At 69.7% G+C, this 57,671-nt stretch carries 44 protein-coding genes (1 of these 44 running past the window's edge); 17 read left to right on the forward strand and 27 right to left on the reverse strand.

Features of this window, described 5'->3' with window-relative positions; translation table 11 throughout:
• The first annotated feature begins 196 nt into the window (after positions 1–196).
• From queC to dbpB (V5O40_RS00035), 7 genes are all read left to right on the forward strand, one after another.
• A complete protein-coding gene (gene queC / locus V5O40_RS00005) occupies positions 197–898 on the forward strand; it encodes a 7-cyano-7-deazaguanine synthase QueC (RefSeq protein WP_332903480.1) in 702 nt (233 codons plus the stop codon).
• The gene (gene queE / locus V5O40_RS00010) at positions 811–1,542 is read left to right on the forward strand and encodes a 7-carboxy-7-deazaguanine synthase (RefSeq protein WP_332903481.1); all 732 of its coding nucleotides are present in this window, start codon (positions 811–813) and stop codon (positions 1,540–1,542) included. Before queC ends, queE begins: the two co-directional genes overlap by 88 nt.
• Positions 1,542–1,901 (forward strand): 6-carboxytetrahydropterin synthase QueD, encoded by a 360-nt coding sequence (queD, locus tag V5O40_RS00015; RefSeq protein ID WP_332903482.1) that lies wholly within the window; start codon positions 1,542–1,544, stop codon positions 1,899–1,901. The genes queE and queD overlap by 1 nt, the downstream gene beginning before the upstream one ends.
• An 83-nt stretch (positions 1,902–1,984) precedes the next feature.
• Positions 1,985–2,899 carry a hypothetical protein gene (locus V5O40_RS00020; protein ID WP_332903483.1) on the forward strand — a complete coding sequence of 305 codons (915 nt, stop codon included), beginning with the start codon at positions 1,985–1,987 and terminating at the stop codon, positions 2,897–2,899.
• Complete coding sequence (gene dbpB, locus V5O40_RS00025) at positions 2,899–4,041, forward strand: DGQHR domain-containing protein DpdB (RefSeq protein ID WP_332903484.1); 1,143 nt, start codon at positions 2,899–2,901, stop codon at positions 4,039–4,041. The genes V5O40_RS00020 and dbpB (V5O40_RS00025) overlap by 1 nt, the downstream gene beginning before the upstream one ends.
• Entirely contained in the window at positions 4,038–5,279 is a 1,242-nt protein-coding gene (gene dpdA / locus V5O40_RS00030) for a tRNA-guanine transglycosylase DpdA (protein WP_332903485.1), read from the forward strand. The genes dbpB (V5O40_RS00025) and dpdA overlap by 4 nt, the downstream gene beginning before the upstream one ends.
• On the forward strand, positions 5,272–6,465 hold the full coding sequence (gene dbpB, locus V5O40_RS00035; protein ID WP_332903486.1) for a DGQHR domain-containing protein DpdB: 1,194 nt from the start codon (positions 5,272–5,274) through the stop codon (positions 6,463–6,465). Before dpdA ends, dbpB (V5O40_RS00035) begins: the two co-directional genes overlap by 8 nt.
• 238 nt (positions 6,466–6,703) lie before the next feature.
• Here the strand turns inward: dbpB (V5O40_RS00035) and V5O40_RS00040 are convergent, their stop codons facing one another.
• From V5O40_RS00040 to dpdE, 8 genes are read right to left on the reverse strand one after another with little or no spacing between them, the layout of a single operon-like run.
• Positions 6,704–8,734, reverse strand: coding sequence for a hypothetical protein (locus tag V5O40_RS00040; RefSeq protein WP_332903487.1), 2,031 nt, complete (start codon positions 8,732–8,734; stop codon positions 6,704–6,706).
• An 8-nt stretch (positions 8,735–8,742) separates the two neighbouring features.
• Complete coding sequence (gene dpdK, locus V5O40_RS00045) at positions 8,743–9,261, reverse strand: phospholipase D-like domain-containing protein DpdK (RefSeq protein ID WP_332903488.1); 519 nt, start codon at positions 9,259–9,261, stop codon at positions 8,743–8,745.
• Positions 9,258–13,679: a protein DpdJ gene (gene dpdJ, locus V5O40_RS00050; protein ID WP_332903489.1), complete on the reverse strand. Its 4,422-nt coding sequence runs from the start codon at positions 13,677–13,679 to the stop codon at positions 9,258–9,260. Before dpdJ ends, dpdK begins: the two co-directional genes overlap by 4 nt.
• Positions 13,676–14,347, reverse strand: a complete 672-nt coding sequence (locus V5O40_RS00055) for a hypothetical protein (protein ID WP_332903490.1) — start codon at positions 14,345–14,347, stop codon at positions 13,676–13,678. Before V5O40_RS00055 ends, dpdJ begins: the two co-directional genes overlap by 4 nt.
• Entirely contained in the window at positions 14,340–17,429 is a 3,090-nt protein-coding gene (gene dpdH, locus V5O40_RS00060) for a protein DpdH (protein WP_332903491.1), read from the reverse strand. Before dpdH ends, V5O40_RS00055 begins: the two co-directional genes overlap by 8 nt.
• Positions 17,422–18,324 carry a protein DpdG gene (gene dpdG / locus V5O40_RS00065; protein WP_332903492.1) on the reverse strand — a complete coding sequence of 301 codons (903 nt, stop codon included), beginning with the start codon at positions 18,322–18,324 and terminating at the stop codon, positions 17,422–17,424. The genes dpdH and dpdG overlap by 8 nt, the downstream gene beginning before the upstream one ends.
• Complete coding sequence (dpdF, locus tag V5O40_RS00070) at positions 18,318–20,867, reverse strand: protein DpdF (RefSeq protein WP_332903493.1); 2,550 nt, start codon at positions 20,865–20,867, stop codon at positions 18,318–18,320. Before dpdF ends, dpdG begins: the two co-directional genes overlap by 7 nt.
• Positions 20,854–24,312 carry a protein DpdE gene (gene dpdE / locus V5O40_RS00075; RefSeq protein ID WP_332903494.1) on the reverse strand — a complete coding sequence of 1,153 codons (3,459 nt, stop codon included), beginning with the start codon at positions 24,310–24,312 and terminating at the stop codon, positions 20,854–20,856. Before dpdE ends, dpdF begins: the two co-directional genes overlap by 14 nt.
• 488 nt (positions 24,313–24,800) lie before the next feature.
• Here dpdE and V5O40_RS00080 point away from each other — a divergent pair, with 488 nt between their 5' ends.
• On the forward strand, positions 24,801–27,869 hold the full coding sequence (locus V5O40_RS00080; RefSeq protein ID WP_332903495.1) for a DUF3427 domain-containing protein: 3,069 nt from the start codon (positions 24,801–24,803) through the stop codon (positions 27,867–27,869).
• An 85-nt stretch (positions 27,870–27,954) separates the two neighbouring features.
• Here V5O40_RS00080 and V5O40_RS00085 read toward each other — a convergent pair whose 3' ends face one another.
• Entirely contained in the window at positions 27,955–28,692 is a 738-nt protein-coding gene (locus V5O40_RS00085) for a restriction endonuclease (protein WP_332903496.1), read from the reverse strand.
• Positions 28,693–28,866: 174 nt separating this feature from the next.
• Positions 28,867–29,124, reverse strand: coding sequence for a TM2 domain-containing protein (locus V5O40_RS00090; protein ID WP_332903497.1), 258 nt, complete (start codon positions 29,122–29,124; stop codon positions 28,867–28,869).
• A 491-nt stretch (positions 29,125–29,615) separates the two neighbouring features.
• Between V5O40_RS00090 and V5O40_RS00095 the strand changes: the two genes are divergently transcribed.
• The 4 genes from V5O40_RS00095 to V5O40_RS00110 all read left to right on the forward strand — a co-directional run bounded on the left by V5O40_RS00095 (position 29,616) and on the right by V5O40_RS00110 (position 34,274).
• Complete coding sequence (locus V5O40_RS00095) at positions 29,616–31,832, forward strand: choice-of-anchor J domain-containing protein (RefSeq protein ID WP_332903498.1); 2,217 nt, start codon at positions 29,616–29,618, stop codon at positions 31,830–31,832.
• Between the two features lie 90 nt (positions 31,833–31,922).
• Positions 31,923–32,357, forward strand: a complete 435-nt coding sequence (locus tag V5O40_RS00100; protein ID WP_332903499.1) for a VOC family protein — start codon at positions 31,923–31,925, stop codon at positions 32,355–32,357.
• A gap of 155 nt (positions 32,358–32,512) precedes the next feature.
• Positions 32,513–33,361, forward strand: a complete 849-nt coding sequence (locus V5O40_RS00105) for a hypothetical protein (protein ID WP_332903500.1) — start codon at positions 32,513–32,515, stop codon at positions 33,359–33,361.
• A 130-nt stretch (positions 33,362–33,491) separates the two neighbouring features.
• Positions 33,492–34,274 carry a DivIVA domain-containing protein gene (locus tag V5O40_RS00110; protein ID WP_332903501.1) on the forward strand — a complete coding sequence of 261 codons (783 nt, stop codon included), beginning with the start codon at positions 33,492–33,494 and terminating at the stop codon, positions 34,272–34,274.
• A 133-nt stretch (positions 34,275–34,407) separates the two neighbouring features.
• On the opposite strand, the gene V5O40_RS00115 is transcribed toward V5O40_RS00110, so the two are convergent.
• A complete protein-coding gene (locus V5O40_RS00115; RefSeq protein WP_332903502.1) occupies positions 34,408–35,640 on the reverse strand; it encodes a multidrug effflux MFS transporter in 1,233 nt (410 codons plus the stop codon).
• A 106-nt stretch (positions 35,641–35,746) separates the two neighbouring features.
• On the opposite strand from V5O40_RS00115, the gene V5O40_RS00120 reads away from it, so the two are divergent.
• The gene (locus V5O40_RS00120) at positions 35,747–36,190 is read left to right on the forward strand and encodes a winged helix-turn-helix domain-containing protein (RefSeq protein WP_332903503.1); all 444 of its coding nucleotides are present in this window, start codon (positions 35,747–35,749) and stop codon (positions 36,188–36,190) included.
• 223 nt (positions 36,191–36,413) lie between these two features.
• On the opposite strand, the gene V5O40_RS00125 is transcribed toward V5O40_RS00120, so the two are convergent.
• A complete protein-coding gene (locus V5O40_RS00125; protein ID WP_332903504.1) occupies positions 36,414–37,538 on the reverse strand; it encodes a hypothetical protein in 1,125 nt (374 codons plus the stop codon).
• 329 nt (positions 37,539–37,867) lie between these two features.
• On the opposite strand from V5O40_RS00125, the gene V5O40_RS00130 reads away from it, so the two are divergent.
• Both V5O40_RS00130 and V5O40_RS00135 read left to right on the forward strand, forming a co-directional pair.
• A complete protein-coding gene (locus V5O40_RS00130; protein ID WP_332903505.1) occupies positions 37,868–38,518 on the forward strand; it encodes an RNA polymerase sigma factor in 651 nt (216 codons plus the stop codon).
• 59 nt (positions 38,519–38,577) lie between these two features.
• Complete coding sequence (locus tag V5O40_RS00135; protein ID WP_332903506.1) at positions 38,578–39,348, forward strand: hypothetical protein; 771 nt, start codon at positions 38,578–38,580, stop codon at positions 39,346–39,348.
• Positions 39,349–39,407: 59 nt separating this feature from the next.
• Here V5O40_RS00135 and V5O40_RS00140 read toward each other — a convergent pair whose 3' ends face one another.
• The 10 genes from V5O40_RS00140 to V5O40_RS00185 form a co-directional block, all read right to left on the reverse strand.
• A complete protein-coding gene (locus tag V5O40_RS00140; protein ID WP_281566207.1) occupies positions 39,408–39,692 on the reverse strand; it encodes a putative quinol monooxygenase in 285 nt (94 codons plus the stop codon).
• Between the two features lie 72 nt (positions 39,693–39,764).
• Positions 39,765–40,523 (reverse strand): MerR family transcriptional regulator, encoded by a 759-nt coding sequence (locus tag V5O40_RS00145; RefSeq protein WP_332903507.1) that lies wholly within the window; start codon positions 40,521–40,523, stop codon positions 39,765–39,767.
• Positions 40,524–40,559: 36 nt separating this feature from the next.
• Positions 40,560–42,884, reverse strand: coding sequence for a putative bifunctional diguanylate cyclase/phosphodiesterase (locus tag V5O40_RS00150; RefSeq protein ID WP_332903508.1), 2,325 nt, complete (start codon positions 42,882–42,884; stop codon positions 40,560–40,562).
• A 593-nt stretch (positions 42,885–43,477) separates the two neighbouring features.
• Positions 43,478–44,965: a hypothetical protein gene (locus V5O40_RS00155; protein ID WP_332903509.1), complete on the reverse strand. Its 1,488-nt coding sequence runs from the start codon at positions 44,963–44,965 to the stop codon at positions 43,478–43,480.
• A 52-nt stretch (positions 44,966–45,017) separates the two neighbouring features.
• Complete coding sequence (locus V5O40_RS00160) at positions 45,018–46,160, reverse strand: hypothetical protein (protein ID WP_332903510.1); 1,143 nt, start codon at positions 46,158–46,160, stop codon at positions 45,018–45,020.
• 52 nt (positions 46,161–46,212) lie between these two features.
• On the reverse strand, positions 46,213–46,449 hold the full coding sequence (locus V5O40_RS00165) for a zinc-ribbon domain-containing protein (RefSeq protein WP_332903511.1): 237 nt from the start codon (positions 46,447–46,449) through the stop codon (positions 46,213–46,215).
• A gap of 88 nt (positions 46,450–46,537) precedes the next feature.
• A complete protein-coding gene (locus tag V5O40_RS00170) occupies positions 46,538–47,395 on the reverse strand; it encodes an SRPBCC family protein (protein ID WP_332903512.1) in 858 nt (285 codons plus the stop codon).
• Positions 47,388–47,945 (reverse strand): winged helix-turn-helix domain-containing protein, encoded by a 558-nt coding sequence (locus V5O40_RS00175; protein ID WP_269739684.1) that lies wholly within the window; start codon positions 47,943–47,945, stop codon positions 47,388–47,390. Before V5O40_RS00175 ends, V5O40_RS00170 begins: the two co-directional genes overlap by 8 nt.
• Positions 47,946–48,048: 103 nt before the next feature.
• Positions 48,049–49,389 carry a class I SAM-dependent methyltransferase gene (locus V5O40_RS00180; RefSeq protein WP_332903513.1) on the reverse strand — a complete coding sequence of 447 codons (1,341 nt, stop codon included), beginning with the start codon at positions 49,387–49,389 and terminating at the stop codon, positions 48,049–48,051.
• A gap of 22 nt (positions 49,390–49,411) precedes the next feature.
• The gene (locus V5O40_RS00185; protein WP_332903514.1) at positions 49,412–50,791 is read right to left on the reverse strand and encodes an FAD-binding oxidoreductase; all 1,380 of its coding nucleotides are present in this window, start codon (positions 50,789–50,791) and stop codon (positions 49,412–49,414) included.
• Between the two features lie 125 nt (positions 50,792–50,916).
• Between V5O40_RS00185 and V5O40_RS00190 the strand changes: the two genes are divergently transcribed.
• Positions 50,917–51,615 carry an RICIN domain-containing protein gene (locus V5O40_RS00190; protein WP_332903515.1) on the forward strand — a complete coding sequence of 233 codons (699 nt, stop codon included), beginning with the start codon at positions 50,917–50,919 and terminating at the stop codon, positions 51,613–51,615.
• Here the strand turns inward: V5O40_RS00190 and V5O40_RS00195 are convergent.
• The 4 genes from V5O40_RS00195 to V5O40_RS00210 all read right to left on the reverse strand — a co-directional run bounded on the left by V5O40_RS00195 (position 51,609) and on the right by V5O40_RS00210 (position 56,156).
• Complete coding sequence (locus tag V5O40_RS00195) at positions 51,609–52,073, reverse strand: hypothetical protein (RefSeq protein WP_332903516.1); 465 nt, start codon at positions 52,071–52,073, stop codon at positions 51,609–51,611. The two genes, V5O40_RS00190 and V5O40_RS00195, sit on opposite strands and share 7 nt — an antisense overlap.
• Positions 52,074–52,083: 10 nt before the next feature.
• The gene (locus tag V5O40_RS00200; protein WP_332903517.1) at positions 52,084–54,036 is read right to left on the reverse strand and encodes a vWA domain-containing protein; all 1,953 of its coding nucleotides are present in this window, start codon (positions 54,034–54,036) and stop codon (positions 52,084–52,086) included.
• 1 nt (position 54,037) lies between these two features.
• Positions 54,038–55,483, reverse strand: a complete 1,446-nt coding sequence (locus tag V5O40_RS00205; protein ID WP_408631807.1) for a magnesium chelatase — start codon at positions 55,481–55,483, stop codon at positions 54,038–54,040.
• An 82-nt stretch (positions 55,484–55,565) separates the two neighbouring features.
• Positions 55,566–56,156: a TetR/AcrR family transcriptional regulator gene (locus V5O40_RS00210; RefSeq protein ID WP_332903519.1), complete on the reverse strand. Its 591-nt coding sequence runs from the start codon at positions 56,154–56,156 to the stop codon at positions 55,566–55,568.
• 73 nt (positions 56,157–56,229) lie between these two features.
• Here V5O40_RS00210 and V5O40_RS00215 point away from each other — a divergent pair, with 73 nt between their 5' ends.
• A complete protein-coding gene (locus V5O40_RS00215) occupies positions 56,230–56,688 on the forward strand; it encodes a GNAT family N-acetyltransferase (protein ID WP_408631811.1) in 459 nt (152 codons plus the stop codon).
• A gap of 51 nt (positions 56,689–56,739) precedes the next feature.
• Here the strand turns inward: V5O40_RS00215 and V5O40_RS00220 are convergent, their stop codons facing one another.
• Positions 56,740–57,671 carry the 3' portion of a hypothetical protein gene (locus tag V5O40_RS00220; RefSeq protein WP_332903521.1) on the reverse strand. It continues 136 nt past the right edge of the window, so 932 of the gene's 1,068 nt are visible here — the last part of the coding sequence; its start codon lies beyond the right edge, outside the window; it ends in the stop codon at positions 56,740–56,742.

Genomic DNA, 57,671 nt, shown 5'->3' on the forward strand with positions numbered 1-57,671 from the left:
AGCGCCGCACGTCGTGGCTGGGCTTGTGCCGCACCTTCGACCAGTAGCTAACGAGATCCGAAGACACGCCCTGGCCACCTTCCGACAACGCGCAGTACTCGGGTAACGTGACGCAACCTGCGAGCCATAACTGCACACCCGCTGGCTGAGCAAGCCACTGCAGTTTCTCGACCGTTGACGAAGCGAGGAGCCTCAGATGTCAGCAGCCAAGCCTCAAGCTGTAGTACTGCTGAGCGGGGGTCTCGACTCGGCTACGGCCCTTGCTGTGGCCGTGAACGAGGGGTTCGAGGCCAACGCCCTCAGCTTCCGGTATGGGCAGCGGCATACCGTGGAACTAGAAGCCGCCGCGCGGGTCGCGAAGGCTCTTGGGGCAACACGTCATGTGGTCGCCGATATCGATCTCCGGATCTTTGGCGGCTCTGCGCTGACCGACAACGACCTCGCGGTCCCTCATCACGAGAGCGCGGAGGAGATCGGGACCGAGATCCCTGTCACGTACGTGCCAGCGCGGAACACCATCTTCCTGTCGTTCGCGCTCGCCTGGGCGGAGACGCTTGAGTCGTCGGACATCTTCATCGGGGTGAGCGCACTCGACTACAGCGGCTACCCCGACTGCCGGCCCGAGTACATCGAGGCCTACGAGCGTATGGCGAACCTTGCGACCAAGGCGGGCGTCGAAGGCAGCCAGCGAATGAAGATACACACCCCGCTCATCCACCTCACAAAGGCGGACACCATTCGGCTGGGCCTCAGCCTGGGCGTGGACTATTCGCTCACGCATAGTTGCTACGACCCCGTCGACGGCCGGCCGTGCGGCAGCTGCGACTCCTGCCTGCTCCGTACCCGCGGATTTGCCGAGCTCGGCATGTCGGATCCAGTCCTCGGCGGCGCATCTTGAGGTCTGCGTACCGGGTCAAAGAGATCTTCTACACACTGCAGGGTGAGGGCACGCATGCCGGGAGGCCGGCTGTCTTTTGCCGGTTCACCAGCTGCAACCTTTGGACGGGCCGGGAGAAGGATCGCCACCGGGCCATCTGTCAGTTCTGCGATACCGACTTTGTCGGTACGGACGGGCCAGGAGGAGGACGCTTCCAGTCGGCGCAAGACCTTGCTGCCGCAGTGGCTAAGGCATGGGCGGGTGCAGCCCACCCGAGAAGCAGGCCGTACGTCGTCTGCACGGGCGGCGAGCCTCTGCTGCAACTCGATGCCGCTGCCGTCGAAGCGCTACACGAGCAAGGCTTCGAGGTCGCTATCGAGACCAACGGGACGCGGCCCGCACCGGCCGGCATCGAGTGGATTTGCGTCAGCCCGAAAGCGGGGACAAACCTGGTTCTCCGAATGGGTAACGAACTCAAGCTCGTATACCCCCAGCATGGCGCAGAGCCCGAACGATTCGCGGACCTGGATTTCGGCCACTTCCTCCTGCAACCGATGGACGGACCCGACCAGGCAGCGAACACCCGAGCCGCTATTGATTACTGCCTTGCTCATCCTCAATGGTCGCTGAGCTTGCAGACGCACAAGTACATCGGGATTGCGTGATGGAAATCTTTCGTGAATTCACCTTTGAAGCCGCTCATCGCCTGCCTCACGTGCCCGATGGGCACAAGTGCGCCCGTCTCCACGGCCACTCCTACCGGGTTGAACTGCACGTACGGGGTGAGGTAGGTGCGTCTTCGGGCTGGGTGATGGACTTCGGTGACATCAAGGCGGCGTTCCGCCCCATCCTGGAGCAGCTGGACCACTACTACCTGAACGAGGTGCCGGGTCTCGAGAACCCGACGAGCGAAGTGCTGGCGCAATGGATCTGGGCGAGACTCGTCGATCAGCTGCCGCTATCAGCCATCGTGGTCAGGGAGACCTGCACCTCGGGCGCCGTCTACCGCGGCGATGCCTTGTGACGGAAGCGACGGCCGACGAGCATCCACTAGGCCCGGCCCGGGAGAGCAACCGGGCGGAAGGACCGGCACGCGTACACATTGTCGTGACCTGCACCAACCGTAAGAGTCTCGCGGTGCCAGCCGACCTGCGCGTCGGAGCACTGTCGGAGAACCCGCCGAGGCAAAGGCTTGCGGAGTGGCTTCGACGACTGTCCGAACCCAGCCAACCTTCCATTGCCGCCGCCTCACTCTATGCCGGCGAGCATTGGGCAGCGGCACGTCAACTGGCCACCTCGGTACGCGCGGAAGCGCAACTGTGGGTCTGCTCGGCGGGTTACGGATTGATCCCCGCCACCGCACAGATCCGTCCCTATGCCGCGACTTTTACGACGCGGGAGGCAGACTCGGTCGGGCGCAGGGCGGCCGAAAACCGCGACTGGTGGCGCGGGCTTAGCGAATGGGTCGGCCCGGAACCCGGCGCGCCGCGGTCGTTCTACGACCTTGCCCGCACGAACCCCGACGACACGATCATCGCCGTCCTGTCGGACACCTATCTTCGGGCGTGCAGTGACGATCTCCGTAGAGCGGCAGGGCAGGTGAGCGACCCACAACGGCTGACGATCGTCGGGCCGGCCCAGGCTGATCCCGACCTGGACGAACTTGTCGTCGGCGTAACCGCTCTAATGAGGCCGGCAGTCGGCGGCAGCCTGCTCGCCCTTAACGTCCGGGTAGCGCAGCGCCTCCTCGGCCTCGTTACTGCGGATCCCGGCACCCACCGCCGCCCCCACCTCCGCGCCCTGGTTCATGAACTGGCAGCCACAGCGCCCCCGCCAGCGCCTAGGGCTCATCGCGAGCGCATGACCGACGATGAGGTCAAGGCTTTCATCCGGCCACTCGCAGCGGCCGGACCAACCTCGGCAACGCGTCTGCTCCGACAGCTACGGGACTCCGGCAAGTCATGTGAGCAGGGACGTTTCAAACAAATCTTTGACGCAATCGAATTGGACGTGCGCCGCTGATGCCCCCCGCACACGACTCCAAGACCGTAGCGCGCCGTGCTCTGCGAATCGCCCAGCCCGGCACCCCGGCCCTCTACCTCTTCGCACTCCAAGCGGAAGAGGTCCTGCAAATCGCGGACATCTCCCGGGTCAGTCGGGACGACGCCGGGAAGCTCATCGGCTACCAACGCCCACAGGTGCGTAAGCACATTCAAGAGATCGTCGACTACCTCAACACCGAGGCCGCTGTCTTCCCCAATCCCATCATCCTGGCCTTGTCCTCCAACGTGCGGTTCCAGTCGAGTAGAGGACCGGGCGCCGGGGACGGACTCGCCACCTCCGGGGTGCTCAGCATTCCCTTGCCGCAACCCGGCAAGCCCAAGCCCGCTTGGATCGTCGATGGGCAACAGCGGGCTCTCGCGCTGTCACGTACCCAGCGGCAGCAGTTTCCGGTACCGATAACCGCGTTTGTCGCGGACAGCGTCGGGTTCCAGCGCGACCAGTTCCTACGGATCAACAACACCCGTCCGTTACCGCGGGGTCTCGTGACCGAGCTACTGCCGGAGGTCGACAGCCCACTACCCCCGCGACTCGCCATCAAGAAGGCGCCCTCGGCGCTGTGTGACGTCTTGAATGCCGACAAGGCATCGCCCTTCTATGGGCTGATCAAACGGGCGTCAACCAACCGCCAGCAGGCACCGAACGCCGTGATCACAGACACCCTCGTCGTCGAGATGATCCAGGAGAGCCTCACCTCACCGGCCGGCTGCCTCTTCCCCTACCGCGACGTCGCCCGCAACGAGACGGACTTCGACGGGATCCTCCAGGCACTCTGCACCTATTGGTCAGCGGTCCGTGACACCTTTCCTGACGCATGGGGCAAGGCTCCCACCAAGAGCCGCCTCATGCATGGAGCAGGCATAAGGGCCATGGGACGACTGATGGATAGGGTGTTGGGCACTGTGGACCCCCGCCTCCCCGAGGCCCCACAACTGGTCAGCAAGCACCTCGCAGTGATCGCTCCGCACTGTCAGTGGACGGGAGGAACGTGGGGCGAGCTCAACCTTCGTTGGAACGAGATCGAAAACGTATCCCGACACGTGCAGGAACTGTCCAACTACCTAATCCGCGTCTACCTGAACGAACGGGCGGGAATTCGATGAAGTTCTTCTTTCCCGACAGCCAGGACCAGGTAGACCCCACGTTCAACTTCGTTACCGAGGAACGCGACCCGTTCCGGGTACGCCAACGCGACGATCTGTACGCCCACGAAGTGTTGAAGCCGCCGCCGTTCAACGGCCTCCTGGTCTCCAAAGCCATCGTGGACGGGACCGCCGGCTCCAGCACCGGCAAGTACACCCTGCCCCAGCGCCACAGGCTGTACCGGGAAGGGGCGCGGAAGTTCTTCCGCCTCGACAACGGCAGCGCCCCGCTGAAGATCATGGGCGACTGTGGAGCCTTCTCGTACGTTGGCGAGGAGTATCCGCCCTACACGGTCGAAGAGGTGATCGGCTTTTACGAGGGGTGCGGGTTCGACTACGGCATCTCCGTCGACCACGTCATCTTTCAGTACGAGCCGAAGGTCCTCCGGACCGACGAGGCGGCCAAGGAGTGGGTTCGCCGGCAGCAAATTACGCTCGATCTTGCCGCAGAATTCTGGCAACGCTGTACAGCAAGCGACGTCCACTTCACGCCTCTCGGGGTGACTCAGGGCTGGAGCCCGGAGTCATACGCCTATGCGGTGGTGGAACTGCAACGGATCGGGTATCGACGAATTGCGGTCGGTGGCATGGTTCCGCTGAAGACGAAGGAGATCCTCGCCTGCCTCCGCGCCATCGATGACGTACGCGAGCCCGACACGCAGTTGCATCTCCTGGGTATCAGCCGCGTCGACGAAATCCCGACCTTCGCCGGCCACGGCGTGAAGAGTTTCGACAGCACGTCGCCCTTCCGGCAGGCGTTCAAGGATGACCGGGACAACTACTACGCGCTCGACCGGACATACGTGGCGCTCCGCGTCCCGCAGGTCGACGGGAACGCGAAGCTCAAGGCACGAATTCGTTCAGGCGAGATCAGCCAAGGGCGGGCCATGCAGTTGGAACGCATTGCACTGACACGCCTTCGAGAATTCGACAGGGGCGAGGTCGACGTAGAGGTCGCCCTGGAGGCGCTCGTCGCCTACAGCGCGGTATGGGACGGCAAGGCGGACAGGAGCAGTCAGTACCGCGACACACTCGAGAATCGGCCGTGGCAGGCCTGCGACTGCTCGATCTGCAACAAGGCCGGCATCGAAACAATCATCTTCCGCGGGGCGGAACGCAACAAGCGCCGCGGCTTCCACAACCTACACGTATTCGGGCGGCGACTGCGCCGGCAGCTTGGAGATGACGACCGTGACTAAGCAGGGAGACGAGAGCGCCATGGCAGAGAGCCACGGGCAGATGCTGCATCTTCCAGCTCTCGAGATCAGGCAGGGCCCGAACCGCCGTCTCTACACCTTTGCGGTGGACGGCAAGCAAGTCCCGTCGTTCGCCGCCGTGTCGCGGGTCCGACGCGACAGCCAGCAGCAACTCCACGGCTACCAGCGGCCCGAGGTCCTGGCCCACGTGGCGGCGATCCGCCGCTACGTAGAGTCCGACGACAGCCCCCTGCTGCCCAACGCGATCGTCGTCGCCTTCGACGACCGAGTTCGCTTCGTCCCTTCCGACGACACCGCGACCGACGGACCCGGCTACGTCCGCATGGGAACCCTCCTGGTACCCGTGAGCGAGGACTGGGAGGAGGCCGACAAGCCTGGCTTCATCGTGGACGGCCAGCAGCGTTGCGCGGCCATCCGCGACGCGGAAGTCACGGCCTTCCCTATCTGCGTCACCGCCTTCATTACCGCCGACCAGGCCGACCACCGGTCGCAGTTCATCCTGGTCAACTCCACGAAGCCGCTTCCCAAGGGCCTGATCCACGAGTTGCTCCCGGCGGCGTCCGGCCCGCTACCGAACCAACTACGCGTACGGCAACTTCCCGCGACGGTCCTTGAGCGGCTCAACTTCGAGGAGCGTTCGCCGCTACGTCACATGATCCAGACGCCAACCAATCCCACGGGCGTCATCAAGGACAACTCCATGCTGCGCATGCTCGAGAACAGCATCTCGGATGGTGTCCTGTACCGGTTCCGCGGAAGCGACGGGACGCTGCCCAACATCGGACTGATGGTGACCGTACTAAGCGACTTCTGGACGGCGGTACGGGAGGTTTTCGGTGAGGATGCGTGGGGCAAGTCCCCTCGCAAGTCGCGGCTGATGCACGGCGCCGGGATCATCAGCATGGGCTACCTGATGGATGCCATCGCCGACACGAACAGCGGCGGCGCCGACGTGCCGGATACTCAGGGATTTGCCGCAGGACTGAAGACCGTCAAGGATTACTGTCGCTGGACCGAGGGCACGTGGGATCTCGGCGACGGGATTCCGCGCCGCTGGAACGATGTCCAGAACACGCCTCGGGATATTCAACGAATCACCGACTTCCTTGTCTCCACGTATTACGCCAAGCAGGGCAAGCGGCACGATCGGTCGAATCGGCTCTTCTAGCCCTTTTCGCGACAGACCCGAGGATTGTGCCGGGCAACGGGGGCAATGCTTGCACTGTTAGAGGAGTCGATAGCGGCCTTGGCCTTGCTGATAAACAGGGCCGAGGCGCCAATTGCATGGCGGAAGGCGGAACACCTGCAACAGAGATCATTTTCAGCCACTGTAGGACGATCTGAAGCCGTGTAGGCTCTGTAGCGTCGGTACCTCGGCGAGGTCTTATGCCGTGCGATACCACAAATCAAGAGGCAATCGATGCCGCAATCGCTCCACGTTCGTCAAGCGCAGAACTGACGGCACGCAGCAACGACGCAGATCCGGCACCCTCAGCCTCACGGATCGTGGCTTCAGAACGCGCAGTCGAGCGGATGAAGCCTGTGGCTGCATGCGTGGCGCATCGTGTAGCCATGATGATGATGTCGGCCCGCTGAACCCACTGCTTTAGCTGCCGGCTTCCAACGTGATCGCTACTGAGTTGCACGTTCAGCGTCGGCGCGAGTCCGGCCAGAACACTGCTCGCACGTCGCAGTGCCCCTTCGTCCAGAGAGTACAAAAGGACCTCACGCACTGACGTGGGCGCCGGTGTGGGGTTTGGCGGCGGGCTTGCCGGGGATATCCAGGCGAGACCCAGATCAAATTCGTCGTTGAGAAGGCAAGCTAACGCGAGTTGGTCGGCCTCCAGCCGGCTAAGTTGAAGGGCCAGTGGCGCCAGGAGCAACTGAAAGAGCCGCAGGCGCGCCTCCTTGTCGGGGCTGGGAGCGCGAGCGATTACGTCACACATGTCCAAGACGACTGAGGCTTGGTTCACGCTGATCCAGCGGTCACTCTCAGCGCCGAGGTCGTCCAACAGGGTTCTGTACTCTGCCGCCGGCAGGCCACCGCGCAGGGTGATCTCCAACAGAGCCACGATGCCGGCCATGTCACTAGACCGCAACCGATTATGGCTCAGCGCGTTAGTCAGGAATGCCTGTGCCGTGTGACTGGCCGGCTGCCCATAGCCATCACTGTCGACGAAAGCTCCGACGATTGTCCAAGCGCGTTCGGCTCCGTCGTTGTCGAGGCTGTTGAGCAGATCGGCGAGCGCTGCGTCGGAGGTGGCCGCTGGTGACCACGAGCGCCAGGCCGCTTCGGCGATCACTGCACTGATGTCCTCGGCCATGGCGATCGCACGCACCAGTTCTAGCCAGGATTCCGGCCGAGCCGCGATGGGCCGGGGTGGCGGGCTGTCTTCTAGGTCCTCGGCGGGAAATGCCTCCATCGTCGCGGGAGAAAGAGGCAGGAGGGTGGCGGTTAGGCTGTGCCGGTCGCCGGCTGAGGCTGGATCACCGGCGGACGTCAGCAGGTCAGGCCAGACCGCGGCGAGTTGCCGCCACGCAACGTCTTCGTTCCGAAGCCGATCCCACAGCGCGACGTCCGCGTTGGCCGAGGCAGCGACCGCGATCACAGCAAGGGCCTCGACACCGAAACCGGCCAGTGGCCCGTCGGCGAGCGCCGGCACCAAGTCCCCGCGCAGGACCAGCGCCTGCCGGGCCGCGTCGGTGTCGCCGTCGGCCAGCGGGCCGGCGAGCACCGTGGAGTGGATCGCATCCAAGATCGCCTCGCGGACCGGGGCGGGTGGCCGGGTGGCGACCACGTCGCGTAGCGCGGGCAGGCGCAGCAGTTCGCCGTGGTTGCCCAGCCGGGCTAGCCGCTTGATGGCGAGATACGTAAGGTTCATCCCGCTGAGGCCGGTGCCCTCGAGTCGGGTCAGCAGTTCGGCAGTAGCGCGATGGTCGCCCGCGGCCATTGCCAGGTCGAACTCGGCCAGCAGTCGCCCCACGGGCACCAGCTCGCTCCAATACGAGGTCGGTCGCTGTTTGATGGTCCGACGCATCCGGGCAAGTGCCGCCCACACGTCACGAGAGCTGTCCTGCGGATGCTCCAGGACATACACCTTGCGGTGGCCGACGAACACGGCCACCGCGTCGTCGACCGGATCGCCAGCCCGCAGTACCTCGGGTCGGCTGACGAAGGCCGCGTGGCTGGGCACCACGAACGCGGTGAGCCACTCCCGCACCGTCGTTGCATGTCGACCGAGCCGGGGAATGACGTAGACGTGCTTGCGCGGGTTACCGGACTCGTTGCGCGGCAGGATGTACGGCACGTCGGAGTCGTCGGTCAGCAGGGCGAGGTAGTCGGCGAGGAACGCAGCGGCCGGTGAACGGGCATCCCGTCCCTGCCAGGCCGCGTTACCGGGGCCGAAGAAGCGGCCCAGGAAAGTCTCGACGTCCATCGCGGCTTTCACCTTGCGTTGTCGAAGCGGCGGGTGAAGTCGATCCGAGCAGCACTGGCAATCGCGGGGTCGACGCGGTAGCTGACGATCTCGTCATTGATGCTCATGCCTCGGTAGGTAAAGTTCATCGAGCCGGTCATCAACCAGTCGTCGCCGCACAGTGTCTTCTCATGCACGTCCTCGGCTCGCATCACCTGCGCCTGTCCCGCTGCCGCCTGTCGGAACAGCCGGTCGAGAAAGACATCGTTGAACGGATCGGGTCGCGTCACTACCGACAGTCGCCCGCCCCGATGGGTGGTTGCGGCCAATACCTCAGCAAAGGTGTAGACGCGGCTGGACGGGTCGACGAACACGCTGTCGTAGGCGGCGCTGCGGTTATCGATGACGTCGACGTCGCCGATCCACGGCGACACCAGCCACAGGTGGCGGCTGGGCACCATCAACTCGGCCAGCAGCACCGTGGCCAGGATTCCGTCGATCCGGACCCCGGTGCGGCCACTGGTCCGGATCAGCCGCTCGTCGCTCATTGGGCGAATTCCCGAATCTCAACCACGCACCGCACCTGCGCAGCTTCTCGATCGACGACGCGGACGTCGCCGTACACCCGTAGCGCACCGTGGTCGACGGCGATGGTCGGTACCGTACGCATGGCGGCGGTCAGGTCCGTTATCCGGTCGACTGGCGCGACCAACCGCACCGCACCGCGGGCTGCGATCTCGTCGACGTACCGTTCCCGCCACTGGTGCTCGGTGACGTCTACTTGTGTCAGCCGCTCATCGTGGGCCGCTCGTACGAGCAGGCGGTCGATTAGTGCCTGTGGCGCGTACGGCTGGTAGTGGGCCAACTGCTGCGACCGAGCCTCTGCTCCGCGCGGCCACAGCAGGCTGTACACCTGGTCGGCTCCGAAGCGGCGCGTGTCCAGGCCGGCAATCGCGATGCCGCCCGTGCCGACGAGGTAGGCGAAGACGGCGGCCTCGATCTCGAACCCGAGGCGATTCTGGGTGCTGTCCCAGGCGTGCATCAACTCGAGTACCAGTCGGTCAGTTCCTGCGTCGGTGCCGTGTCGCAGCAGCCGGGTGGACAGGGCCGCCACTGCCTGTTGGCGGGGATGCCCATCGATGGCCGCCCAAGCCTGGAGCAACGTGACCAGAGCGCGCTCTGCATCTGCGGCGGAGGACGGGTTGCGCAGCGTGTCAATCGCCTTCGCCGCCGTGGAATGGGGGTCGGCCACCACGTGCCGCAGCAGTTGGGTCAGTGTGTCGTGCAGGTATTCGTAGTCGCTGGGTGCCAGCGCGCCGTCAACGAGCGCCCAGAATCGGCGCGGGTCCTGCTGATAGTAGGGAACGAGTTGGGTCATAATGCCCAGACCGCCGATCGCGGTTTCACTCAGCCAGATCGTTGTGGGCTTGTCGGGAGTGTCTGGCGGCAGGACGTCAACGATGAGGTCACCGTCCTGGGCGTCCGGACAGGCCCGCTGCGCGGCGGCCAGAATAGCCGCGCCAACGGTGTCCCGGTAGGCGCGCTGGGCCAGGTCCGTGGTCAGCGTCGCGACATCGTCGCACCACAGCAGTCGGCTGTGTCGATCGACGGCGGCGATGACCGCAGGCCGGCGTGCCAGGTCGCTCAGGTCGTTGACCAGACCGCTGGGGGTGGTGCTGCCATCGCTGCGGTAGATGGCGTTGAGCACCTGATCAACGTGGGCCGCCCACCGGCCACCGGTCAGCGCCCGATGCGACTGCTGCGCGTCGGTGTCGATGTCGGTGGCGCGCCGCAGCGCGTATGCGGTGGTGTAAATCAGGGCCAGCCACCCACGCTGGAACGCGTTTGCGTCGTCGTCCAGTTCGGGGTCCAAGGCCAGGGCGGCCTTGAACGCGATGGACCGCCACTGCGGGGAGCACAGGTGCGCGACGACCGCCTCGTCATGGAGGTTCAGAGGCGCCACGGTGAATCGGATCGCGTCCACATCCAGGCTGAAGCCCAGCGCCGCGGGCTCTCCGCGGTGCTGGTACCGCACGGTGCTGCTCACCGTTATTGTCCGTCCATTGCCCGTCACCGTGGTACAGGCGGCACCGGTGGTCATCCGGCGGACCTGAACCGGATTACCAGCGGCGCCGGTGGCGAATCCCACGGACAGCACCCGGTCCTGCCAACTCGAGGGCCGGGGAATAGCGCCCTCGTAGAGGTAGTCGGGGACAAACTGCGACGCCCACACGGGAACGCCCTGTGACTGGTCACGCACCTCTGGCGGCGGTTCCGCCAAGGTGATCAGATGCGGGTGAAGTACCCGTACCGCCGGTTTGCCCGCCGGTTCCCACCAGCCTTCATCGTCGTACTGCGCGGTGAACGAGGAGACCTCGAGAGCTCCCGCGGCCCGCGGGTCGGGCAACGGCAACCAGGTGCGATCGTGCGCGTTGCGGTACCCATACCGGCGGCTCACCCGGCCCGGCACCGCCTCGCGTAGCGCCCGCTCGATCGGCATCGACTCGTCGTCGGCGTTGAACGGCAGCCGGAAATACACCTCCGGCACGTTGAGTGGATCGAACAACGTGCGGGTTACGAACTCCGCCAGCAGGGATCTGGGCCGCGCTCCTGGCTCGGGCGCGTACGCACGCCAGCGCGACTCCAGGCGACGCAGGATGGTCGGGACGACGCTGAGCAGCAGCGACCGTGGCGGCTCCCACAGCAGCGCGGTCACCTCGACGGCGGAGATGTCCAGTGCCCGCCGCAGCCAGCCAGCCAGGTCGGCCTGGACGTTCGGGTCCTCCAGCAGTACGCGCAGTTGCTTGAGCACCGCCTCTGTGCCGGGGTGCGGGTCAGGGGCCTTGGGATCCGGCGCCCGAACCACCCGCCGGGAGTCACACTGGGTACGCCGGCCGACCCAGTCCAGCATCGCCTGGGTCGCCTGGATCTTCAACACGAATCGGTTGCCCACTGGTAGCCGCCGGGCGGGCAATTCCGGGGCGAACAGCTGGTCATAGGCCTGGTAGGTGAGCCGGTCGCGGCCGAAGTCCGACAGCGTCACCACGGTCCACGGCCGGGTGAGGCGGCGCCTGCCCGCCCGACCGCGCCGCTGCAGGAACGACGCGGCATCCCGCGGGGCCTTGTGCTGCATGACAAGGCCGACCCGGTCGTCATCTACACCGACCTCGAGCGACGCGGTGGCCACCACTAGGTCGGCGTCCTGGTCCACCCCGCTGTCCTGGGACGATGTGCGGGCGACCCGCAGGCCGTGGGTCATCGCCTGCGGGTCTAGGTGCCGGCCGATGCGGTGCACAAGATCCCAGGACTGGCCATCGGCGTACTGGTCGTGGGTGGCAGTGTTGGCCGAGCGGAGCCCGGCCAACACCTGAGGGCGGCGGCGCGGCCCTGCAGTCCGGCCACCCTCAGCATGGGTGAGGTCGTTGAACAGGCGGTTGGTGACGTCCAGGTCGTCGGTGAACACAAACCCCCGCGACCCGTACAGCAGTTCGGCTCCGCGCACGTCCAGGGTGCGGGCATGCAGCATTGCCGCCTGGATCGTGGTCGACAGCGGACTGACCCGGGACACCGGATCCACCCGCAGCGCCATCGCGTACTCCCGGCCCTCCTCCTCAAGATCCGCCGGCCGGGGGGTGAGGTAGTCGACGTCGTGGCGGTCGATGCCGGTGAGCTCACCGAAAAAGTCGGCTGCATCGCGCAGCGTCGCGCTCAGACCCACCATCGTGGCCTGGCGGCCCAAGCCGCTGCGCCACCGCCGCAGCAGCAACGCGACCTGGGCCCCGTGCATCCCGCCGTAGGTGTGAGCCTCGTCCAGCAGGACCAGCTTGGGTACCTTCCGGCCGGTCCATCCCAGCAGGGGCGCCTGCCGGGGTTCTGTACTGCTGATGTTGAGCATTTCGGTGGTGGTGAACAGCAGGTCCGGCGGGTCGCGGTGCAGGCCGTCCCGGGTCAGGACCAGGTGCGCGATCACCGGCTGAACGCACCGCCGATCGGCGCAGCGCAGGCGCTCCCGCGGCGGCACAGCCGTGCGGTCGGCCTCGGACCAGACCAGGTCGCCACGGCAGGTGGGGCACTTGAGGTAAGGGCACACAGCGTCGCCGCCGTGCCGGCGCCAGGCCCCGTCGCCGCGATGGCCCAGCCGCCGATCGTCAGCCTTGTACAGGGTGTCGCCGTACAGGACGCCGATGCGCAGCGGCCGGCCCCCGTGTGCACCCTGGGCCTCGTTCACCGCGCCGACGTTCGCCACCGCCTCGCGGAGTTGGTCGCGCAGCAATTCGTTGCGCGGGTACAGCGCCAGGGTATGCACGCCGTCTCCGCCGGCGTGCGCGTAGTCGGCCATCTCCATCAGCGCCGGCAGGTAAAACGCCAAGGTCTTGCCGCTACCGGTACCCGCGCCGACGATCACCGCACGGCCCACGCCAGCGGCGAGCCGGCGGCGGATCGCAGTGCTTGCCTCCACCTGGAACCGGGCCAACTCACGCTCGCCGAGAAGCGCGCGGACCACTGCGGTCTGGCGCTCGTCCAGACCGTTGTCATCCAACGCCGACAGCGCCGCCAGCAGCGACTCGACCGGGATGTTCCGCGCCGGGTAGCGACGCCGAGCTACGTGCAAGCGGTAGTCGGCGACGAGCTTCGGTGATTGGTCCCACCAGCGGCCGGTCCGGTTGGCTGTCGGGAACATCTGACGCAACGCGGCCGTGAGCCGCACCGTCTCGGCCAACCTGGTCCGGTAACTGCGTGGAGATGATCGAGGGATTTCGATCACCAGGCCGCGCCGCTCCAACTCCTCCAGCACTTCATCGGCGAGCACGTCGGGCGCATCAGGGTGGAGCAAGCGCTCCTCAGTCGCGGCCAGTACCTCGTCGCGGGTGATGACGCCGCTGGTCACTCCCCAACTGAGCAGCGGCAGTTCCAGGTCCTCCAGGTCGTCGAGGACCCCGGACAGGAACGGCCGATCGTCGATCATGTGGCCCTCCGCCGGACCTCGACGGTACCGGCGAGCTGCCGGTCGTACAGCAACTGCAGGTCGGCCGGTGTCAGCTTGTCCAGCGTTGTCCCGACCTGCAGACGGCGTAGCAGTTCGAGCACCTCGGGATCGGGATCTGGGGCGTTGTCGAGTTGTGCGCGCAGTTCGCGGTGGCTGATCGCAAACTGCTGGATAGCCGCCGCCCGTGGGTCTCCGCGGCGCAGCTTCTCCAGGTCGGCCAGGGCCTCCTCGGCTGCGGCGGTCTCGTCAGCGGAGAGCATCACTAGCCGGTCCCGGCGCAACTCTGCCAGGCACTGCTCGCACCAGGCACGCCACGCCTCCCGCAACGCCTGCCGCACCTGATTCTCCACCCGCTCCACGGTGCGGGCTGCTCCATCGAGAGCCACCTTGGAGGGCAGCCCGTCGCCGGCGCGCTGGCGGAACCGGTCCAGGCCCTCGTCGACGTTATTCAGCGGGATGTCCGCGCCGTACGAGTTCAAGCGACGCGCGGCCTGCAGCGTGGTGCGCAGTCCATCCAGCTTGTCGCGCAGCCTGCTGATCCGGCTACTCACGGCGACCGCAGTGGCCTCCTCCTGCTGACCCAGGTCGATCCGGCGAGCCTCGGAGGCCAGCATCAGGGCCTTGTCCCGCACCGACTGATTACTCATAGGACTCCTTTCCCAGGTGCGGATTCGCCACGATCTGCTCCCATTCGGTGTGGACCTGGCGGACCTGCTCGGCTAGGTCCTCGCCCAGCCCGCCGGTGCGCAGGTGGGCCGCCTGCAGGCCGGCGGTCAGCCAGTCGTCGCAGGAAGGCAGGAAACTCATCAAGGCGCCCAGGTCCGCGCCGCGGTCACGGCTGGCCGCGGTGATGCACGCCCTCCGCCATTGGGCATCCTCGGCCGACTCAACGCGTTCTAGGTCGCGGCGCAACTGCTCGACGATCCGCCAGTCGCGGGTCTTCATCGCGGTCAGTTGCGTCGGGAAGGTCTGCCGCATCTCGCCGCCGGGCAGCAGCCCCACCTTCGTCGCCTCCTGAAACGCCTGCTCGACAGCGTCGAGGGTCTCACTGACACTCGCGCCGACCGGCAGCCACTCGGCGAGCCGGCTACGGTGCTCCCGCAGCATGGTCAGCTGGGTTTCCACCAGCGTCTCGAAATGGCGCAGCGGAGCGGCGGCGTCCCTGTACCAGGACGCCGCGGCCGTGCCGGGCTCCCAGGCCCAGTGTGCGGCGGCCTGTCGCACCAGCGGCATCGCCCGGCCGGCGTCGAGGATGCGGACGGCGCCGGAGGAGCCCTGCGCGACTCCCAGCAGTTGCCGCAACTCCGCCACCAGCGCGCGGCGGTGGACCCGATGTTTCTCGAAAGAGTCGACCCAGCGCGCAGTGCGCAGTGCAGCATCGGCCAGAGTCCACGAAGCGCCGTCATCGAAGGCCAAAGCCATCAACTCGGCGTCGCTCATGCCGGGCCAGGCTCGCCCGGCCAGCGACGCGCCAAGCAGCGACGCCGTCAGACCCGCTGTCAGGTGCTCGTCATCCGCAGACCGGACTCGCTGCACCGCCTGGATGAGGTCGCCCTGGTGCCGGTCGGCGAGCCGGGCCAGTCGCGGCAGTGCGGCGGTATTGCCGGGGTCCTCCACCCCTTGTTCCAGGGTGAGCAGGTGGCGAAAGAGCATGGCATTGTGCGCGTTGCGATTGAAGCGGATCGGCGCGCCCGCGTTCTGCGCCTCGGCGTCCGCGTCCTCGATGGACACGACGCTCGACTTGACGGGCCAGGCCGAGCGCTTCACGTCGGCGCTTGGCTCTGCCATCAGCGGTGTACTCCAGTCACACCGGTTGACCACTGCGGCACTGACGATGCGCCGGATTGCCAATGCGGTGTTTTGAAGCAGCGGACGGCGGCCCGCCTCCCACTCGGCAACGTCCTCGACCATGGTCCGCAGCGAGCGGGACCACTTGTTCCGCGGATCGACGGCAGGTGTCGGTTGCGAGACCTGGGACGTGGTGCTGCCCGGCGTGGCGGTATCTGACGCGGCGGGTGCGCCTCTTGTCTGCGGCGAACTGGTGGGGGCGGTCGGCGCGGTGGAAAGGGGGTTAATCGCGAACGCCTCATGGATGCCCGGCTCCAGGTTAAGTGCTTCCGGCGGGGCGTCTCCCCAGAACTCCAGCAGCAACGCGCGTCGTTCGTGATCCACCGGATCGAGGTCGGCGATGTCCACCTTGACAGCGGGCGACAGCGCCCGCTCGTCGCGGGCAAGCGGGAATTGCTCGCGGAACCGGGGGCTGGGGAACTGCCCGGTGGCCAGTGACTCGGCGTCCTCCAGTACCGGCCGGATAACCCGCCCGATAATCCGGCGTGGGTTGAACGCTGCGTCCTCGGTGGCGGTGCTCATGACGGCTCGGCGCAGGGCCGGCCAGTTGAACGGGAACAGGCCGTGTCCGCTGTCCGAGACGCCGAACGCCTCGTGGCAGGAGGTCCGGAACTGGCAGTCCGCGCATGCGTTCGGAACGGGAGCGTTGTTAGCCACGCCGGCCGCGTCCAGATTTTCCGCGCCGACCCGAGCGGCGTTGAGGTACCGGCCGACGAAATCCATCGTGTGCCCCGCACCCTTGGTCTCCGAGTCGAACGCAGCGTCGAGGTCGTAGACGTACGGGGTGGCAGCCTCGACTCGCGACACCACGGTCTTGGCCAAGTCCCGGTAGTAGCCGGTGGTTACCGCCATTAACGTGCGTACCGGGGCTAACACCTGCCGGCCGTCACGCACGCCGGCCTCGATCAGTGCGTCGAGCAGGTCGCGCTGCAACCCCTGGATAACCGCGAAGTCCTCAATCAGGAGGATGATCTCTTTGCCCTGCTTGTGGTACTCCTGGCGGATGGTGAGCATGGCGTCCTGTAGCCGGCCGCCGAGCTTGAAAACCTGCTGTACTGCGGTGGAGAGGTTTTCGGTGATCAGGTCCGCTGCAGCCTTCTGCAGCAGTGGCCGATCCATCATCATCGTCAGCAGCGACCGTACATCGCTGGCGGCCGCGTCGACGTCGGCGATGTGTGGCAGGTCTGCCGGAGTGAACTGCGTCGGCCGGTCCGCCTCGCCGTCACCCCGGTCGTGCAGCAGGCTGGCCGCCAGGCGAGGAATCAGCGCGCCCTCCTGCGACAGGTGGCCGCCGACGTGCACGTCCCGCAGCACCATGGCCAGCTTCGTCGGGCCGACCAAAGCCCGGCGGTTCCTGTCGGTACCGGGATCGGCCGCCGCAACCGCTTCGGCGAGGGCGAACAGCAGGTGCCGCTGGAGCGCCTGCTCGTCCATGCCGCTGGCCAGGTCGTCGACCTGTCGGCGCAGTTGGATCAGCTTCTCGCTGATGATGTCCTCGCGGTCCAGCAGGATCCGAACCAGGGCGCGCAGGCTGGTGCTCGCCTTGGGCACATGGATCACCACGCGGTTGTCGGCCGGCCGCCGCCTGGTGCGCTCGTACACCCAGCGCACCAGGTGCGACTTACCGGTGCCGGGCTCGCCGATCACCGGCATGAGTAGCACGCCGTTGCCCAACGGCCGGTGCAGGAAGTCCTGCAGTACGTCCTCCTCGGTGACCGTCGTGCCGGCCACGTCGGCGCGCAGTTGCGGGTCGCGGCGACTGATCCGCAGCGGCGCGTGGGTGGCGAGGAACACCGAGGTGGACGGGCTGACCGCCTCAGTGCTCAGCGTGGCGATCGCTGTGGAGACCTCCCAGCAAATCCGTTCCGGCTGGTCAGACATCGTCGACCGCTCCAATCTCGACATGAGTGAACCGGCCAACTCCACCGGCGGCCCGTGGGTCGCTGAACTGGACGCCGCCGCCGGCGTCCGCGGGCGCGCTCAATATCAACCAGCCTTCTTCGCGCCCCCGTTGCAGCGCGAACGACAGTGAGGCGGCCACGTCCAGCAGACCCGGCTTGAGGCCCAGCGCCACGCTGAACCTTCCACCGGGCAACACCGGCAGCGCGTAGAGCAGTGCGTCAACGAACTCCTGGGCGCCCAGTCGGGTGCCCAGGCGCCACTGCTGCCGCACCGTACGACGCACTGCCCGAGTGCAATCGGGCACCAGTGCCCGCGCTCCGCCCGAGGGCAGCAGCGGCGCGTCAGCGAAGCCCAGCGCCGGCGCCCAGTACGTGAAGCCGTTCCACCGCTCCTTGTTCTGCAGTGGGTTGCCGAGGCCCTCGGCCAGAACGTTGTGCTGCTCGATGCCGAAGGTGTTCGCCGTCACCCGGGTCAGTTGGCTGTCCAAGGTCAGGAACCAGCACAGCGAGCGCAACAGATCCTTGCCCTGGGTCTGTGACGGATCGGTGGCCAGTATCTCGGCGCTGACACGGTTGAGGACGCGCTGGCGCAGCAGGTCATAGAAGGCCTCGATGTCCTCGCCGTCGACCGCCCGCGCCTCGGCGGACAGCGTCAGAGCATCCTCGGTCCGCTCGACCAGGCCGAACTCTTCGGCGGTGCGTGCGGCTCGCTCGAAGGTCCGCTGCTTATCACCCTCGGGGATCAGGCTCGGCGGGCTGAGAATGGCCTCCGCCTCGGCTAACCGCTGCCGCTTGCGAGGCTGGCCAGCGAGGTGACGGACCAAGGCCCACAGCGGTCGTGGCAGCGACGATTCGACGTTTATCAGCGCTACCATGCGGAGTCCCTTACCAGGATGTCGAGCGAGACGGACTTGTTCATGTACCGCAACGGCGTATCCGGCCGCTGCTGATCGGGCAGATCGGCCGGATGGACGAGGTAGGTCGGATCCGGTCCGGCCAGACGGTCGACCAATGCGGCCGGCAGCGGCGCCCGCGCGTCGTCCAGCAACCAGACCAGCGGACCCTCGTACGCGCCGAGCATGCTGTGGTCGCCGTCCACGATGATCGGGCTCGGCGCGGCTCGGCGCTGCGCCCGGCGTACCACGGTCGCGGGCAGGGCGGGTCCCCCCACCACGACGTAGCCACGGCGGGCGAGTGCCTCGATCAGATCCGGTACGAGGTCTTCGAAGTGGGAACGCTGGGACCAGGCGATGCTCAGCAGTGGGCTGCCGCCCCGGTACCCGGCCAGTGGATCGGGCGGCTGGGGCCAGCTTGCGCTGTCGGGCCATGGCTCGGAGCCACGGCGGCGCAGGCCACTGATGTCGGCAGTCCGGGCGGTGCGGCGGCAATAGGGGCAGCTGCGGCAGAAGCGCGCGGTCGACAGCACCCCGCCGTCCCAGGGTACCCGGTAGTACTCGGCCAGTACGTCCGCGACGCAGCGGTTTCCCTTGACGAGGGTGGACAGCTGTCGCAGCGCGACACGCTGCTGCTCCTGCACCTGGTCGCGCTGGACGTTGAATACTGCCTCGAAGTAAGCGGGGTCGTTGAGCCGGCCGTCCAGTTCGGCGACGACCCGGAGCACGGGGTGGCTACCCGCAGGCGGGGCACCCTCGCTCTGGTCCTGCCGCTGGGCCGGCGCCTCCTGGCGGATCAAATGGGCCCGCTCCATCAGATTGAGTAGCTTGACGTTCCACTGGATGTTGCGGGCGGATTCGTCGTGCAGGTGCGGCGGTAGCTGGACCAGGTCGATCTCCAGCCTGCTGTCCGGCAGCCAGCGCGCCTTGCTGCGCATGGCCTGCCACCGTAGCCAGCCGCGATCGTCGCCGATCAGGATCATGCGGTTGATCCGCTCGGCCAGGTTCAAGTCGCCGGGCGCCGTCGCCAGATACGCCACACAGGGGCGGCCGTCTCGGCCCCCGCGCCCCACCTCCTGGTAGTAGCGGTCAATAGTCTCGGGTAGGCAGGCGTGCACGACCGCGCGGACGTTGGGCATGTCCACGCCCAGACCGAACGCCGAGGTGCCGACGACGACGTCGAACCGAGTGTCAGCCGGCGCTCCGGTGGCATCCTCGCCGCGCCACCCTGCAAGCACAGCGCGTCGCTCCGTCTCGGTGGACTCCCCGGTCAGACGGGTGATACGGCCGAAGCCGGCCCCGTCCAGTCGGTTGCACCACAGTTCGGCGTCCTCGCGGGTGGTGGTGTAGAGGATCAGCGGCCGAGGCAAGGCGCTGACTGCCTCCAGCACCGCTTCGTCGCGCGCGCCCCGGTCGCCAAACTCGTCGACCAGGTAAATCGGCTCAGATCTGGTGTGCGACGCCCAGACCAACTCCAGGGGTCCGGGGCCGCCGAAGGCACTGGTAAGCGTCTGGACCTGTGCGGCGGTGAGTGTGGCACTGATCGCCACGGTCACCACCTGCCGGCCGGGCGGGGCCTGGTCCAGCCAGGAGCGACGCTTGGCAGTGATCGCCTGGAACTCCGGCCGGAAGTCGTTGCCCCACTGCTCAACGATGTGCGCCTCGTCGATGATCAGATGCGTCAGGTGACCGGCTGCCGCAGCGGCGTCTAGCGCGCTATTCAGGCCGCTCATCAGCGCCTCGGGAGCGGCGATCACCACGCGCTGTTGGCCCGAGCGGATATCGCGGCGGATCGCCTCCTTCATCGCCTGGTCCTGGCCACCGGTGTAGGCGTACGTGCGCGCCGCCCCCGCGGCGTCACCGCATTCATGCAGGTGCTGGCGGAGTCGCCGCTCCATGTCCAAAGCGAGGACCACGGTCGGTACCACCATCACCGCAACACCACCGTGCCGCGTCGCCGGTAACACGCTGGCCCACGCCACCTCGGTCTTACCCTGGCCTGTCGGGAGACAGGCGATGACGGTGGCGCCGGGCGGCGCTGTAGCCACGGTACGCGCGGCCTGGCGCTGCCCGTGGGAGGTGTAATGGGTAAACCGTGGGCCCAGCGCCTCGGTCCAGAAGGGGTCCGCCGGCACTGTCAGTGCACGGCTGGAAGCGTCGGTGTAAACCTGGCGCAGGTCGGCCCGGGCGATTTCATCATTGGGAGGGGCCCACGGTTCAGCGCTGATTCGCAGCCCGTCCTGGGTGGCCAATGTCGCGCAGAGCGCCGACTCCCACTGTCGGGCGTCCGGCAGCGCAGGATTTAGGGGCACCACCAGCGAAAACTGGACGCCGGTGCGAGCGTGGTGTTCCAGTAATACCTGACGGGTCAGGGCGGTAACGTCCCGCCACCGCGCCGTACCGCGTGTCATCCCGGTCAGCGCATCGCGGAGTCGCAGACACGTGCCGGCAGCCGGAATGTCGCCGCAGCCGTCTGGCCACGCCCGCCAGATTGACTGCGCGGTGGCCCAATCATCGAGGGGCACGGCCGTCTCCCCACAGGTCGCCCCCGGCAACACATATCGCGGCCACAACCCGCGGCTTCGGCGTGCGCAGGCCATCTACGAGAAGGCCGCCCAACAAGACATTAGTGACGTAGCTTTCGGTGTCTGATAGCAGGCGGCCGGCAGCCTGCCGAGCCAGTGCCTGCGCCCGTTGGACAGCCAGTGCCCTAGTGCCTTCCTCGTAGGCTGCGGCAGTTCTGTTACGTACGCGCTCGCCCTGGGCGACCAGATGCCGAGCGGTAGCCTCGGCACTGCGGGCGGCAGCGGCGAAACGCTCAGGCCCGCCGAAATTATCCAACAGCGCGGTGATTCGATCAGAGTTAAGGTTTACGTCGCGCTGGTGCGTATACGGGGCGTTCAACCAGCGCAGCAAGGACTCGTCGGTGACTTGCACACCCGCAGCGTCCAACCAGATGCGGTCCATAAAGGGCGGCAGCAGCAGGTCGGCCTGGTGCCGGATGGCGTGTCGGGCTTCCGTGCCCGCCGCCGAGTGGGAGAGCGCAGCGTCCAAGTCAGCTTCCACCACAATGTCAAAACCAAAGTGAACCGACTCCTGCGATCGCCCACGACGCCACAGCGCGGAGGCCTGCCCCCGATCGTCGATTGCCACTACGGCGGCGAGTAATTCGACGAGAGGGTTACCGATGCGGAACAGTCGCACCCCGGGCCGGCGCAGGCTCACGTTGCGGTTGAACGCCCCAGTCATGCTGTCGGCCGGCAAACGACCACCTTCCTGGGCCAGGATCAGCGGTGAGATCAGTGGTGGACTCCGGTGGTCGACCCCTATCGTGACTACCGGCCCACTATCGGGCTCGGCCGAGAGCCGCAGGCCGCCGCTGGCACCCTGTATCAGTGCCCGCAGGGCGCGTTCGTGCTGCGGCCAGCTTTGCTCCATCCGGTCGATCCGCTTAGCCAGGCGCACTCCCAGTGTGGCGTGATGGACGGACTCCAGCGCGTCCATCGCCTCGATTTCGCGGCGCTCGTGCGCAAGTGCAGCGGTGATCTTACCGGCGAGTGCCGTCATTGCCGTCGGTCCCTCGCGCAGGGCCACCTCCCAGGCTTGGACCTGCAGCTCGTCCAAGATGTCTTGCAGAGCCGACAACGAACCGTCGAATGCGCCAAATGCCCGTGTCAGCAACTCACGCCAGGCCGCGACGAACGAGTCGTCTGCGTTGCCGCCCGCCTCGCAGTGCTGGGCGGCGGGCTCGCTGCTTGCGCCGAAGCAACCGGAGAAACGGTCCACCCGGCCCAGTCGCTGCTCCAGCCGGTTAGGCGACCAGGGGAGCCGCAAGTGAACGACAACATCGGCGTCCTGCAGGTTGAGCCCGTCCTCGCCGGTGTCGTCGACGAGCAGGAGCGCTCCGCCAGCGCGCCAGCGGTCCAGGTCAGCGGCAACTTGGGCGGCAGTACGGGCGCGCGTATGCCGCAGTACCGTCCATCCGGTGCGTCGAGCTAACACCGCCCCGAGGTCGTCGGCTAGCTGGCCCGGACCACAGAATACGACGGGCCGTTGCCGGCCTCTGACCGCCTGGGCGAGGTCGCTGATGCGCAGCGTGGCGGCGCCTGCCGCGTCGTCCAACTCGGTCATTGTCTGACGTTCGAACGGCAGCGGCGGTGCTTGCCGCAACAGTTTCCGCTCGGTCGCCGACAGGCCGGCTCGATCTGCGGCGGCCGCCTCGCCGTCGAGCCGCCATCGCAGCGCGTCAGCAAGGTCGTGAGACAATTCGTCGGCCCGACTAGCGAGCACCGCCAACACCTGGCCATACCCGTGTCCGCGTTGGTCGTCATCGTTGTCCAGCAGCCACTGGGCCACCCGCTGCTGCCAACCCAGCAGCGCCTGGTACACGAGGTCCGCCCGCTGGCCGCCCAACGTCAAGGCGTCAGGGCGGCGACGACCGGTGACCTCGAACGGCAAGAGGCCGTCGTCGTTCATGCGAAGCACCTGCGTCCGACGGTGCCGAATCATCCGCCGGTGCAGCCGGTAGGTCTCGCTGATGTGCGCGCGCAGCACCTCCAGGGCGCCGGCCAGCCGCGGCCGGTCGGCCTCGTCGCTCAATTCGTCGTCCTCGCTGAGGAACTGGCGGACATTGTCGGCGAGTCGAGTGAAGGCGGCATCGTCGGGGATCAGTTCCGCGATCTCCGACAGCACATCCGGCAACAGCATCTCGAGATCCGCGTTGAGCCCGTGGACGGCGTTGGCAAGTCGCCGCCGATCGGCGAAGCGCTGCCGGAACTGTTCGAGATCCGCCCACCGGTACAGGTGGGGATCAAGCAGGTGCAGCAGGCTGAGGTGCAACTCCGGGCGAGCGGTGGCGGGCGTCGCCGACAGCAGGATCAACCGGGGAACGGCGTGGGCCAGGGCCGCCAGTTGCGGGTAGGGCTCGTCGTGAGGGTTGCCGGCCCGGGTGAGGTTGTGCACTTCGTCGATGACAACCAGATCGAACCGGTGATACTCGTTCCAACGCTCCGGTGTTTCATGCTGGCCGATCCGGATTTCTGCCTGAGGGAAGTCCTCGGTGAAGAACTTGGTGCGCAGTTCGCTGCTCCACTGCCGGCGCAGGATGTCGGGGGCGAGAACAGCGATTCGGGCAGTCGGATGGTCGATGAGGTGCTGCCGGATGACCAGCCCAGCTTCGACGGTCTTGCCCAGGCCCACCTCGTCAGCCAGCAGGTAGCGCTGCACGGGATCGGTGAGCATAGTCAGCGCCGCGTCGATCTGGTGCGGGTAGATTTCGATGGCGGCGGACACCAGCGCTGAGAAGTTTGCCGAGGCCGCACGCTGGGTGACCAGGCTGTGCAACATCGGTAGTCGCGCGCTGCGGTAGTAGGGGGATTCGTTCGCCCGCGCGGCCAGCACCTCAATGGGAGATCGCACCGCCCGATGCCAGCGAACCCGTAATTCGGCACCCGAAACCCGGACGTCATAATCGCTGTTCGGAAGGCGGATTGCGTACTCGTCCGGCCCACCGGCGATCACTCGACCGGCATGCCACGTACCCGTCCCAGCATCCCGCCAGAACACCCTTGTTTCTGCAGGCAGAATGACCGGTCGACATTCACTGGCGGGTAGCGACCAGGTGGCAACTACTGACTCGGCAACAGATTCGAACGCCTCAACCTCCACACTGGCACCAACTCGGGCCTTGATCCGAGCGATCCCGGGGATGCCTGGGTGCTGCACGAACCGCCCAGGCGCGATGATCGAATGGTGTGCTGACGGAAGGTGGGCAGAGGCCAGTGGGGCCTTCGCAGTGTCACCAGGCATGCAGAAACCTTTGGGTCGCCAGGTGCGGGATTGAGAGCAACTGGCAAAGGTCAGCCCCAGGAATTGAGGCACCGCCGGCGTCGTGGAGGGCACGTCGGTAAACCCACGCAGCAGCGCTGCGAGCCGAAACAGACCCGGACGCGCCGATTCGGTTGGTAGCATCAGCCCTTACCATCCACTTGCCGGCTCCCGCTAACGGTTCGACCGCACCCCCTCGACGAGCGCCGGAGAGCAGTTCAGCCAGCACGGCGGTGATGACCCACTCCGCTTCGACCGCGGGCGGCACCTCCAGCCCAGCAAGCATCGACCTCACCTCCCCACAAGGCGTGCCGCGACATTACCGGCAGGCCCCCCACCGGTGGGAACCCCAAGTACTCACCCGTTCAGCCGGTCCCATCTCACCTCTTTGCGCCGTCAACAACCCGCCAAGCCAACATTGCTCAACGGCAACTACTGTCGAGGTCGCGACTGCTTCCCAGCTCAGGGAGTAGGCCATCGAGAACCAAGCGCCACGGCGGCTGGCCGGCAGTGACTGGTGAACGGGGAGACCCTGCAGCGATGTTGAGCACGACTGTCGGGGACCCGACAGCAGAACTTGGACTCCACGCCACGACAGGCGCTTAGTTCCCTTGGCCGACTAAGTTGCCGGGGTGACGGATCTTGAGCGTGGCATCTACGAGCACCTGATCACTCACGAGTTGGCTAGCCGTCTTCAACACCTCGGCTCCGCTTTGGTGCAGCGCGCCAAGCTCGATCCCTCCGACGCTCCCGATGCCCTCGCCCGCCACATCGCCGCCCTGGCCCACCGCGCTCTGCACGCCGTCCCCGCCGACGACGACAAGCTGTCCCGGCAGGTGGACCTGGCTAATCGCATCGCCGAGGCCATCGCCGCTCTCAGCCCGAAGGCAGCGGCGGGGCAGGACCAGGTAATCGACGCCAGAAAACTTCTGCACGCCATCGCGGCTCCGCCGACGCCGCCCGCGGCACCCGCCTTCCCGGTGCGCCCCACTACGCCGCTCTCCACGGGCGCGTTGCTGGTCAACGGTCGTCATCAGCCGCGCATCGGTCACGAGGTCACCCACGAGATGGCGTCCGCCGACCAGGTCGACCTGCTCTGCGCGTTCATCAAATGGCATGGCCTGCGCATCATCGAGCCGGCCATCCGCGACCTGATTGACCGTGGCGGTCGCCTCCGCGTCATCACCACGACCTACCTCGGCGCGACCGACCAACGCGCCCTCGACCGCCTCGCCGAACTCGGCGCTGACATCAAGATCTCCTACGAGACGCGTACCACCCGGCTGCACGCCAAAGCCTGGCTGTTTCGCCGCAACAACGGCATGACCACCGCGTACGTCGGGTCGTCGAACCTGTCGAAGGCGGCGCTTGTCGACGGGTTGGAGTGGAACGTCAGGATCTCCAACGTCGAGCAGCCGTACGTCATCGACACGTTCACCGCCACGTTCGAGGACTACTGGCACGACCCGGCGTTTGAGGATTACCAGCCGGCCAGGGACGGTGAGCGGCTGCGCACCGCACTGCGCGGGGAGCGCCGCGACGAGGCGTCGACCGAGATTGCCAACCTGGATGTGCGGCCGTACCCGTACCAGGCCGAGGTCCTTGCCGACCTGGACGCCGAGCGGAAGGTGCACGGCCGCTGGCGCAATCTGGTGGTGATGGCCACCGGTACCGGCAAGACGGTGGTCGCGGCGCTCGACTATCGCCGGCTGCACCGGGAGAAGGCAGTCGACTCGCTGCTGTTCGTGGCGCATCAGGAGCAGATCCTGCGGCAGAGCCTGGCGACGTTCCGGCAGGTCATGGGGGACGGTAGCTTCGGCGAGACGCTCGTCGGGGGCCGGGCGCCGCAGCACTGGCGGCACGTCTTCGCCTCGATCCAGTCGCTGCACCGGCGGGAGATCGACCCCGAGGCGTACGACATGGTGATCGTCGACGAGTTCCATCACGCGGAAGCGCCGACGTACGCCCGACTCCTCACCCGACTGAAGCCGCGCGTACTGCTGGGATTGACGGCGACGCCCGACCGCAGCGACGGCGGCGACGTGCGGCGGTGGTTCGACGGTCGCGCGGCCGTGGAGCTGCATCTGTGGGAGGCGCTGGAGCGGCAACTGCTCGCACCGTTCCAGTATTTCGGGCTGCACGACGACGTCGACCTGTCGCAGCTTCGATGGAAGCGCGGGCAGGGGTACGACCCGACTGAGCTGGACGGCGTCTACACCGGCAACGACGCGCGGGCGCGGATGGTGCTGCGGGCGGTCCGGGACAGCGTCGACGTCGACCGGATGCGGGCGCTCGGGTTCTGCGTGAGCATCGGGCACGCCGAGTTCATGGCCGACTGGTTCGGCAGGCATGGTGTGCGGTCGGCGGCGATCACGTCGCGGGTCGACGCGGCCGGGCGGCAGGCGCTGCTCAAGGAGTTCCGGGACGGCACGGTCAAGGTGCTGTTCACAGTTGACCTGTTCAACGAGGGTGTGGACCTGCCGATGGTCGACACCATCCTGATGCTGCGGCCCACCGAGAGTGCCACGATCTTCCTTCAGCAGCTCGGCCGTGGGCTGCGCCTGGACGACGACAAACCGTGCCTGACCGTGCTCGACTTCATCGGCGGGCAGCACGCCAACTTCCGCTTCGACCTACGCTGGCGCGCTCTGACCGGGGTCAGCCGCCGCGCGATAACCGAGGCGGTACGCGAGGACTTCCCGTCCCTGCCGAGCGGCTGCCACATCCAGCTCGACCGCGTGGCCAAGGACATTGTGCTGGCCAACCTGCGCTCGGCGATGCCGACCTCGAAGACCGGGCTGGCGAAGGAGTTGCGGCTGCTCGGGGACGTCGACCTTGATGTGTTTCTGCACGAGGCCGGCGTGGAGATCGAGGACGTGTACCGGTCGGCGAGCGTCGGCGGGTGGACCGGGTTGCGGCGGCTCGCCGGGCTGGAAGCCGCGCCGGGCGGGGCGGACGACCGCGAGTTGAGCCGGGCCATCGGGCGGATGCTGCACCTGGACGATCCGGACCGGCTCGACCTGCTGGCCCGGGTGGCGGCGGGCGAGCGACCGGAGACCGGGCAACTCTGGGACATGCTGCACTTCGACCTGTGGGGGCCGAACGCGCCGCTCACCGAACGCGAGGACCGGCTCACCCGGCTCTGGGCCGAGCCGGCGCGCTGCGCCGAGCTGCGGCAGGTGGCCGAGGTGCTCCGCGAGCGCATCCACCGGGTGACGGTGCCGGTCGACGGGTTGCCGCTCAACGTGCATGCCCGCTACAGCCGCAACGAGGCGTGTGCCGCCTTCGGCATGGCGAACCCGGGTTCGCTGCGGGAAGGGGTGAAGTGGCTGCCGGATGCCAAGGCCGACATCTTCTTCGTCACCCTGGTCAAGTCCGAGCAGCACTACTCCCCCACCACGATGTACGCCGACCGGGCCATCACCGACACGCTGTTCCAGTGGGAGTCGCAGAGCACCACGTCATCGACGTCAGCGACCGGCCAGCGCTACATCCACCACGCCGCACGGGGCTCGACTGTGCATCTCTTCGTACGGGAGACCCGGGTGCCGGACCGTGACCTGGGTGCGCCGGCCTACCTGTACGCCGGCCCGATGACGTACCAGGAACACACCGGCGACCGGCCGATGCGGATCATGTGGCGGCTACGCCACCCGCTACCCGCCGACATGTACGCTGCCGCCCGCGCTATCGCTGCCTGACGTCGGCGACAACCTGAAGTGGTTGTCCGGCCGGAGCCCTCGCCAGCTCCGCCTGTTCATTCGCCCAGCCGTGTCCCGTGGACGTCTAGTCTTCGACGGTTCCGCGCGACAGGGCAGCGATTCCCGAGACGATCAAGACGATTGAAAGGCCGATCCAGACAATCCTGACCACCGCGTCACCGAGCGACTGGAGTGCAAGCGCCATACAAACCCAACCCAGCAGCAACGCGATGCCGAACCCCAGACGGACCCGCCCCCTAGGGGTGGCCCTTCCCGTCCGCACGCCTGCGCTCGTACGCACGCCTGCGGCAACCTGTTTCGCCTCCAGAGCTCTCAGCCCGGTGGAAAACCCCGCCAGCATCCGCGCGTGTGCCGCAGTCTCCTCCTGCTCGCTATCAGCCCGCACGGCAAGGCGGGGCTGCTCGACCGCGGCTCGCTGAGCCTCGAACCGCTGCAGGAAATCCCGAGCAGTGCGGTTCTCGGCCTTCATCGAGCCTGCAAGCGTGTACTTGAACAAGCAGATGTCCATGTCATTGGCGTACTCGACGGCGTGAGAGGTGAATCCGGCGCCGGAGAAGACAAACAAGGCCTTCTCGGCACTTCGCCCCCGAGCGCCGACCAAGCGCTGCAACACCGGTCGCCCAACCTGGACTGCCTCGTATTTCACCTGGGCGAGCGCTTCGTGTGAACGGACGTCTACGCCTGAATCGGCACCACCGTTGGTAACGCGTGCGTCGCGAAAACCCCAGTACCGCATCCATTCGGCAGCGTTCAGCTCAGCTTTCTCCCAGCTGTCGATCGCCTGCGGGGATGGTTCCGTCAAGGGTTCCTCCTCGGGTGGACCGGTGGCCGTCTCGGGTGCCAGGTGGCTGAGGTGGCAACCGATCGTCGAGCGCTGGACGAAGTGGGGCTGACCGTCCTCGGCAAGAACGGCCCCGGAGTGCGTCTCCGCAGCTCACGGGGCCGTTCACCGCTGCCGGGTGGCAGCCTCGGATGGTCAGCGGGTGCCCACGGCGAGCTGCGTGTTGACCTGACGTACCTGGCTCGGCAGCGTGAACAGGTCGATCAGGACGCCCACGCCGAGGAGGCCGAGGGTGAACAGGTAGAGCAGCCCCCGCCCGGTCTTGCCGAGGTAGAACTGGTGGCCGCCGAAGACGCCGAGCAGGAACCAGAACAGGTATGCGATACCGGTGTCCTTCTGGCGGACTTGCACGAGGATCGGCTGCTGTTGCGGAGAGACGGCGGGCTGCGACATGCGTTACTCCTGATCGATGAAGCGGGTCGGGTAGCTGCGATGCACGGTCGCCTCCGTGCCGACCGCGCTACACGCTCCGAGAAACGTCCTTCTGCTTGCCAGCTGGCAAGCAGTGCGGCAGAGGTTAGCGGGGAAGATCAACACCGTGACATCGGCCGTAGGTGCTACGTGAGCCCGCAGATTGGCTGGTCAGAACCTGCAGACCGGCTGGTCGGACTCAGCCAACTGGTGAGAGTCGGGCCTGCCCGCGGCTGACTGGTCCGGGTGCATTTCCGGCAACTGGCCACGGCACGCCCGAGGCGGCGCCTGCCTGTCTTTCGAACTGCGCAAAAGGTGGTCGATCGACTCGTTCTTGCTGATCGATGGCGGTAGAGGGTTGCCTGATCGGGGGCGACGTGCACAGGATACGGGGACGCTCGATCAGCGTGCGTAGATCCACCGGTGCCTGGGCCACCCCGGGCCGGGTGGTCTTCCACCTATGAGGAGGTTTCGTGGCACGACGCCGCTTCGCGGGGATAGCAGCCAGCGCCATCGTCCTACCGTTACTCGTCATCGCTCAGCCGGCTCCGGCCTCGGCCACCCCTGAGGCCGCGACCGTCAAGCCGGTGCCGGCACCGGCCACCGGGCTCGCCAGTGACGTCCGGGAGCTGACCCGCAAGGACTTCACCTTCAACGGGCAGCGTCTGGAGGCGCCGACCCAGTACCAGCCGCGTACCCAGGCCCGGTCGAAGGCCGCCGCGGCCGACACGCCGCCGGTCGGCACGGTCCGGCAGTGGCTGGCGCTTGACGACTACCAGGGCATCATCTACCTGAAGGACTACACGCTGCGCGGCGTGGGCGACAACATCGAGGTGTGGGTCGCCAACGACACGGAGTTCCCCGAGGGTGACTGCCGCCGGCAGATCCCGAACTCCACGGTGGTCACCGACGAGCAGGTCGCGGGCCTGGTCCACGAGTTCGACACCAACATGTACCCGAAGTCGACGGCCGCGTTCAGCACCCCGCCGGACCGCGACGGCAGCAACGCGCAGATCGACGGGGACTTCACCGGTGCCGGCAACCGGACGGTCACGCTCGTCGACAACGTACGCGACGACAACTTCTACGATTTCCCGGCCGCCCCCAGCTACATCGCCGGGTTCCACTTCTCGCTCTTCAACGAGCTGCTCGACCGCAACATCATGACGGTCGACGCGTTCGACTGGGCGCACCGCACCGGCGCGAACCCGCCGAACGAGCCGACCGACGACCTGTGCACCAGCCGGCCGGCCCGCCCGCAGCTGTACGAGGGCACGTTCATCCACGAGTGGCAGCACCTGGCGCACTACTACACCGACCCGTTCGAGACGACCTGGCTGAACGAGGGTCTCTCCGACTTCGTGCAGACGCTCGCCGGGTACGTCGACGCCACGGCCCGGGTCGACGAGCCCGGCACGGACAGCCACATCTACTGCTTCCAGGGCTTCGGCATCGTCCAGACGGACTACAACACGAATCCACGGGACTGTGGCGGCCCGGAGAACTCGATAAACCTGTGGAACGAGGGCAGCACGTCGAGTGGGGTGCTCGCCGACTACGGAAACGTCTACTCGTTCGTACTGTTCCTGTACGACCGCTACGGTCTGGACTTCATCTCTCGGCTGCACCGCGACGGTGAGCTTCAGGGCTTCGCCAGCCTTGAGGCGGCGCTGCAGGCCGAGGGCGTCAAGGACATGTACAAGGTGATCCACGACTACCAGACGATGAACCTGGTGGACCGGATCGTCGGCAACTCCAAGCTGGGCATCATGCTCGGCGTGGACAAGCGCCGGGTCACCACGGCCAGCCTCGACGCGACCGTGAACCTGGCCAACCCGGCCTCGTACGCGGCCGCTGGCGCGGCACCCAACGGCGCCGACTACGTCACCCTGCAGAAGGCCAACGGTAAGCCACTTGGCCTGGGCGACCTGCGGTCGATCAAGTTCCAGGGCGCGAAGACGCTGCCGCCGGTCCCGCTGGCCTGGCAGATCGTCAACGACGACCCGGATCGCAGCGGCAACCCGGTGCTGTGGTCCGGCAACGGCAACAGCCTGGACGTCGCGGCGGTCACCCCGGTGACCGTGCCGGCCGCCGACCCGACGCTGACCTTCCTGGCGAAGTACGGTGCCGAGGCCGGCTACGACTACGGCTACGTGAGCGTCTCCACCGACGGCGGCGAGACCTACACCGTCATCCCCGGTGAGGAGACGGTCGCCGGTCCGCTCGGCCCGGCGCTGAACGGCACCACCGACGGCTTCCAGCCGCACTCGTTCGACCTGTCCGCGTACGCCGGGCAGGACGTGCTGGTCAGCTTCCGGTACGTCAGCGACGGCGGTGTCAACGAGGGCGGTCTGCTGATCGACGACATCGCGGTCGGCGGCACGCTGGTCAGCGACGGTTCGAGCCTGGAGCCGTTCGACTCGCCGTCGGAGATCAACCCGACGCCGGTGGCGAACTGGAACGTCCGCTTCGTCGGCATCAACGAGAAGCTGAAGCTGGCCTACCAGGTGGAGGTCGACGGCAAGTCGAACTTCACCCTCGGTCTGATCCAGACGGCGCTGCTGTCCGCCTTCCCGAAGGTGGTCGCGATCGTCGCCTACGACGAGCCGACCGAGCAGGTCACGCAGTACGCCCCGTACACCCTCACGGTGAACAACGTGGCGCAGCCCGGCGGCGCTCCGCTGAGCTGACCTGAGCAGGAACTCCCGGTGCCGCCCGGCGCGGCACCGGGAGTTCTCTGTTTCGCCGAAGCTGTCGTAGCCGCACGTTAGGTTCCCACGATGGAGCAGCGACTCAGTCTGATCACGCTCGGCGTGACCGACCTGGCCCGGTCCCGCGACTTCTACCGGCAGCTCGGCTGGCAGGGCCAGGAGGTCGAGCAGACCGTGTTCTTCCAGGCCGGCGGGCTCGCCGTGGTGCTGTGGTCGCGCCAGTCGCTGGCCGAGGACGCCGGTGTCGCAGACCGGGGCGCGGGCGGGTTCACCGGGGTCGCGCTGGCCCACAACGTACGCGAGCGCGCCGAGGTGGATCAGCTGATGGTCGCCGCCGCCCGGGCCGGGGCCGTGGTCACCCAACCGGCCCGCGACACCTCCTACGGCGGGTACGCCGGCTACTTCACCGACCCGGACGGCCACCTCTGGGAGATCGCCTGGAATCCGGGCTTCCCGATCGCCGCGGACGGCACCATCACCGTCCCCGACTTCGGCGCGCCCTGACCCGCCTCCGCTGTGGCCGACGCGGGCCGACGTCCTGGAGAGCCCGCCGGGACCGGCCGCTGGGCCGGCTGGGCATCACAGCCGCCGGGGGACACCCCGACCAATCGGCCCGTGCCATGCTCTCCGCAACGCCTCATTGATTCGAGGGGGTCGATGTGGAGTTGCGGAAGACCCGTGGTCCGTTGGTGCTCGGTCTGTTCTTCTTCGTGACCGGCGTGTTCCTGCTGGGCTGCTTCGAGCTCAGCGTGCTGGGGTGGATCGTCGGCCTCATCGCCCTGCTGGTGGGTGGCGGGATCGTCTTCGCCGAACGCCGGCCGTTCACATTCAAGATCGGGCCGAACGGGCTGGCCGTCCGGGTGGCCGGGCTGAACCGGGCGGTGCCGTGGGCCGAGATCGACGCGATCATCCTCGACCAGCAGGTGCCGACGATCGGCGAGAAGCAGCCCATCCACTCCTGTCTGCTGCTGGTGCCGGCGGCGGGTTCGACGATCGACGGCCCGTTCGACGGGCAGAGCCCGACCGACGGGCGACGGGCGCTGGTCCTGCTCGACCTCGCCGACGTCAGCCAGTCGTTGGACGAGGTGGCGGTGGCTCTGGCCCGCTTCGCCGGGAGCCGGTTCGTCGACATCCGCCACCAGCGTTTCGCACGTTTCGAGTCGCCGGACTTCGCCGCCGTGCCCGGGGGTTACGACCAAACTCGGGTGAACGAGTTGATCCGACAGGGACGCGACGGGCTGCTCATCGACGAGTCGCTGCCGCGCTGGACAGCCAGGATGAGCTTCGAGCAGGCGCGGGCGGAGCTACCCACGAGCAAGTTGGGCTACGACCGCGCCGCCGTGGACTCGATGCTCGACGAACTCGCGGCCCTGATCGCCCGCTGGCCGGACCTGCACACCCGACCCGACCGGGGCAGCCCGCCCGACCAGAGCCACGAGTCCGACCAGGACAACCCACCCGGCCGGAGCAACCCATCCGGCCCAGAGCGGCCGGATCGGCCCACCTGACCAGAGCCGCCAGGTCACCGAGTCCCGGTTGATCGTCAGCGGTCGGTGGTGGCCGGTGCGGGCAGGGTCAGCGTCGGTTGCGTGGGCGTGCCATGCTCTGCACGGCCGCTCAGATGATCGAGGTGTCGCTGTGGAGCTGCGTAGGAATCGGCGTTCGCTGGCACTCGGGGTCCTGCTGCTCGCGCTCGGGGTGTCGCTGCCGCTGGGCAAGGACTCCCCCGGGACCGGTGTCTGGATCTTCGCCGGAGCCGCCCTGCTGACGGGTGGCTGGATCACCGCCCGGTCACTGCGGCCGTTCCGGTTCCGGATCGGCGCCGACGGGCTGGACCTGAGGGCCGCTGGGCTCAACCGGCTGGTCCCGTGGGCCGAGATCGGCGCGATAGTGCTGGATCAGCCAGCACGGGGAGCGGGCGCGGCACCACCCACCCCGTCGTTGCTGCTGGTCCCGGGCGTCGGATCGACCATCGACCGGCCACTCACCGGCCGCAACCCGGTCGACGGCCGGCCCGCTCTGGTCCTGCTCGACCTCGCCGACGTGCGGGAGTCGGCCGACGAGGTGGCCGCCGAGTTGACCCGGGTCAGCGGTGGTCGGTTCACCGATACCCGGCAGGACCGAACCGACGTCCGGCCAGGTGAGCGGGGCGTCTCCGAGCCGGTCTTCGACTCGGCGCTGCGCGGCTATGAGAAGCGGATGGTGGACGACCTGGTCGGGCGGGGCCTGGACGTGCTCGCGTCGGGGACGACAGCGCAGCGTCAGGCGGTCAGGGCGGAGTTGGATCCCACGACGCTCACCGTCGCGCTGCGCGGCTACGACATGGGGCAGGTAGACGCCTTCCTGGGGCGGCTCGCCGCCGCGCTCACCAATGAGCCGGAGCAGCCCGAACAGCCCCAACCGCAGCCGCGGCCCGAGTAGCGGCGCGACCCGAACCGCGTCGCGACCCGAACCGCCCGAGTAGCCACCGCAGACTGAGCAGCCGCAGCCGATGCGGCCCAACAGCCGGCGCAGCAGCCCAGCCCTACAGCCAGCGTTGCCGAGGTGGCCGGAGCTACCGCACGCGGGCGGGGCGGGCGAGGGTCAGCAGCATCAGCAGGGACGCGGCGGCCGCGGCGCTGAGCACCACTGCCATCGGCAGTGCGCTGCCCTCGCCGCCGAGTCCGACGAGTGGGGCGGCGCTTGCCGCGACCACGGCCTGGATGCCGCCGAGCAGCGCCGCGGCGGTGCCGGCGCGGGAGGCGTGTCGGTCCAGGGCGAGGGCGGTGCCGTTGGGCATCACCAGGCCGAGCGAGCCGAGGAAGACGAAGAGTGCGGCGACGACCAGGGGCAGGTTCTCCAGCGCCGCCCCGGTGAGCACGGCGAGGGCGGCGAGCAGACCGATACCGAGACCGCTGACCAGCAGTGGACGGGGGTCGTGGCGGTCCAGCAGGCGGGCGTTGAGCTGACCGACGGCGACGAAGGCGAGGGCGTTGGCGCCGAAGACCAGACTGAACGTGCCGGCGGAGAGGCCGAAGACGTCCTGGAGGACGAACGACGAACCGGACAGGTAGGCGAACAGGCCGGCGAAGGCGAGACCCTGGGTCAGCGCGTACCCGAGGTAGATGCGGTCGGTGAGCAGCGTGCGCCCGGCGGCGGCGGTCGCGGCCAGGCCACCGGCGTTGCGTCGGGTGGCGGGCAGGGTCTCCGGCAGCCGCAGCGCGACGGCGGTGGCCAGCAGGGCACCGACCAGGGCGAGGGCGACGAAGATGGTGCGCCAGTCGCCGACGTTGAGCACCAGGCTGCCGAGGGCGGGAGCGACCATCGGCGCGATGCCGAAGATCAGGACGAGTCGGGAGAAGTACTTCGCGGCGGCTCGGCCGGAGTACAGGTCACGCACCACCGCCCGGGCGACGACCGTGCCCATGCCGCCGGCGAAGCCCTGTGCGAAGCGGGCCACCGCGAGCGTCTCCGCCGTCGGCGCGAGGGCGCAGACCAGCGACAACAGGGTGTACGCGGCGACGCCGACCAGCACCGGGCGGCGCCGGCCCCAGCGGTCGCTGAGCGGGCCGGTGACGAGTTGACCGAGCGCCATGCCGATCAGGCAGGTGGTCAGGGAGAGCTGGATCTGTGCCTGGCTGGCGGCCAGGTCGCGGGTCATCCCGGGAAACGCCGGCAGGTAGGTGTCCAGCGACAGCGGGCCGATCGCGGTGAGCGAGCCGAGCAGCACCAGCAGCCCGAGCGCGGCGCGGCCGGTGGGTGGGGTGATCCGCTCCGGCGGGCGTACGGGCACGTCGGTCTGCGGCATCGGTTCCCCTCGGCGGTCGGCGCCACCACGGCGTGGCCGGCTGCCGGGGGCGTCCGGCTACGATAGCTCTGTCTACAGAGGTGTTGCAGCGTGAAGGGGCGGCACTGTGACCGACGAGACGCTCGACCAGCTCGGCAGCGCCCTCAGCGACCTGCATCGGGTGCTCCGCCGTCGGGCCCTGCAGCGGACCGGCCGGGCCGCCCTGCCGGACGCGCAGGTCGAGGTGCTGCGGCTGGTGCAGCGCCAGCCCGGGATCAGCGTCCGGGAGGCCGCCGCGCGGCTGGGCACCGCCGCGAACACGGTGAGCACCCTGGTCGGCGAGCTGACCACCGCCGGCCTGCTGCGCCGGGACCGGGATCCGGCCGACCGGCGTACCGTCCGGTTGGCGTTGACCGAGGTGGCGTACGAACGCATCGCCGCCTACGGGCGGTACCGCCGCGAACTGCTCGCCGCCGCCCTGGCCGACCTCGACGCGACCGACCGGGAGCGGCTGCGCGCCGCCGTGCCCGCCCTGTCCCGCCTGGCCGACCGCGCCGCCGAGCTGCCCTGAGCGACGCTGCCCGCGCCCGCCCGCTCGTAGCGCGACCTGACCGCCTTCGGCAGCTCGACATCGACACCCGGCGCCTTCAGTAGAACCGCACCCTCACCCCGTGCGGCACGCGAGCAACTTCGGGGATAGTGCGGCCTCGCACCCGGCACCACCCAGCAACTTCGGGGATAGTGCGGCCTCTCCCAGCGTTGTGCGGAGGGGCACCGGGTGATGGGTGGGTGGGTCAGGTCCAGACGGTGCGGCGTACGCCGCCGTGCAGGCCGCAGGCCCGGGGGCTGCCGCCGGCCAGACTGACCTTGCCGTTCTCGCACTGCACCAGGTAGCCGCGTCCGTCCCAGAAGCCGGGCACGCAGTCGAAGTGCTCGCACACCTCACGCGCGGGTTCGCGGACCCGTTTCCCGCCGCAGAAGTCGTACCCCATCGGGTTTTCGGGGGCGCCGCAGCGCCGCTCGGGTTTCGGGCTGACCTTGGCGGAGCCGGTGGCGCGCGGGGTCGTCGCGGAGGCGGCGCGGGGGCTCGTCGCGGTGCCGGTCGCGGCCGGCGCTCCGGGGGCGGCCACCGCGGTCTCGGTGCTGGTCGGGTCGGACGGGCCGGAGTTGGCCAGGGCCACCGGCACCATCACGGCGAGCGCGGCGGCGACCACTGCGGTACGTCGGCCGCCGGGGACGAGGGCCAACAGTCGCGCCTGCCCGGGGGTGGCGATGCCGGGGCGGGACGGACGCAACCGGGCGTGCTCGTCGATCAGGTCGTCGAGCTGGTCGATGACCGCCTGGCGCTGCTCGATGGCGTCGGCGAAGGCCAGGGTGAGCACGAACCGGAACTCGGCCGCCACGTCGGGGCGCAGCAGCACGCCGGAGGTCCGCCGCCGGTCCAGCACCTGGATCAGGGTGACCGAGGCGTGCGGATCGTGGGCCAGACCGGTCATCCGGCCGTACGCCCAGTCGCGCCGGCCCCGCCCACCGAGCAGCACCAGCCGCCGGTTGGTGATCACCGCCATGCCGGCGTCGGTGATCCGTACCCCGTCGGGCAGGCGCCGGCGCAGCCGACCGGTGGGCGTGCCCACGGTCAGGTCGGGGGCGGGCAGCACGGCGTCGTGCCGCATCTCCACCAGTTGGGCGGCCGGCACCACCCGGAGTACGACCTCGTCGGGGGCCAGTTCGAGCGGCAGGCCGTCGCCGGCCGCGGCCGAGCCCTGACACTGCTCGGCGAGCGTACGCAGGCGGCGCAGTTCGTCGTCGCGTCGTCGCCAGCCTCCCTCGGCGCTGCGGAACAGCCGCAGCCGGCGCTCGTTCTGCCGGCGCGCCCACCGGTACCGCCATGTCGAACCCGTCGAATCAGTCCTCGCCACGCCGAACTCCTTCGCCGTGCATGCCACCAACCGCAGGCCACCAGATGGGGTGTCACAGTGTTAACGGCTGCGGGCACCACCCTGGACACGGCCAGAAGTGGTCGAATTAGCCGATCGGCGCATCAAAACGGACGAGATGGTGGTTTACCCTGCGCCGTTCGCCTTCCCTCCGGTGGGCTGTGACGCAACTGGCCACCGGTACGCCAATCAGTCGTACGGGCAGACGACAGGGCTGCCGCCCGATGGCGGGTGGCACGTGATGGCGAATCTGGTGACGAGGTGCTGGCGATACCGGAAGTGGCGGTCAGGTCGGTGGAGTCCAGCCGGCGGTGGCGGTGACCAGCGGCACCGGCGACCACACCGACTCGGACCTCGCCGCGCTGGTACGAGCCGCGCAGGATGGCGACGAGGATGCGTTCCGGCTGCTGTACCGGCAGGTGCAGCCCGGCCTGCTGCGCTATCTGCGGGGCATGGTCGGCGCCGACGCCGAGGACGTCGCCTCGGAGGCGTGGTTACAGATCACCCGCGACCTGCGCCGATTCCGTGACGAAGGGGCCGGGTTCCGGGCCTGGACCGCCGGGATCGCCCGGCACCGGGCGCTGGATCACCTACGCCGCCAGGGACGGCGGCCCGCGGCGACGGTGTCCGTCGACACGCTCATCGACCTGCCTGCCGGTCAGGACACCGCCGACCAGGCCGTCCAGGCCGCCGCGACCCGCGCGGCGATCGAGTTGATCGCCACGCTGCCAAGCGACCAGGCCGAGGCGATCCTGCTCCGGGTGGTGGTCGGACTCGACGCCCGGGCCACCGCCCAGGTGCTGGGCAAGCGTCCCGGCGCGGTGCGTACCGCCGCCTGGCGGGGTCTGCGTCGGCTGGCCGCGCGCCTCGACCCGCAGACCGGACGGGACGGCGCCATCGCGCACGAGCCGGGATTACGCCCGCCCACGCCCACGATGCGTCGACTTGCGGCGGGTGAGTGACGCAAATGATCCGGAACGACGCCAGGGAAGACGAGATGAGCAAACCGTCGCCTCGCCGCATGGACAGGAAGACCGCGGATCGGCTGCTGGACGCCGACCCGGTCGCCCTGAGCCAGGCCGGTCCGCTCGCCGCACCGCTACGCGCGGCACGCGGGCCGGCACGACACGACGAGATGGCTGGGGAGCATCTGGCGGTGGCCGCGTTTAGGGCTGCCGCCGATCTCGCCCCCGAACCTCGACCACGGAGAGAATCGATGCTCAGGATCACGCTGGCGAAGCTGCTCACCGTCAAGGCCGCGACCGTCGTCGCCGCCACCGGGGTCGGTGGCGTGGCGCTGGCCGCCGGTACCGGCGCGCTACCCAACCCGCTGGTCGACCCGACGACACGGCCGGCGACCCAGGCTCCGGCAGCACCGACCGCCACCCCGTCGCTCCCGGCCGGACCGGCTGACCGGGCCGACGTGAGCGACAGTCCGTCGCCCTCGCTGACGGGCCTGTGCCAGGCGTACACGGCCGGTGCCGCCACCAACCCGGGCAAGGCGTTGGAGAACCCGGCCTTCGCCGAACTGGTCGAGGCGGCCGGCGGTGCCGGACAGGTCGACGAGTACTGCGCCGACGCCGCGTCGAAGGACCGCGCTCGCCCCACGGGCGCACCGAGCGGTGCCGGGCGGCCGGCCACCCGCCCCACCCCGAACCCGCGTGGCGCCACCCCGACCAGCCGCCCCGGCGCGGCCCCCACAAAGCGGCCCGGTGGCGTCCCGACCGTGACCGCTCCCGGTTTACCTGACGGGAGCGTTCCGGCCGCGACGCCCCGCACCCCCGGCCGCTGACCGCGGGGCCGGGCGGGTTCTCCCCGACCCGTCCGGCCCCGCGCCCGCCGCGACGGCGATCAGGGGGATTCGACCGTGCTGACCAGGAACTTGTGGACCTCGGCCTCGACGATCGCCACCCGCTGCTCCGGCTCCGGGCCGGAACCACGGAAGTCGAGCATCTGCTCCTCGGACTCCCACCGCTCGTATACGTTGATCCGACCCGGTTCCACCAGGTCGGGACTGATGGCGAAACCGAGGCAACCGGGTGCCTCGCGCGCCTGGCGGACGATCTCCGCGCAGGTGGCGAGGTAGGCGTCCCGCCCAGCCGGGTCGACCTGTAGCGTGCCGGCGACGATCAGCAAGGCAAACCTCCGAAGATCGGGAGAGCGGACGCCAGTCATACTCTCCCGATCCGCCATCGGCCGCACGCCCGATCAGGCGCGGGTGATCGCGTTGGCGTGGATCGCCTCGGCCAGGTACTCCGTGAGCCCGGGAGCCATCGCCTCATAGTGGGCGGTGAAGCGTTCGTCGGCCAGGTACAGGTCGGCCAGCCCGGTGTGGATCTCGTACGAGCACTCGTAGAACCACCGGCTGATCTGCTGCCGGTGCTCCTCGGCCAGCTCCATGGCCGCCGGCCCGTCGGCCGGTGCGCCCGAGTCCATCAGCGCCACGATCCGCCGCCCCCAGTCCTCGGTCTCGGCCTTGAGCCGCTGCCAGTGCTCCTTGCGGTAGCTCGACGTCCGCCGGTTCGACTCCCGGTACGCCTCGGTGCCGCCCCACCGCTGCTCCGCCTCCTCGGCGTGCGCGTCCGGATCGAAGTCGCCGAAGACCTCGAACCGCTCCTGCGGGGTCAGTTGGATGTTCATCTTGCTCGCCTCCATCGCGAATTCGATCGCCGCGACCATCTCCTGCAGGCGCTTGATCCGCACCGTCAGCAGCTCGTGCTGGCGACGCAGGTGCGCTCCCGGGCCGCTCGCCGGGTCGTCGAGGATCACGGCGATCTCGTCCAACGGGAACCCCAGCTCGCGGTAGTACCGGATCAGCTGCAACCGCTCCAGGTCCGCCGCGGAGTAGCGGCGGTATCCCGAGCCGCTGCGCCCGCTCGGCGTCAGCAGGCCGATCTCGTCGTAGTGGTGCAGCGTCCGGACCGTCACGCCGGCGAGCTTCGCCACCTGACCAACCGTGTGGGCCATGGTTCCCCCTTTCCGGAACCACGGTCCCGCCTGCCGTTACGTGAGGGTCAAGCCCGATTCTGCGACGCCGGACACACCTGGCGGGTCGCAGTTCACCAGGACCGTACGCAGCTCGGCCAGGCCGGCCGGCCGGCCGTAGCGGTAGCCCTGTCCCTGCGCGCAACCGATCGCGGCCACCGCCTCGTGCTGCCGCTCGGTCTCCACCCCCTCGGCCACCACACCCAGGTCGAACGCGCCGGCCAGCCGGGTCACCATCTCCACCGTCGCGTACGCCCGGGTGTCCTCGGGGATCCGGGCCACGAACGAACGGTCGATCTTCAACTCGGTCGCCGGGATCCGATGCAGGTAACTCAGCGACGAGTACCCGGTACCGAAGTCGTCGATGGCGATCCGGATGCCCAGCTCGCGCAGCTGCCCCAGCCGGTCCAGCACCGCGTCGCTGCCCTCGATCAGCGCCGACTCGGTCAGCTCCAGGGTCAGCGCCCGGGGTGCCAGCCCGGCACCCGCGGTGGCCTTGGTGACCGTGGCGATCAGGTCGGGCCGGCGCAGGTGCGACGCGGCGATGTTCACCGCCACCGTCGCGGACGGCACGGTCTCCTGCCAGGTGGCCGCCGCCCGGCACGCCTCGTGGATGACCCACCTGTCGATCGGCAGGATCAGCCCGGTCTCCTCGGCCAGCGGCAGGAAGCGGGCCGGGCTGAGCATGCCCAGCCGGGGGTGACGCCACCGCACCAGCGCCTCCGCGCTGCGTACCGCCCCGGTGGCCAGGTCCACGATCGGTTGGAACTCCAGGTGCAGTTGCTCCTCGTCGACGGCCCGCCGCAGGTCGGCGATCAGCTCGGCCCGGCTCACCGCCGACTCCCGCAACCCCTGCGTGCACCGCCGGTACGCGGACTTGCCGGCCGCCTTCGCCGCGTACATGGCGATGTCGGCGTCGCGCAGCAGATCCGTGTGGGAGATGTGCTGCGGCCCGTACTCGGCGATGCCGATGCTCGCCGACGGGTGCACCCCGACCAGTTCCTCTCCCGGAGACGGTTGCAGCGCCCTCAGCAGCCGCTCGGCCAGCCGCTCCGGCGCCAACGGTCGCCCGTCGGTGACCAGCACCGCGAACTCGTCCCCACCGATCCGGGCGATCAGTCCGTCGTCGCCGACCGCCCGGCGCATCCGGCGGGACAGACCGGACAGCAGCGTGTCGCCGGTGGTGTGCCCGAACCGGTCGTTCACCTGCTTGAACCCGTCCAGGTCCAACAACAGCACGGCGACCCGGTTGGTGCCGCGCAGCGCACCACGCAGCCGCCGGATGAAGGCCAGCCGGTTCGGCAGCCCGGTGAGCTGGTCGACGTAGGCGAGCTTGCGTAGCTGCCTCACCAGGCGCAGGTTCTCGTTGGCCGCCAGCCCCTGCCGCAGCGCGAGCGTGGCCAGCAACGCCATCACCGCCAGGAAGATCGGCAACGGGGTGTGGCCGCTGGCGTCGCGGGCCAGCATCGTCGCCACGATCGCTCCGCCCACCGGCAGGTAGGGCAGCACCACCCGCCACCACGGCGGCAACGGCGCCTCGCCGGCCTCCTCGTCGGTGCCGTGGTCCCGGGGCGGGGGCATCCGGGTCGCCGCCACGATCAGCAGGTAGCTCAACGGCCAGAGCACGTCGATCGGAGTGCCGGGCTGGTAGGTGCCGGCGGCCACCCACGACACATAGACCGTGTCGGCCACCGCCCGAACCGTCAGGCTCGCGCCGAGCAGCGCCAGCGGCCGCCACACCGGCCGGCTCGGACCGACCACCGCGATCAGGATGGTCAGCTGCATCAGGTCGAACATCGGGTACAGCAGGCCGGCCGTCCGCAGTGGCTCGTCCAGGTCGGCCAGGCTGACGTTGCGGAAGATCAGCAGCCAGCCGATCGGAATCAGCGCCAGTCCGACGATCACCCCGTCGAGCAGCGTCCGGGCCCGACCCACCCTGGTACGCGGCGCGGTGACCGAGCAGAACAACGCGGCGGTGCCGGTGACCAGGCTGGCCGCGAAGATCAACCCGATGGGCAGGGTGTGCGGCAGGCTCTCACCGAGCAGCCGCTGCGATGTCCACAGTGCCCGCCCGGCCAGCGACATCGCCATGGTGGCGGCCAGCAGCAGCCAGAACCGGCGTACCGCCGGATGCCGGCGGGACGCCGCGGCGCAGGCGATGGCGGCCCAGCCCGCCACGGTGAGCGCGCCCAGATCGCTCACCAACGCGCCGGCGGGCAGCCCGAGCATCAGCCACAGCGCCTCGAACGCGACGACGACACCGGCACCGACCAGCCCCACCCGGCCCACCCGGCCCGTTCCGGGCGAGCGCGCGGCGGCCCGCTCGACGTCCTTCCGCGACACAGCGATCGCTCCGGCTCTCTCTCGTGCGTACACCCTCGACGGTGAGGTCCGGCCCTGGCAAACCCCGAAAGCCTAGCCACGCCCGCCGCCACCCCGCCAGATCCACCGGTACGCAAGTACCCGGCCTGACGGCTCCGGCATGCGGCGACGCGGGCAGCGACCCCCTCTCGGTCGCCCCGTGGCGCCCTGTCGCGCCGGCCGCACCCGCACCGACGGGACGACGCCCCCCGGGCCGGGCCTCCCGCCGCACCACGCCGCACCACGTCCCACCGCGATGCGACTGTGACCCTGTGTGACCACGGCGACGAGTCGCTGAACGTGACCACCGGGCCCGCCACCGACAATTCCGCATTCCACCTTTGCTCTGCTTACCTATACGCAACCCCACGTTGAACAGGCCTTATCGGGATGGCGCGGCGTTCGCCGCACTCACTCAGCGCAACCTGTGCGTACAGGTAAGCAGAGCAAAGCGTCCGAAGGGGATGGTGGCCATGCCGGGGATGATTACTGTCGGCGGTCCCGGCGGTCGGCGATCCGGCTCGGCGACGGGTGGGGTTGTCAGGGCGGGTGTTCCGTAGGGCGGACGCTCGTGCTCACGCCCATTGTTCGTCGGGCGCCGCCGTTGCGGACGCGGGTGGACCGCCGTGAGTCCACGGCGTCTCATCCGGTGTGGGGAACGCCGCGCCCGGGACGTAGGCGTCGCTGAGCGTGGTGTAGCAGAGTCGCTCCCCCACCTCCGGCACGCTGCCCGGACTGGCCGTCAGACCGCGCCCCATCCCGCCGGACAGCTCCAGCACCACCTCGGTCTTGCCGTCGGCGGTCGGGGTGACGAACACCAGCCGCGCCTTCTGCCCGGGACGGGACGGGCTGGTCAGGGTCGCGCCGACCGGCGCCAGCACCGGGTCGGTGGTCAGCAGCTGGATGCGCGGGCGCAGCACCGGCCGGCGGCCACTGTCGTCGACCCGGGTCGGGTCGGCCAGCAGCACCTCACCGACGAACGCCTCCCCGGTCAGCCGGTACTCCGCCATCACCAGCGGATCGTCGTAGGCACGCTGCACCGCGTAGGTCGCGGCGGCCCGCTCCAGGCGGTGCAGCCGGGCGGCGGCGGCCACCGCACCGTCCCGGCGCGGCTGCGGCGCACCGTCGGCGTCGAGATGGTCGGCGTGGGCGGTGAAGGCGTCCCGGTCGCCGTCCCACCGCCCGGCCACCCGGGCGCCGGGCGGCAGGGCGCGCAGCAACCCCAGGCCACGCCACATCAGCTCCCAGGTGGGCGTGAGCTGGTCCCGCAACAGCCGCTCCAGCTCCGCGTACGCCTCGACGCGCGTCGCCTCGTCGGCGGCGGCGTACGCCTCGATGGCCGGCGCCAGCAGCCGGTTGTCGAACTCCGGATCGGTGGCCGGGCCGGCCGGCGGGCAGGTCGACGGGTCCTCGGCGCGGGCGGCCGCCTCGGCTCCGGACAGTCCGGCCGGCGGGGCGATCCAGCCCAGCAGCGCCGGCAGGTGCAGATCCTCCACCGCGCTCTGACCGGTCGCCCAGTGCAGCGTCAACGCCTGCGTCATCGCCACCAGCGTCGACGAGCCGGGATGCTCGGCCCGCTCGGCGAAGAAGGTCAGCCAGCGGCCCAGCAGCGGCACCTGCGGCGGCACCGGATGATCGCCGTCGACCCGACGGAACCGGGTGGACCGACCGAGCAGCCGCAGGAACGTCACCCCTGCCGGGTTGGGCACCAGCAGCTGCGGTGCGTCGAGGTAGCGGTACCGGACGTCCCGGCCCCGGTCCACGGCGACCGCCTCGTTCGCCGTGCGATGCCCGTCCACATAGGGGAGCACGGTCGCGGCCAGCTCGGCGGCGAACGCGAACCGTTGGTCCCGGTTGCGCGGCTGCGGCACGATCAGCAGCCGCCCGTCGCCGGGCGCCGAGCCGACCATCGCGGCGAGCGGCGCGTTCGCCTCCCCCGCCATCGCCAACGGCACCAGCACCAGGGGCCGCCTCGACAGGTGCAGATGCCGGACGGTGGCCACCGGTTGGGCCAGCCCGGCGGCAACCGCCTGCGCCGCCGCCAGCGCCCGCAACGTGCTCATGTCGGCGCTCCGCCGCGCCGGGTGCCGGCCGGAGACTGTCCGACGCGCCCCCTCATGCGGTGGCCAGGGCGTCGGCGCGCAGGCGGGCCGCGGTCCGCAGCAGCGCGGCGGCCTCCGCCCGCTCGGGGTCGGTGACGGTCTCCCCACCGGCGAGTGCCAGCACCTCGTCGATGTCGGCGATCCCGCCCAGCGCCTCGCGGACCGGGCGACCGAGCGCGCCGGTCTGCCCCCGCGCCTCGTGCCGGCAGAAATACGCCAGCTCGCAACTGGCCAGGCAGTCGGGCGCGTACCGGGCCGGCACCCGGGCCAGCGAACCGGCCAGGGTCGCCGGATCGGCGACGGGATCGGCGGTGAAGTCGGCCGGTACCTCGGCCAGCAGTGTGTCGAGCCGGTCCATCCGGTCCAGTTGCCGGCGGACCACCAGCAGTTGCCGGCGGACGTCGAGCAGATGCGCGACGGGCGCGTTGCTGAAGTCCCGGGGGCAGACCAGCACCACCTCGTGCGACACCAGGTGCGGGTCGTGACCTCGGGCGGTGAGCAGCTCCCGCAGGGCCAGCACGTAGACGGCGGACTGCACCGCCGCGGCGGCCAGCTTCGCCGGGTCGGCCTGGCCGTCGATCACCGGAAACGACTTGATCTCGACCACGTGAAACCGGCCGCCCAGCTGGGCGGCCACCAGGTCGGGTTCCAGATGCACCCGCTGCCCGGCGACCACCAGGCCCAGCATCGGGTGGTCGAACAGCGCCGCCGGCTCGCCGGCGGGCGACGGTTCTTCCGCACCGGCCGGCTCGTCGGGGCGGGATCCGGTGGGCGGCAGCGCCTCGGTGAGCAGGGTCGCCGAGCGGCGGGCCCGGTCGGCGTGGTCGTCGCCGTCGCCGAGATCCGTCCAGCGGGCTGCCGCCGGCACCGGTACGCCCAGCCGCTCCGCGACCAGTCGCAGCAGTTCGGCGCCGCCGTCGGCCTTCACCTGCGCCTCGAAGGTGTTGCCCCGGGTGATGGCGAACCGGGACTGCCCGAACCGGGCGGGAAAGCCGACCCGCTCGGCCAGTGCCGGTTTGTCCACCCCGGCGCCGTCGAGGACGGCCCGCCGGGTGCAGCCCGGGTTGCCGGTCAACGCCGCGAGAGTCCGGGCGTTGTGTCGTTTCGCCGGCGCGTCACCCCGGATCGCGGCCAGTCGCTGCTCGGTACCCGTCACGACAGGCCACGATAGCCGCGTCCGCGAACTCCGGCCCGTCGCGGCCAGCTTGTCAGGCGGCCAGCAGGTGCTCGGCCTCGGCCCGGCTGACCGGGTACTCGGCGGCGCAGAAGGTGCACTGCTGGAGGTGGCGGGTACGCACCGGGATCAGCGGGATGAAGAAGAGACTGAATTTCGTCGAGCGACGGGTGAGCACCTGGGCGGCCCGCTGCCCGCAGTGGGGACAGACCTGCTGCACCACCGCCGACCGGGTGACCTTGGTCCGGAGTCCGAAGATGAGGAACACCACCGGCCACTACCCCGTCGTGCGCCGGTTGATGCGTCGCCGGGTGCGGGCGGTCACCGGGGTGTCCGGTGGCCGCCCGCGCCGGTACGGCTCAGCCGGCCGTGGCCGAGGTCTCCTCGGGCAGCCAGATCGGCTGCCAGTCGGGCACCTCGTGGAAGCGGCGCAGCTCGGCCAGCCCGGAGACCGACCCGGCCCAGGCGGCGTACGGCGGGTTCTGCTCGTCGAAGCCGCTCTGCACGAAGGTCAGCCTCGTCTTCCCCTCGGACTCGGTCAGCTCCCAACTGGTGATGCCGGGCGCTCCCCAGTCGACGGACATCTTCCGGCCGGGCTCCAGATCGACCACCTTGGCGGCGAAGCCGCTGTCGAAGCCGCCCATGGCGTACCGGCCACCGACCCAGGGTTCGATCCCGATCGGGTAGCCGAACCAGGCGCTGACCTGCTCGGAGTCGGTCAGGGACTCCCACACCTTGTCGGCCGGCGCGGCGATGACCAGCTCGCCACGGAAGTCGGTGCCGGTGAAGTCCACCTTCGGCAGCAGCGGCTGGCCGGCCAGGTGGGACTCCAGGTTGGCTACCGAGAGCGCCCAGTAGGTCTGCAGCACGCCCCGGATGCTGGTGCCGTTGATCACGTCGTTGAAGTCGAAGTGGGTCTGCGACAGCCGCAGCACGGTGGCGTCCGACCCCTCCGCGCTCAGGGTGATCTCGGTGGTGGTCTCCACCCCGTCGAGCAGCCAGGCGAAGCGCAGCCGGTCGTCGTCGGCGTGCAGCACCCGCTGATGTGGAGCGTCACCCTCAGGCGTGTAGCGGCCCCAGAACTCGTACCGCTCGGGCAGCTCGACCTCGGCGTGCTCGGCCAGCCAGACGCGCAGCTCGGCAGGGTCGGTCAGGGCCCGGCGCACCCGCGCGATCGGTGCGGCGAGGCGGACGGCGAGGGTCATCGGTTCAGTCACGGTCGGTCCCCTTCGGGTAGCAGGCCACGGCGAGCTTGAAGGCATCTCCCTCGGCGCCGCCGTAGCGGGTGAACAGCTCCTGCAGCGCGGACTGCAGGTCGTGCAGGAACTCCTGCCGGCGTTCGGCCGGCACGCGGATCTCGCCGGAGACGCCGATCGACGGCAGCTCCGGTGCCGTGCGGTCCAGGGCGGCGACGTCGGCCTGGACCTCCTCCATCAGGTCCAGCAGGTAGCCCAGGCTCAGTTCGTCGCGGGCCCGGCGCAGCCCGATCCGGCCGACCAGACGCGGTGAGAGCCAGTACGACCGGGCAGCGGCCTGGTAGATCCCCTCGGTGATGCCGCGGACCTTGCGCCTGTCGACCTGCTCGACCAGCCCGGCCGCGACGAGTTGCTTGACGTGGTAGTAGACGCGCTGGGGCGTCTGCTCCAGCCGGGCGGCCACCTCGGTGCAGGTGCGTGGCTCGGCCAGCTGCCGCAGGATCTCGACGCGCTGCGGCTTCAGCAGCACCTCGGCCTGCTCGATCTGCTCCAGGTACAGGACATCTCTCATGGCAAAATCAGTTTGTACGTAAAAAACTTCCTTGTCAATGGGATCGAGAAAGGCCGCGCCGGCAACTTCCGGCGCGGCCTCGCTCAGTCGTCCGGCGCGACGGTCAGGGCAACCAGTCCGGGCGCAGCGGATAGCCGTTGACCGCGTCCGGGCCGTTGCGGGTCGCCACCACCTGATGCAGCTGGATGCCGTTGCGCTCGAACGCCAGCCGTGAGCCGGCCATGTAGAGCCCCCACACCCGGGCCGTGCCCGCGCCCACCTCGGCGACGCAGAAGTCCCAGTGCTCCACCAGGTTGCGGCACCAGGCGGCCAGGGTCAGCGCGTAGTGCTGGCGCAGGTTCTCCTCGTGGTGCACCTCCAACCCGGCATCGTGGATCTCACTGATCACCCGCCCCGGGCCGGCCAGCTCGCCGTCCGGGAAGACGTACCGGTCGATGAACGCGCCGGACCGGTGCGGTGCCCGGTTGTCCGCCCGGGTGATGCAGTGGTTGAGCAGCCGGGCCCCCGGGCGCAGCCGGTCCCGCAGGAACCCGAAGTAGGCCGGATAGTTGCGGACCCCGATGTGCTCGGTCAGGCCGATCGAGGAGACCGCGTCGAACTGTTCCCGCGGCGCGTCGCGGTAGTCCAGGTGCCGCACCTGCGCCAGGCCGGTCAGCCCTTCCCGCTCGATCGCCGCCTGCGCCCACTGCGCCTGCGCCCGCGACAGCGTCACGCCGAGCGCCTTGACGCCGTACTCGCGGGCCGCGTGCCGGACCATGCCACCCCAGCCGCAGCCCACATCCAGCAGCCGCATGCCCGGCCGCAGCGCGAGCTTGCCGGCGACCAGGTCGTACTTGTTCGCCTGTGCCTGCTCCAGCGTGTCGTCGGGGCTGCGGTACACCGCGCAGGTGTAGGTCATCGACGGGCCGAGCACCCGCTCGTAGAAGGCGTTCGACACGTCGTAGTGGTGCGAGATGGCGCTGCTGTCGCGGAACCGCGAGTGCCGGAGGCCACCCACGATCCGCTTCCAGCGGGGCCGGGCCTCCTGCGGCGGAGCGGGCGGTGGCAGCAGCCGCTCCCAGCCCAGCTCGCGTACCAGCGCCAACCCGTCGGCCAGCGCCGGTGCCCGCATCCGCACCCCGGCGAGCACCCGCAACGCGTCGTACGGGTCGCCCGGGTGGACTCCCTCGATGGCGAGATCGCCGCTGACGTAGGCACGTGCCATGCCCAGGTCACCCGGTGCGGTGAGCAGATATGACAGCCCTCGCTCGGAGCGGATCGACAGGGTGATCCCGGCGTCGGCCGGGCCGAGTGCGCTGCCGTCGTACGCGGTGACGCGTACCGGCAGGGGACCCGAGGTCACCGCCCGGACGATGTCCGCCACGGTCGACCCACGCCGCCGGCCCCCGGGGGGCGGCGGGGCGGGAGCGCCTGCCGCTCCCTGACTCCGGTCGGTGAGACTCATGCCGGTACTCCGCTTCGTTCACTCATGCTCGCGCTACCGCCTTTTCGTACAGTCCGGTCAGCCGATGCTCCGGGTCGTACCGGTCCCGCACGGCGCGCCACGTCCCGCCGCCGTAGAGCCGGTCGAACGAGTCCCGGTCGTAGTACGCGTCGGAGTAGAGCGACTTGTGCCCGCCCGCCTCCGACACCGCGTGCTCGATCTTCCGGTTGACGTCGCCGTCGGCAGCGCCCGCCGCGATCGGCACGCTCCCCCAGAACCCGATGTTGACGTAGTCCTGCCCCGGCCGGAGCGGATACAGCGGCCAGGACCGGGCCGATCCCGGGCCGGCCGGCTCGCGCAGCCGCAGCGGGCACAACCACACCGGCGTCATCCCGACGTTCACGGCGAACCAGTGCAGGAACTCGGCGGTGCGCTCCAGTGGGATCTCCACGTCCTGCACGACCCGCTCCCGGGCCGGCTGGCCACGCCACCTGTCGATCCGGGCCGCGACCCGGTGCCGGTGCTCCAGCCGCACGATGCGGTGGTAGACGTCGCTGCGTCGCCACCGTGCCGGCCACAACCGCCGCACCACCGGGTGCTGCGCGCCGAAGGCCGCCGAACACCAGAACCAGTCGGTGTCCCAGCGCCACAGGTAGTCGTGGACGGTCAGCGCGTCGTGCGGGCGCTGGCGCAGCGAGCGGTAGTAGATCTCCTGCCCGGTGTAGTCGGAGACGCCCGGCACGTCGTCGGTGAAGCTGCCCAGCACCAGGTACGCCTCGCCGGGGCTGAACATCACCCCGTCCATCGCGTCGACGCTCGCGCCGGCCCAGTGGCGGGTGGCGGTGATCTCGCCGATCGCCTCGGTCAACGCGGTCAGGTTGGTGAACCGCAGGTTGCGCAGGGCCACGTACCGACGGACCGGTTGCAGCTCGATCCGCAGCCGGGTGGCGTACCCGAGACTGCCGAGCGAGTTGGGAAAGGCCGCGTACAGGTCGGCGTGTGTGCCGTCGGGCCGGGCGGTGACCACCTCACCGGTGCCGGTGAGCACGTCCAGTTCGGTCACCGACTCGTGTGGCAGTCCGTTGCGGAACGAGGTCGACTCGATGCCCAGCCCGGTCACCGCCCCGCCGAGGGTGATGGTGCGCAGCTGCGGCACCACCAGCGGCATCAGGCCGTGCGGCAGGGTCGCGGCGACCAGCCGTTCGTAGGTGCACATGCCCTGCACGTCCGCGGTGCGGGCGACCGGGTCGACGCCCAGCACCCCGCCGAGCCCGCTGACGTCCAGACCGGAGGCGGGGGCGCTGCGCGGACGGAACAGGTTGGAGGTGCGCTTGGCCAACCGCACCGGCTGGCCGGGTGGCACCGCCGCGTACGACCGTCGCAGCTGGTCCACCGCCAGGTCATGATCACGCACGGCGTGCATGGGATCACTTTACGCGTCACGCGCCCTCCTGGCGGGATGTCCGTCGGAGGCGTTTCTCGCTCGGCTCGGGGCCGGGCGACGGGGGTGGCTGGCCAGCGGCCCGGGCGGTGGGACAGGATGCCGGCATGTCGCACACCGATGGGTCGGGCAGCGTATACGGCACCCGCCGAGCCGGACCACCCCGCGATCCACTGCTCGTCACGGCGCTCGGGTTGGGGCTGGTCGGCGTACTGGTGGGGGTGCTGTTCGCCACCGGCGTGCTCGGCGGCGGCGAGCCGGCGCCGGCACCGACGGTGGCCGGTCCCGGCCCGAGCACGGCGCGGCCCAGCCCGGCCGAGAGCGAACCGGAGCCCAGCCCGTCGACGTCCGAACCGTCAGCCACGCCGAGCCCCAGCCGGGACCCGGACGCGGTCGTCGGACCGAGAGTGCTCCGTGGCGTCGGCTCGGGTCTCTGCCTCGGCCTCGACGGTGGCGGTGAGAAGGCCCCCGCCAAGCTCGCCGACTGCAGCGGCGGACCGGAGCAGCAGTGGGTGGTCAACGCCTTCGGCCCGGACACGGTGACGCTGACCAACGCCGCCCACAACCAGTGCCTCGACGTCGAGGGCGGCAGCGGCGACGACGGCGCCCGGTTGCAGCAGTTCGGCTGCCACGGCGAAGGCAACCAGCAGTGGCGGCTGCAACGGGTCGACGGCGGCGCGGTCGTGCTGGCGGCCGTGCACAGCGGCAAGTGCGCCCAGGCCCGCGACGGCGGCGCCGCGGCCGGCACCGACATCGTCCAGGCCCCCTGCGACGGCAACCCGGCCCAGCGCTGGACGCTTCAGTAGCCGCGCAGCGCCCGTAGCTCGTTCAGGTGTCGGGGTAGGTGCACGCGGGCGTGCAGGTCGATCGTGCGGCCCCAGGGCAGCGGCTCGTCGACGACGAGTTCGAAACCTTCGCGCAGGTGTGTCTCGACCGGAGTGTCCGCCGCCGGACCGAGCCGGGCCACCAGCCCGACCAGCCGGTCACTGGTGGCTCGCAGCCGGGCGGCGAGGCCGTCGAGGCCGCCGCACTCCGCGGCCAGTTCGTCCAGTTCCGGCCGGTGGATCTCGTCCAGGTCGTAGAAGGCGTACGGCGCGCCGGCCAGCACCGCCTCGGTGGCCTCGCGCATCAACTCGTCGCTGGCGACCAGGTGGGCCACGATCTGCTCGGCGCTGTACCGGTCGGGCGGGGGCGGCCCGAACCCGCCCGCGTCGACCTCGGTAAGCACCGCGTCGTACGCCCGCCGCAGCCCGTCGACCTCCACCCGGCCGAGCCTAGCGGCGGCCCCGGCGAGCCCGCAGGTAGTCGCTGACCACGTACTCGCCGAGGTCGTCGGTGTCGGGGGTGAACACCCGCCCGCCGCTGCGTCGGGCCACCGCGTCGACGAAGCGGCGCAGGCCGGGATCATCACCCAGCATGAACAGGTTCAGGGTCGCCCCGTAGCGGCCGAGCCGGTCCACCTCGCGCACCGTCGCCTCGATCGTCTCCGGTGACGACGGCCAGGCGAACAGCGCCTCACCGTCGTCCGGGTCCAGGTGGGCGGTCGGTTCCCCGTCGGTGACCACCAGCACCACCGGTTCCGCGTCCGGATGACGCCGCAGATGCCGGCCGGCCAGCCGCAACGCGTGCTGCAGGTTGGTCCCCTGCATCATGTCCGGCTCGACGGCAGCCAGCTCCTGCTGGGTGAGCGTCTCCGCCCGCCGGCCGAACCCGATGATCTGCAACGCGTCCTGCGGAAACCGGGTGGCCATCAGGTGCGCCAGGGCCAGCCCGGTCTGCTTCATCGGCCCCCACCGCCCCTGCGAGATCATCGAGTACGACAGGTCGACGCAGAGCGCCACCGCCGCCGACGCCCGCCGTTCGGTCTCGATGACCTCGAAGTCCTCGACGGCCAGTTGCACCGGCACCCCGGGGCCGGCCCGGCGGACCGCCCGGGTCAGGGTCCGCACCACGTCCAGCGGCTGCTCGTCGCCGTACTCCCAGGGGCGCGACGCCCCGGTCACCTCGCCGGCCGCCCCGGCGGAGCGCAGGTCGTGCTGGCCGCGCGGGCCGGCGGTCAGCTCGGCGAAGACCTGTCGCAGCGCGGTGCCGCCGAGCCGGCGCAGCGCCTTCGGGCTCAGCGTCAGGCCGTCGGCGTCCCGGGTCACCCACCCCTGCCGGCGCAGCTCCCGCTCCAGCTCCCGCAGCCGGCGTACGTCGTCGGCCGCGTCGCGGCCCAGCGTCCGGGCGACCGCGTCGACGTCGATGTCGTCGAGGGTCGCCCCGGGGTGCGCCTGACCCAACTGGTCGAGCAGGTCGTCCAGTTCGGCGATCTCGTCGAGCGCCCCGGTCGCCTCGCCGTAGCCCAGCGGCTGACCGCCCTGCATCCGCTCGCCCCGACCCCAGCGCAGGTCGGGCCGCAACGCCCGCAGGTTCCCCTCCAGCGCGGCCAGCTCGCCGGCGAGGCGGTCGCCGAGGGACTCGCGCATCAGCCCGGCGAGTTCCTCCCGCTGCCGCTGCGACAGCGAGTTCATCAACCGCTGCCCGGCCGCCGACCGGCGCGCCAGGATGTCGATCAGCTCGTCGACGTCGCGGGGACGTTCCGGGAAGAAGTCGCCGTGCCGGCGCATGAACTCGGCGAACGCGTCGGTGGTGTCCTCGGCCCGGGCGTGCCGGGCCAGCAGGGCGTTGAGGTCCCGCACCATCTCGGCGACCTGCTCCTGCACCGCCGGGTCACCGGCCAGCCGGGCCGAGTCGCGCAGCCCGGCGAAGCGCTGGCCGAGCACGTCGTCGCGCAGCCCGTCGAGGATCCGCTGGTAGGTCTGCCGGGCCTCGTCGCTGGCCCACCGGTAGTCGGACAGGTCCCGCACCGCCTGTGCGGTCGAGCGGGGCAGGTTCTCCAGCATCGTCTCGGCGAACCGGGCCGCCTCGTCGTCGCGCCGGGCCAACTCGTCCCGCTCGGCGGCCAGTGCCTGATCGAGCAGCGCCCGCGCCCGGGTCACCGCACCGTCGAGTTCGCCACGGCGCAGCGCCTCGCGGCGCAGCCGGCGGGCGCGGGCGGTCAGCCCGTCCAGCCCGCCACGCCCCTGCGGGCCCCGGCGCAGCAGATCCCGCAGCGCGTCGCGGAGGCTGCCGCCGGCCAGCACCTCCGCGCCGACCTGGTCGACCGCGGCCTGCACGTCGTACGGCGGCGCGAGCGGATCGGGGCCGCCACGCCACTGCCCGTACCGGAACCGGTTGCCGGTCATCTCAGTCCCGTCCGCCGTAGCGGGTCCGCCCGGCGTCGGTGACGTCCTTGCCCAGCCGCCGGTTCAGATGCAGCCCTTCGAGGACGAACTCGACGGCCGCCGCGGCCTGCCCGGTGCTCGGCGCGTCGCCGATGCCGAGCCGGTCGAGCACCTTGGCCAGCCCCGGCACCGTGCCCACCTGACGCAGCAGCTCAGCCGCCGACACCAGCTCGCCGGTCTCGACCGCCTGCCCGTCCTCGACCAGCGCGGTGAAGCCGGACAGGTCCAGCCCGGCCAGCCGGGCCCGGAACGTCTCGGCGGTGGCGGTCCGCAGCAGGTGGCCGAGCAGCTCGATCTCCCGGCCCTCCTCGCCGCTCTCGAACTCCACCTTGCCGCGCAGCGTCGACGTCACCGACACCGCGTCACCCACCCGCGCCACCGCCTCGGCCGACGGCAGCTCCGGGTCGGCACCGAGCAGGCACGCCCGGCGCAGCGCGGCGGCGGCGACGGTCTCCGCGGCGGCGATGGCGAACCGGGCGGAGACGCCGGAACGCGGGTCCACCGACGGCGACTCGCGTACCGCCCGGGCGAACCGGGCCAGCACCTCCAGCACGTGCTCCGGCACCTCGGCGACCAGGTCGGCCTCCTGCCGGATCAGGGACAGTTCGAGCTCCAGGTCGGTCGGGTAGTGGGTGCGGATCTCCGCGCCGAAGCGGTCCTTGAGCGGGGTGATGATCCGACCCCGGTTGGTGTAGTCCTCCGGGTTGGCGCTGGCCACCAGCAGCAGGTCCAGCGGCAGTCGCAGCTGGTAGCCGCGTACCTGGATGTCCCGCTCCTCCAGCACGTTGAGCAGCGCCACCTGGATCCGCTCGGCCAGGTCGGGCAGCTCGTTCACCGCGAAGATGCCCCGGTTGGTACGCGGCACCAGCCCGAAGTGGATGGTCTCGGGGTCGCCGAGCGTACGTCCCTGGGCCAGCCGGACCGGGTCCACGTCGCCGATCAGGTCGCCCACGCTGGTGTCCGGGGTGGCCAGCTTCTCGCCGTAGCGCATCGAGCGGTGCAGCCAGCCGACCGGCAGATCGTCGCCGGCCTCGGCGACCAGCGCCCGCGACGCCGGGGTGACCGGGTGCAGCGGGTGCTCGTTGAGCACCGAGCCGGCGATCACCGGCGTCCACTCGTCCAGCAGCGTCACCAGCGACCGGATCAGCCGGGTCTTGCCCTGGCCCCGCTCGCCGAGCAGCACCATGTCGTGCCCGGCGAGCAACGCCCGCTCCACCTCCGGCAGCACGGTGTCGTCGTACCCGACGATGCCGGCGAACCGCGGCGCGCCGTCGCGCATCCGGGCCCGCAGGTTGTCGCGGAGTTCCTGTTTGACGGTGCGGTAGCGGTGCCCGGCGGCGCGCAGCGCGCCGAGCGTGGCGGGCAGGTCGGCCGGTGGGAGCGGCGGAACAGACGAAGACTCACTCACCCCGCCCACGCTAGCGCGCACCTGCCGCCGTCAGCTTGGCTCGATCATGAATTGTGGGTGGGCCGGTGACGCTGCCGCACGGTCAGGGCTCACCCCGGAGACGGGCCAGTGCGGCGTCCAGGGCGATCTGCTGGGTCCGCTCGCCGTAGGTTTCCGGGTCGACGCAGGCGAGGGCGTTGAGCCCCTCGACGAGGGCCACCAGGCTGGTGGCCGTGTCGGCCGCCTCGGCCGGCCCCAGGTCGGGTCGGGCGGCGTGGACCAGTTCCCGGACCCGGGCGACGAACCGGCGGTTGTAGTCGCGGTGCAGGTCGGCGAGGACCGGATCGGCCAGCGCGGCGGCGAGGAAGCCGACCCAGACCCGGGCCTCCTCCCGCTTCTCCTCGTCGGGTGAGGCCGCCTGGAACAGCACGGCCCGCAGCGCCGTCACCGGGTCATCGGCCGCGGCCTGGGCGGCGTCGGCACGCAGGCCGGTACGCCGGTGCAGCAGTTCGCGGGCGTGCACGAGCAGGGCCTGCTTGTCGGCGAAGGCGTGCAGCACCATGCCGGTGGTGCACCCGGCCCGCTCGGCGACGGCGCGCAGGGTCAGCCCCGGCAGGCCGTGTTCGGCCAGCACCGACCAGGTGGCCGCCGACAGGCGTCGCTGCTGGTCGGCGAGATCACGTCGTCTGGCCATCCGTACCCCTTCCCGGTCGACGGCTCGTACCGTACCGTACGTTACGGTAACGCTCGTTACGGAAAGGTTGGGACTGGTGCTCACCATCGATCGCGAACCCTGGGAGTCGGCCGACGCCACCCGACTGCGCGCCGCCCAACGGGCCGAACTCGACGCCCGCTACGGCTGCGACGACCACGAGCCGGGTGAGGAACCCACGGCCGAGACGGTGAGCGTCTTCCTGATCGCCCGCGACCCGGACGGCACCGCCGTCGGCTGCGGCGGCCTGCGCTTCCTCGCCGCCGGTTCCGCCGAGATCAAACGGATGTACGTCAGTCCGCCGACCCGGGGCACCGGCGTCGCGACCGCCATCCTGCGGGCCCTGGAACAGGCCGCTCACGACGCCGGGGTACGCACCCTGCTGCTGGAGACCGGCACCGCCCAACCCGACGCGATGCGCTTCTACGAACGGGAGGGCTACCGGCGTATCGACAACTTCGGGCCGTACCGGGGCGAGGCTCTCTCCGTCTGCTACGCCCGCGACCTGCCGTGACAGCCCGGTCCGCCGCCCGCCCCCGTGCCGGACGACGGACCGGGCCACCGGTCACCCCTGATGGCAGCGACCGCAGACGCCCCGACGACGCAGGTGGTACGCGTACGTCGCGGCGCCGAGCGCGAGCCCCCACAGCGGGAAGAACATCAGCGGGAGACCCGCCGCGCTGAGCCCTCGACCGGGCTCCCAGAACTCGGGAAGGCTCAGCGCGTTCAGACCGGCGGCGATGGCCAGGACCGCGACCGTCGTCGCCGGGATCACGGCCAACCGCACCGGCACCCGCCGCCCGGCCAGCCCCACCATCCAGCGTGGGAACCGCTCACCCCAACGCTGCACCAGCCCGAGGGTGAGCACCGAGCCGACGGTGGCGAAGGCACCCAGCCCGGCCCCGGCCCAGACCGCGCCGTTGTCCCGCAACTCGGCGAGGTCGTCAGCGGAGAGGCCGAGCGGGATGCCGGCCAGCCAGGCGAACCGGGTCAGCGCGTACCCGACGGGAATCAGCGCCGCCACCCCGACGGCCCACCCGCCCCAGCGGGCGGCAGCCGACGGGGTGGTCCACCCCCGGTCGGTGCCGTCCCGGCCACACCCCACACAGGAGCCGGCGGTACGCCGCTGCCACCCCAGCAGCACCCCGCTCAACAGCACCCCACCGCACATCGCGGCGACGCGAGCGGCCAGCGGCCAGGTGAACACGTCGGCGTAGTCCACCGGTGGCCAGCCGAAGGGCGCGCCGATCAGCAGCATCGGCGCGTACCCGAGCAGGGCCAGCACCTGCACGCCGGGCACCACCACGGCCAGCACGAACGCGACGGCCCAGCCGTAACCGAGCAGCAGCACCCGCAGCGGGCCGGTGGGCGTGGTCCTGCGGCTGACCAGGACCAGCGCGGCCGCGGTGAGCAGCATCGCGGCGAAGAACGGCGGCCCGGCCTCGACGGGGAGCAGCCGGAGCATGGTCGAGTCCAGCTGCGGGTCGTCGGCGCCGA

Origin of the sequence: Micromonospora palythoicola (assembly GCF_036689795.1) — a bacterium.
Classification (GTDB): domain Bacteria; phylum Actinomycetota; class Actinomycetes; order Mycobacteriales; family Micromonosporaceae; genus Micromonospora; species Micromonospora palythoicola.

What these genes read in the sequence shown, in the direction of transcription:
- dpdE (WP_332903494.1), bottom strand. Translation starts at nt 24,312, where the DNA reads ATGCTACCAACCGAATCGGCGCGTCCGGGTCTGTTTCGGCTCGCAGCG.
- dpdJ (WP_332903489.1), bottom strand. Translation starts at nt 13,679, where the DNA reads ATGATCGACGATCGGCCGTTCCTGTCCGGGGTCCTCGACGACCTGGAG.
- V5O40_RS00115 (WP_332903502.1), bottom strand. Translation starts at nt 35,640, where the DNA reads ATGCCGCAGACCGACGTGCCCGTACGCCCGCCGGAGCGGATCACCCCA.
- V5O40_RS00155 (WP_332903509.1), bottom strand. Translation starts at nt 44,965, where the DNA reads ATGAGCACGTTGCGGGCGCTGGCGGCGGCGCAGGCGGTTGCCGCCGGG.
- V5O40_RS00145 (WP_332903507.1), bottom strand. Translation starts at nt 40,523, where the DNA reads ATGGCCCACACGGTTGGTCAGGTGGCGAAGCTCGCCGGCGTGACGGTC.
- queC (WP_332903480.1), top strand. Translation starts at nt 197, where the DNA reads ATGTCAGCAGCCAAGCCTCAAGCTGTAGTACTGCTGAGCGGGGGTCTC.
- V5O40_RS00180 (WP_332903513.1), bottom strand. Translation starts at nt 49,389, where the DNA reads ATGAGTCTCACCGACCGGAGTCAGGGAGCGGCAGGCGCTCCCGCCCCG.
- dpdA (WP_332903485.1), top strand. Translation starts at nt 4,038, where the DNA reads ATGAAGTTCTTCTTTCCCGACAGCCAGGACCAGGTAGACCCCACGTTC.
- V5O40_RS00175 (WP_269739684.1), bottom strand. Translation starts at nt 47,945, where the DNA reads ATGAGAGATGTCCTGTACCTGGAGCAGATCGAGCAGGCCGAGGTGCTG.
- dpdG (WP_332903492.1), bottom strand. Translation starts at nt 18,324, where the DNA reads ATGGTAGCGCTGATAAACGTCGAATCGTCGCTGCCACGACCGCTGTGG.
- V5O40_RS00185 (WP_332903514.1), bottom strand. Translation starts at nt 50,791, where the DNA reads ATGCACGCCGTGCGTGATCATGACCTGGCGGTGGACCAGCTGCGACGG.
- V5O40_RS00135 (WP_332903506.1), top strand. Translation starts at nt 38,578, where the DNA reads ATGGACAGGAAGACCGCGGATCGGCTGCTGGACGCCGACCCGGTCGCC.
- dpdH (WP_332903491.1), bottom strand. Translation starts at nt 17,429, where the DNA reads ATGTCTGACCAGCCGGAACGGATTTGCTGGGAGGTCTCCACAGCGATC.
- queD (WP_332903482.1), top strand. Translation starts at nt 1,542, where the DNA reads ATGGAAATCTTTCGTGAATTCACCTTTGAAGCCGCTCATCGCCTGCCT.
- V5O40_RS00190 (WP_332903515.1), top strand. Translation starts at nt 50,917, where the DNA reads ATGTCGCACACCGATGGGTCGGGCAGCGTATACGGCACCCGCCGAGCC.
- V5O40_RS00055 (WP_332903490.1), bottom strand. Translation starts at nt 14,347, where the DNA reads ATGAGTAATCAGTCGGTGCGGGACAAGGCCCTGATGCTGGCCTCCGAG.
- dpdK (WP_332903488.1), bottom strand. Translation starts at nt 9,261, where the DNA reads ATGAGCGACGAGCGGCTGATCCGGACCAGTGGCCGCACCGGGGTCCGG.
- V5O40_RS00040 (WP_332903487.1), bottom strand. Translation starts at nt 8,734, where the DNA reads ATGGACGTCGAGACTTTCCTGGGCCGCTTCTTCGGCCCCGGTAACGCG.
- V5O40_RS00210 (WP_332903519.1), bottom strand. Translation starts at nt 56,156, where the DNA reads ATGGCCAGACGACGTGATCTCGCCGACCAGCAGCGACGCCTGTCGGCG.
- dbpB (WP_332903484.1), top strand. Translation starts at nt 2,899, where the DNA reads ATGCCCCCCGCACACGACTCCAAGACCGTAGCGCGCCGTGCTCTGCGA.
- V5O40_RS00100 (WP_332903499.1), top strand. Translation starts at nt 31,923, where the DNA reads ATGGAGCAGCGACTCAGTCTGATCACGCTCGGCGTGACCGACCTGGCC.
- V5O40_RS00200 (WP_332903517.1), bottom strand. Translation starts at nt 54,036, where the DNA reads ATGACCGGCAACCGGTTCCGGTACGGGCAGTGGCGTGGCGGCCCCGAT.
- V5O40_RS00090 (WP_332903497.1), bottom strand. Translation starts at nt 29,124, where the DNA reads ATGTCGCAGCCCGCCGTCTCTCCGCAACAGCAGCCGATCCTCGTGCAA.